Origin of the sequence: Streptomyces sp. MBT53, assembly GCF_016654115.1 — a bacterium.
Taxonomy (GTDB): Bacteria; Actinomycetota; Actinomycetes; order Streptomycetales; family Streptomycetaceae; genus Streptomyces.
This window is the reverse complement of record NZ_JAEQAZ010000009.1, coordinates 1-57671: the sequence shown is the minus strand read 5'-3', so window position 1 is coordinate 57671 and position 57671 is coordinate 1. Positions and strand designations below refer to the sequence as shown.

Annotated in this window: 48 protein-coding genes (1 of these 48 running past the window's edge); 24 read left to right on the top strand and 24 right to left on the bottom strand. The window is 71.3% G+C overall.

Annotation, left to right across the window (positions count from 1 at the left end; all coding sequences use genetic code 11):
• The 3 genes from JHN45_RS05530 to JHN45_RS05520 all read right to left on the bottom strand — a co-directional run.
• On the bottom strand, positions 1-453 hold the 5' end (the start) of the coding sequence (locus JHN45_RS05530; protein ID WP_201048232.1) for an FAD-binding protein. The gene continues 1014 nt to the left of window position 1, outside the view; only the first 453 of its 1467 coding nucleotides appear in the window; its start codon is at positions 451-453; its stop codon lies beyond the left edge, outside the window.
• Between the two features lie 132 nt (positions 454-585).
• Complete coding sequence (locus JHN45_RS05525; protein WP_201048231.1) at positions 586-780, bottom strand: hypothetical protein; 195 nt, start codon at positions 778-780, stop codon at positions 586-588.
• Between the two features lie 79 nt (positions 781-859).
• Positions 860-1747 (bottom strand): PfkB family carbohydrate kinase, encoded by an 888-nt coding sequence (locus tag JHN45_RS05520; protein ID WP_201048230.1) that lies wholly within the window; start codon positions 1745-1747, stop codon positions 860-862.
• 72 nt (positions 1748-1819) lie between these two features.
• Between JHN45_RS05520 and JHN45_RS05515 the strand changes: the two genes are divergently transcribed.
• Together JHN45_RS05515 and JHN45_RS05510 are read left to right on the top strand one after the other, a co-directional pair.
• Complete coding sequence (locus tag JHN45_RS05515) at positions 1820-2269, top strand: MarR family winged helix-turn-helix transcriptional regulator (RefSeq protein WP_201048229.1); 450 nt, start codon at positions 1820-1822, stop codon at positions 2267-2269.
• Positions 2270-2415: 146 nt separating this feature from the next.
• The gene (locus JHN45_RS05510) at positions 2416-4173 is read left to right on the top strand and encodes an MFS transporter (RefSeq protein WP_236583398.1); all 1758 of its coding nucleotides are present in this window, start codon (positions 2416-2418) and stop codon (positions 4171-4173) included.
• Here the strand turns inward: JHN45_RS05510 and JHN45_RS05505 are convergent.
• The 12 genes from JHN45_RS05505 to JHN45_RS05450 form a co-directional block, all read right to left on the bottom strand.
• Positions 4118-4618, bottom strand: coding sequence for an N-acetyltransferase (locus JHN45_RS05505; RefSeq protein WP_201048228.1), 501 nt, complete (start codon positions 4616-4618; stop codon positions 4118-4120). The genes JHN45_RS05510 and JHN45_RS05505 overlap by 56 nt on opposite strands.
• Before the next feature lie 43 nt (positions 4619-4661).
• Positions 4662-5582, bottom strand: a complete 921-nt coding sequence (locus tag JHN45_RS05500) for a DUF5829 family protein (protein WP_201048288.1) — start codon at positions 5580-5582, stop codon at positions 4662-4664.
• A 122-nt stretch (positions 5583-5704) separates the two neighbouring features.
• Complete coding sequence (locus tag JHN45_RS05495; protein WP_236583383.1) at positions 5705-7279, bottom strand: DUF4038 domain-containing protein; 1575 nt, start codon at positions 7277-7279, stop codon at positions 5705-5707.
• Positions 7276-9822, bottom strand: a complete 2547-nt coding sequence (locus JHN45_RS05490) for a glycoside hydrolase family 3 C-terminal domain-containing protein (protein WP_201048227.1) — start codon at positions 9820-9822, stop codon at positions 7276-7278. The genes JHN45_RS05495 and JHN45_RS05490 overlap by 4 nt, the downstream gene beginning before the upstream one ends.
• Positions 9819-11981 (bottom strand): beta-galactosidase, encoded by a 2163-nt coding sequence (locus JHN45_RS05485; protein ID WP_201048226.1) that lies wholly within the window; start codon positions 11979-11981, stop codon positions 9819-9821. Before JHN45_RS05485 ends, JHN45_RS05490 begins: the two co-directional genes overlap by 4 nt.
• A 59-nt stretch (positions 11982-12040) precedes the next feature.
• Positions 12041-13528 (bottom strand): glycoside hydrolase family 43 protein, encoded by a 1488-nt coding sequence (locus JHN45_RS05480; protein ID WP_201048225.1) that lies wholly within the window; start codon positions 13526-13528, stop codon positions 12041-12043.
• The gene (locus tag JHN45_RS05475; protein WP_201048224.1) at positions 13525-14454 is read right to left on the bottom strand and encodes an ATP-binding cassette domain-containing protein; all 930 of its coding nucleotides are present in this window, start codon (positions 14452-14454) and stop codon (positions 13525-13527) included. The genes JHN45_RS05480 and JHN45_RS05475 overlap by 4 nt, the downstream gene beginning before the upstream one ends.
• Positions 14451-16289 carry a dipeptide/oligopeptide/nickel ABC transporter permease/ATP-binding protein gene (locus JHN45_RS05470; protein WP_201048223.1) on the bottom strand — a complete coding sequence of 613 codons (1839 nt, stop codon included), beginning with the start codon at positions 16287-16289 and terminating at the stop codon, positions 14451-14453. The genes JHN45_RS05475 and JHN45_RS05470 overlap by 4 nt, the downstream gene beginning before the upstream one ends.
• Positions 16286-17227, bottom strand: a complete 942-nt coding sequence (locus JHN45_RS05465) for an ABC transporter permease (protein WP_201048222.1) — start codon at positions 17225-17227, stop codon at positions 16286-16288. The genes JHN45_RS05470 and JHN45_RS05465 overlap by 4 nt, the downstream gene beginning before the upstream one ends.
• An 85-nt stretch (positions 17228-17312) precedes the next feature.
• Positions 17313-18842 (bottom strand): ABC transporter substrate-binding protein, encoded by a 1530-nt coding sequence (locus JHN45_RS05460; RefSeq protein WP_201048221.1) that lies wholly within the window; start codon positions 18840-18842, stop codon positions 17313-17315.
• A 368-nt stretch (positions 18843-19210) separates the two neighbouring features.
• Positions 19211-20206, bottom strand: coding sequence for a LacI family DNA-binding transcriptional regulator (locus JHN45_RS05455; protein ID WP_201048220.1), 996 nt, complete (start codon positions 20204-20206; stop codon positions 19211-19213).
• Positions 20207-20363: 157 nt separating this feature from the next.
• The gene (locus JHN45_RS05450) at positions 20364-20969 is read right to left on the bottom strand and encodes a TetR/AcrR family transcriptional regulator (protein ID WP_201048219.1); all 606 of its coding nucleotides are present in this window, start codon (positions 20967-20969) and stop codon (positions 20364-20366) included.
• 143 nt (positions 20970-21112) lie between these two features.
• On the opposite strand from JHN45_RS05450, the gene JHN45_RS05445 reads away from it, so the two are divergent.
• Positions 21113-22036, top strand: a complete 924-nt coding sequence (locus JHN45_RS05445) for an NAD(P)-dependent oxidoreductase (RefSeq protein WP_201048218.1) — start codon at positions 21113-21115, stop codon at positions 22034-22036.
• A 63-nt stretch (positions 22037-22099) separates the two neighbouring features.
• Here JHN45_RS05445 and JHN45_RS05440 read toward each other — a convergent pair whose 3' ends face one another.
• Positions 22100-22942 carry an MHYT domain-containing protein gene (locus JHN45_RS05440; RefSeq protein ID WP_201048217.1) on the bottom strand — a complete coding sequence of 281 codons (843 nt, stop codon included), beginning with the start codon at positions 22940-22942 and terminating at the stop codon, positions 22100-22102.
• 422 nt (positions 22943-23364) lie between these two features.
• Positions 23365-24075 (bottom strand): SDR family NAD(P)-dependent oxidoreductase, encoded by a 711-nt coding sequence (locus JHN45_RS05435; RefSeq protein WP_201048216.1) that lies wholly within the window; start codon positions 24073-24075, stop codon positions 23365-23367.
• A gap of 148 nt (positions 24076-24223) precedes the next feature.
• Here JHN45_RS05435 and JHN45_RS05430 point away from each other — a divergent pair, with 148 nt between their 5' ends.
• Positions 24224-24871 carry an SDR family oxidoreductase gene (locus JHN45_RS05430; protein WP_201048215.1) on the top strand — a complete coding sequence of 216 codons (648 nt, stop codon included), beginning with the start codon at positions 24224-24226 and terminating at the stop codon, positions 24869-24871.
• Positions 24872-24892: 21 nt separating this feature from the next.
• Here JHN45_RS05430 and JHN45_RS05425 read toward each other — a convergent pair whose 3' ends face one another.
• The 4 genes from JHN45_RS05425 to JHN45_RS05410 all read right to left on the bottom strand — a co-directional run bounded on the left by JHN45_RS05425 (position 24893) and on the right by JHN45_RS05410 (position 28778).
• Entirely contained in the window at positions 24893-26263 is a 1371-nt protein-coding gene (locus JHN45_RS05425) for an NAD(P)/FAD-dependent oxidoreductase (RefSeq protein WP_201048214.1), read from the bottom strand.
• A 40-nt stretch (positions 26264-26303) separates the two neighbouring features.
• A complete protein-coding gene (locus JHN45_RS05420; protein ID WP_201048213.1) occupies positions 26304-26921 on the bottom strand; it encodes a VOC family protein in 618 nt (205 codons plus the stop codon).
• A gap of 93 nt (positions 26922-27014) precedes the next feature.
• Positions 27015-28055, bottom strand: a complete 1041-nt coding sequence (locus JHN45_RS05415) for an alpha/beta fold hydrolase (RefSeq protein ID WP_201048212.1) — start codon at positions 28053-28055, stop codon at positions 27015-27017.
• 147 nt (positions 28056-28202) lie between these two features.
• Positions 28203-28778, bottom strand: a complete 576-nt coding sequence (locus JHN45_RS05410) for an ester cyclase (protein ID WP_236583382.1) — start codon at positions 28776-28778, stop codon at positions 28203-28205.
• 108 nt (positions 28779-28886) lie between these two features.
• On the opposite strand from JHN45_RS05410, the gene JHN45_RS05405 reads away from it, so the two are divergent.
• The 4 genes from JHN45_RS05405 (at position 28887) to JHN45_RS05390 (ending at position 34846) form a co-directional block, all read left to right on the top strand.
• Positions 28887-29498, top strand: coding sequence for a TetR/AcrR family transcriptional regulator (locus JHN45_RS05405; protein ID WP_201048210.1), 612 nt, complete (start codon positions 28887-28889; stop codon positions 29496-29498).
• Positions 29499-29662: 164 nt separating this feature from the next.
• Positions 29663-30514, top strand: coding sequence for a hypothetical protein (locus JHN45_RS05400; protein WP_201048209.1), 852 nt, complete (start codon positions 29663-29665; stop codon positions 30512-30514).
• Positions 30511-32688: a bifunctional serine/threonine-protein kinase/ABC transporter substrate-binding protein gene (locus tag JHN45_RS05395; RefSeq protein WP_201048208.1), complete on the top strand. Its 2178-nt coding sequence runs from the start codon at positions 30511-30513 to the stop codon at positions 32686-32688. Before JHN45_RS05400 ends, JHN45_RS05395 begins: the two co-directional genes overlap by 4 nt.
• Positions 32689-32740: 52 nt before the next feature.
• Positions 32741-34846 carry a bifunctional serine/threonine-protein kinase/ABC transporter substrate-binding protein gene (locus JHN45_RS05390; RefSeq protein ID WP_201048207.1) on the top strand — a complete coding sequence of 702 codons (2106 nt, stop codon included), beginning with the start codon at positions 32741-32743 and terminating at the stop codon, positions 34844-34846.
• A gap of 26 nt (positions 34847-34872) precedes the next feature.
• On the opposite strand, the gene JHN45_RS05385 is transcribed toward JHN45_RS05390, so the two are convergent.
• The gene (locus JHN45_RS05385; protein WP_201048206.1) at positions 34873-37263 is read right to left on the bottom strand and encodes an excinuclease ABC subunit UvrA; all 2391 of its coding nucleotides are present in this window, start codon (positions 37261-37263) and stop codon (positions 34873-34875) included.
• Between the two features lie 125 nt (positions 37264-37388).
• The gene (locus tag JHN45_RS05380; protein WP_201048205.1) at positions 37389-38606 is read right to left on the bottom strand and encodes an MFS transporter; all 1218 of its coding nucleotides are present in this window, start codon (positions 38604-38606) and stop codon (positions 37389-37391) included.
• A gap of 98 nt (positions 38607-38704) precedes the next feature.
• On the opposite strand from JHN45_RS05380, the gene JHN45_RS05375 reads away from it, so the two are divergent.
• The 13 genes from JHN45_RS05375 (at position 38705) to solA (ending at position 52753) form a co-directional block, all read left to right on the top strand.
• Positions 38705-39253, top strand: coding sequence for an ABATE domain-containing protein (locus JHN45_RS05375; protein ID WP_200712007.1), 549 nt, complete (start codon positions 38705-38707; stop codon positions 39251-39253).
• Between the two features lie 160 nt (positions 39254-39413).
• On the top strand, positions 39414-40217 hold the full coding sequence (locus tag JHN45_RS05370; protein WP_201048204.1) for an N-acyl homoserine lactonase family protein: 804 nt from the start codon (positions 39414-39416) through the stop codon (positions 40215-40217).
• 152 nt (positions 40218-40369) lie between these two features.
• The gene (locus JHN45_RS05365; RefSeq protein ID WP_201048203.1) at positions 40370-42025 is read left to right on the top strand and encodes an ABC transporter substrate-binding protein; all 1656 of its coding nucleotides are present in this window, start codon (positions 40370-40372) and stop codon (positions 42023-42025) included.
• Positions 42018-42929, top strand: coding sequence for an ABC transporter permease (locus JHN45_RS05360; RefSeq protein WP_307783038.1), 912 nt, complete (start codon positions 42018-42020; stop codon positions 42927-42929). The genes JHN45_RS05365 and JHN45_RS05360 overlap by 8 nt, the downstream gene beginning before the upstream one ends.
• Entirely contained in the window at positions 42926-43996 is a 1071-nt protein-coding gene (locus JHN45_RS05355) for an ABC transporter permease (protein WP_307783037.1), read from the top strand. Before JHN45_RS05360 ends, JHN45_RS05355 begins: the two co-directional genes overlap by 4 nt.
• A gap of 5 nt (positions 43997-44001) precedes the next feature.
• Positions 44002-44691 (top strand): alpha/beta hydrolase, encoded by a 690-nt coding sequence (locus JHN45_RS05350; protein ID WP_201048202.1) that lies wholly within the window; start codon positions 44002-44004, stop codon positions 44689-44691.
• Positions 44688-45701, top strand: a complete 1014-nt coding sequence (locus JHN45_RS05345) for an ABC transporter ATP-binding protein (RefSeq protein ID WP_201048201.1) — start codon at positions 44688-44690, stop codon at positions 45699-45701. Before JHN45_RS05350 ends, JHN45_RS05345 begins: the two co-directional genes overlap by 4 nt.
• Complete coding sequence (locus JHN45_RS05340) at positions 45698-46660, top strand: ABC transporter ATP-binding protein (protein WP_200712002.1); 963 nt, start codon at positions 45698-45700, stop codon at positions 46658-46660. Before JHN45_RS05345 ends, JHN45_RS05340 begins: the two co-directional genes overlap by 4 nt.
• A 26-nt stretch (positions 46661-46686) precedes the next feature.
• Positions 46687-47451 carry an amidohydrolase family protein gene (locus JHN45_RS05335; RefSeq protein WP_200712001.1) on the top strand — a complete coding sequence of 255 codons (765 nt, stop codon included), beginning with the start codon at positions 46687-46689 and terminating at the stop codon, positions 47449-47451.
• A complete protein-coding gene (locus JHN45_RS05330) occupies positions 47448-47906 on the top strand; it encodes a cytidine deaminase (protein ID WP_201048200.1) in 459 nt (152 codons plus the stop codon). The genes JHN45_RS05335 and JHN45_RS05330 overlap by 4 nt, the downstream gene beginning before the upstream one ends.
• Positions 47907-47973: 67 nt before the next feature.
• Complete coding sequence (locus JHN45_RS05325; RefSeq protein ID WP_201048199.1) at positions 47974-48825, top strand: creatininase family protein; 852 nt, start codon at positions 47974-47976, stop codon at positions 48823-48825.
• Positions 48826-48836: 11 nt separating this feature from the next.
• Positions 48837-50294, top strand: a complete 1458-nt coding sequence (locus JHN45_RS05320) for an aldehyde dehydrogenase family protein (protein WP_307783036.1) — start codon at positions 48837-48839, stop codon at positions 50292-50294.
• Positions 50291-52753 carry an N-methyl-L-tryptophan oxidase gene (solA, locus tag JHN45_RS53935; RefSeq protein ID WP_201048197.1) on the top strand — a complete coding sequence of 821 codons (2463 nt, stop codon included), beginning with the start codon at positions 50291-50293 and terminating at the stop codon, positions 52751-52753. The genes JHN45_RS05320 and solA overlap by 4 nt, the downstream gene beginning before the upstream one ends.
• A gap of 20 nt (positions 52754-52773) precedes the next feature.
• On the opposite strand, the gene JHN45_RS05310 is transcribed toward solA, so the two are convergent.
• Complete coding sequence (locus JHN45_RS05310) at positions 52774-53478, bottom strand: GntR family transcriptional regulator (protein ID WP_201048196.1); 705 nt, start codon at positions 53476-53478, stop codon at positions 52774-52776.
• A gap of 137 nt (positions 53479-53615) precedes the next feature.
• On the opposite strand from JHN45_RS05310, the gene JHN45_RS05305 reads away from it, so the two are divergent.
• The 3 genes from JHN45_RS05305 to JHN45_RS05295 all read left to right on the top strand — a co-directional run.
• A complete protein-coding gene (locus JHN45_RS05305) occupies positions 53616-54269 on the top strand; it encodes a cyclase family protein (RefSeq protein ID WP_201048195.1) in 654 nt (217 codons plus the stop codon).
• A complete protein-coding gene (locus tag JHN45_RS05300) occupies positions 54266-55801 on the top strand; it encodes a gamma-glutamyltransferase (RefSeq protein WP_201048194.1) in 1536 nt (511 codons plus the stop codon). Before JHN45_RS05305 ends, JHN45_RS05300 begins: the two co-directional genes overlap by 4 nt.
• Positions 55798-57671 (top strand): primary-amine oxidase (locus JHN45_RS05295; protein ID WP_201048193.1); only part of this gene is annotated, 1874 nt, incomplete at its 3' end. The genes JHN45_RS05300 and JHN45_RS05295, both read left to right, overlap by 4 nt.

Sequence of the window (57671 nt, the reverse complement as noted above, 5' to 3'; positions counted from 1 at the left end):
GGCCTTGGCGACGTCGCTCCACTTCGCGCCCGCCCCGACGGTGACGCGTGAACTGCCCGTCCGTACAGGCCCGATGGTGGAGAGCGGCTCGGTCTCGATGATGAGACCGCCCTCGACCTGTGCCTGTCCGTTCGTGCCGTGGCCCTGCCCGCGCGGCGCCACGCGAAGGCCATGCAGATTGCAGAACCGCACCATCGCGACGATGTCCCGCACGGAGCCGGGGCGGAGCACCGCGGCCGGTCTGCGGTGCACGATGTGCCCGAAGTCGTCTGCGTCGGCGGTGAGCGAGGCGTCGTCGGTGTGGAGCGTCCCGTCCAGGTGCGGGATGCCGCTGAGCGGTCGGCCGGAGTCGGTCACCGCCCAGCTCCGGGTGAAGGGGTCGAAGCCGATGACCGCGGCCGAGGCGACGGCCAGGCCGCGCAGAGCGGTGCGTCGGGTCGGGGTGCGAGGCATGTGGTCCTCCTGAGACCGTCCGGGTGAAACGATCAACGACGGCTCAGTCTAGGCACGTTGGGGGTTCGGAACCGGGTTCCGTCGCGGCGCGTTCCCCGACCGGTTCGGCACGTGCCGCGACGGCCCGTCCTGCTAGTCGTCGTCCTGGCTGCTCGGGTTCAGGCCCCGTCGGCGCTTCTTGTCGGAGCTGCGCAGCAGTTCGCTCGCGGTGAGCGTCACGGTCGCCACGACACGCGCCCAACGGGGCCCGCCGCGCTCGGCCCACACCACACAGGCGCACCCGCCGACGACGAGCACGAGGATGCCGAGCAGCAGCACAATGATCATGTTTCCCACCCCTGGTTCGTACGGCCCGGTGACGCGTACGTTCCTGATGATCTTCTCAGGCCCTGGCGCGTCGGCCGGGTCACCCCTCGCGCATCCATGCGCGCGTCCCGAACGAGCCGGTCGCCCGTGAGGCCACGACGGCCGCCGTGCGCAGCGCGTCGGCTAAGCCCTCCGAGGTCAGGCGGTCCTGGAGTGCGAGGTGATGGGCGAGGGCCCCGTGCAGCACGTCGCCCGCGCCCAGGGTGTCCGCGACCCGGACCTTGGGCACCTCGACCGTGCCCTCGCCGTCGGGGCCCGCCCACAGGATGGGCTCGGCTCCCCTGCTGACCGCCGACCGGCCGACCCCGTGCTCCCGCAGGAAGCGCAGCGTGTCCGTCGGTGTGCGGGTGCCGGGCGGATGGAAGTCGGCCGAGCAGACGGCGATGTCGAGCAGCGGCAGCAGCTCCTCCGTGCCGGGCTTCCAACTGCCGCCGTCGAGAAGGGTTTTGCGGCCGACGGCACGCGCCGAACGGGCCGCGGCGACGGCGAGTTCCATGTGATGGCCGTCGAACTCTACGAGGTCGCAGGCCGCCACCAGCGCGTCGAGGTCGTCGGGCGGGGCGAGCCGGTGTGCCGTCGCGTTGGTCGAGGCGACGGCGCGTTCCCCTGTGGCCGCGGTCACGAGCACGGTGGAGACGGCGGGCGGTCGGGGCGAGTCGGCCGTCAGGTCGCGCACGGTCACGCCCAGCGTGTTCAGGTCGGCGGCCGCCCCGGCTCCCAGCGGGTGGCGGCCGATCGCCGTCAGCAGCGTGGCCGTACCGCCGAGGTGGGCGAACGTCACGGCCGCGTTCGCCGCCGGGCCGCCCGCGGCGACCACCTGGTCCCGGGCGGTGAGTTTCTCGTTGGGGCCCGGGGCGTGGTCCACGAGTTGGATGACGTCCAGGGTGCACAGCCCGACGAACAGTCCTGCGGGGCGTCCTCTCTCCACCGGTGACCTCCTCGCTCGATTTACTAACAATTGGTTGAGCAGTCCAGGCTGATAAATCTAGTGTTAGTACCCATGAAGGTGGACAGTCCGCACGACACGAACGACACCGCCCGGCTCGCGTCCGAGCTGCGGCTCGCGGTGGGGCGGGTGACGCGGCGACTGCGCCAGGCGCACGCCGTGGGTGATGTGTCGCTCTCCGGAGTCTCGGTCCTGGCCCGGCTCGCCCGTGACGGCGCCGAGTCGCCGACGTCCCTCGCCGAGGCGGAGCGGGTCCGCCCCCAGGCCATGGCGAGCACGCTCGCGCTGCTGGAACAGCGCGGGCTGGTCCGCCGTAGCCCCGATCCGGCGGACGGGCGGCGCAGCATTCTGGAGATCACGGACGAGGGACACGCCGTGCTGGCGGAGCGGCGCTCCGCGTCGGTGCACCGGCTCGGGGCCGTCCTCGACGAGTTCACCGCGGAGGAGCGCGCGACCCTCGCGTCGGCCCTGCCCCTCCTCGACCGACTGGCGGAGCGACTGTGAGCGGGACAGGGCACATACCCGGCGACGGTGCTCGGCCGTCCTTGTCGAGCGCCGTGCGCTCCGGGCGTCGTAAGGACACTCCCCCGGGGCCCAACTACAAATGGATCGCGCTGTCGAACACCACGCTCGGGGTGCTCATCGCCACGATGGACGCCTCCATCGTGATCATCTCGCTGCCCGCGATCTTCCGGGGCATCGGCCTCGATCCGCTCGCGCCGGGCAACATCGGCTATCTGCTGTGGATGATCCTGGGCTATCTGCTGGTCTCGGCGGTGCTGGTCGTCGTGCTCGGCCGGCTCGGTGACATGTTCGGCCGGGTGAAGATCTACAACATCGGCTTCCTGATCTTCGCGTGCGCGTCCGTCGCGCTGTCCCTGGACCCGTTCCGCGCGGGGGCGGGCGCGATGTGGCTGATCCTGTGGCGCATCGTGCAGGCCTTCGGCGGCTCGATGCTCACCGCCAACTCGGCCGCCATCCTCACCGACGCGTTCCCCGCCCGACAGCGCGGAATGGCGCTCGGCGTCAACCAGATCACCGCCCTCGCCGGACAGTTCCTCGGCCTGCTCGCCGGCGGTCTGCTGGCCGTCGTCGACTGGCGCGCGGTGTTCTGGGTGAGCGTCCCGATCAGCATCACCGGCACGATCTGGTCGTACCTGAGCCTGCGCGAGACCTCGGCGGGCCGCCCCGGCCGCATCGACTGGCTCGGCAACCTCACCTTCGCGACCGGCGCCGGAATCCTCCTCGCGGGCATCACCTACGGCATCCAGCCCTACGGCGGCAGCGCCACCGGCTGGGGGAACCCGTGGGTCCTCAGCGGTCTGATCGGCGGCGTCGTACTGCTCCTGGTCTTCTGCTACATCGAGACACACATCGCCGAACCGATGTTCAACCTGGCCCTGTTCAAGGTGCGTGCCTTCGCGGCGGGCAACCTGGCCGCGCTGCTGACGGCGATCGCGCGCGGCGGGCTGCAGTTCATGCTGATCATCTGGCTCCAGGGCATCTGGCTGCCTTTGCACGGCTACGACTACGAGGACACCCCGCTGTGGGCGGGCATCTTCATGCTGCCGCTCACGGTCGGGTTCCTCGTCGCCGGGCCCGTGTCCGGGTATCTGTCGGACCGGTTCGGCGCCCGGATGTTCTCGACGGTCGGTCTGGTCGTCGTGGCACTCTCCTTCGTCGGTCTGCTCGCGTTGCCCATCGACTTCGACTACGGGATGTTCGCGGCGCTGCTGCTGCTCAACGGGCTGGGGCAGGGCATGTTCTCCGCGCCCAACACGTCCTCCATCATGGGCAGCGTGCCGAGCGAGTACCGGGGTGTCGCCTCGGGCATGCGCTCCACCTTCCAGAACTCGGGCACCGCCCTGTCCATCGGCGTGTTCTTCTCCCTGATGGTCTCCGGGCTCGCGTCCTCGCTGCCCGGCACGCTGAGCACGGGACTCCAGGCACACGGCGTTCCGGCCGGTGCCGCCGAGCAGGCCGCGTCGCTGCCGCCGGTGAGCACGCTGTTCGCCACGTTCCTCGGCAACAACCCCATTCAGCATCTGCTCGCGTCCAACGGTGTCCTCGACCAGCTCTCGGCGGCCCAGCGTGCGGTCCTGACGGGCCACTCCTTCTTCCCCCGGCTGGTCTCCGGCCCGTTCCACCACGGCCTGACCATCGTCTTCGGCGTGGCGGCGGGCATGGCCCTGGTCTCCGCGATCGCCTCGGCCCTGCGCGGCGGCCACCAGTCCGAACCCTGCCCCGAACCGGCTCCGGCCGGTCTGCCGCCCGCCCCCGCCGAGACACCCGAGGCCACGCAGGCGGGGCCGAACGGGACGTCGTGGAAGCCGAGTTGTGGGCGGGGAGCACTCACACGGCGCGCTCCATGCACACCAGTTGATCGCGATCGTCCCAGGACTCGGTGACCGTGAAGCCGAACCGTTCGTACAGGGCGATGGCACTGGTCCGCCATTTCCACACCGACAGCCGCACGGTGCCCGCGTCGCTTTCGGCAGCATGTGCGAGTGCGGCACGGAGCAGGGCCGACGCGATGCCCCGGCCCCGGAATGCCGGGTCCGTCCAGAGCCTCTTGATCTCCGACCGTCCGTCGGCGGGGGCTGTCACCACCAGACAGCCCACCGGGGTGCTCCCGCTCAGCGCCAGCAGCACCACGTCGTCGGCGAAGGCGGTCCGCGGGTCCGAGATCTCCGCGCGGTAGCGGTCCGGCAGGCCGTCCGCATCGGCGACGGCACGGCCCTTCTCGGCCTCCGTGCGCAGGTGGTAGGCCGTCAGCAGCGCGGCCGTGCCGTCCTCGGCGGAGAGATCTCCGGCCGGCCGGCGGACGACGGAGATCTGGTCCTCAGCAGTCATGCCGTCAGCATCACACGGCACGGGCCGGGCCCCGTCCGGGCCCCTATTGAGTGCCGTTGTGGGCGAACGTCCACACGGCCCGGCTGCCGGGGCCGACGGTCAGGGTCGAATTGCCGATCCGCTCCACCTGCCGGTCCTTCACGGGCCTGTTGAGCGACATGTCGACCTGCTGCATGCCCGCGTTCGCGCGCGGTACGACGTCGAGGCGGATCGTGGTGCCGCCGCCCTTCGCGACGACGCCACCGCCCGCCACGGTCCGGACGGTGAACCCGCCGGCCCGCAGAAGCGGCACGGTGTCGGCGAGATCGCCCTCGGTGACCGCGATGCGGACGGAGGTCACGTCACGCATGAGGTGGGTGCGGTAGTCGTCGGAGAGGTAGCGCTCCCGGCCCACGTCACCGGGATAGCGCGGCGGTTCGGTGTTGCCGCGGGGGTCGGCGAAGTACTCCGGCCGGTACTCCATCCCCCACGCGTCGAAGGCGTCGTACTCGGTGGTGGTGAGGATGGCGTCGAACCACGGCACGGGGACACCGTCACCGAAGTCCCGGGTCTGGAGGAACTCGATCGGGTCGGCGACCCCTTCGTCCTTCAGCCGCGCGGTGACCGTCGCCAGGTCGCCCGCGCGCTCGGTCGACAGGCCCAGCCCGGCGGAGCCGAGAGTGCCGTCCTGGCCGGCGACGTCACCGACGCCGAACAGTTCCAGGTAGGTCTCGCGGCCCATCAGGTAGCGGCCGGTCCAGGTCTGTCCGCCGGTGCCTGTCGTGGTGCGGACCTGGAAGTTGGCGAAGTCCCGCAGGTAGTCGGAGTGTTCGATGGCGTCGGCGGTCTCCCGGTCGAAGACGCCGTAGGAGTGGTTGTAGAACAGCAGCTGCCGATCGTACGAGGACCGGCCGCCTTCGGCCTGTGCCGTTCCCACACCACCTCCGATCGCTCCGGCCAGGGCCATGGCGAGCACGATGATCAACCGAAATGTCCGACGCATCAGCATGCGCGCGATCGTAGGGCGGCGAGGGGACGGCTGCCGTACGTTGTGAACGAGGTCGAAATGCTTGACACACGGGCCGCACAGCAGCCTCTCCCCATGGATCAACTCCCCCTCGGGGCATGGCAGATGTACACCCTCGGTGCCCCTCCCTCGTCGGGCACGGGATCCCCGGCCGTGGCGCGTACGCCCTCCCGTACGGTGGCGCCGGTACGCGGATCTACGACGCGGTAGGGAAGCGGGACGTTCTCCGGGTCGGTGATCATCAGCGGGCCGCCCTCCTCCGCGTAGCAGACGTACAGCTCGCCGGGGACGGACAGGCCCCGGGGTGCCAGGGTGGAGTGCCAGTCCGGGCGCATGTCCGTGAGCGGGAGGCCGTCGAGGATGTGGGAGATGCGGCCGACGTGGTGCGAGCCCTCGAAGTCGAGTGCCTCGCGCCAGCCCGCGTCCTCGGCGAGGAAGTACGTCTCGTGGCCTGGTTCGTCGGCGTGCAATCGCCACTGCCACAGGCTCGCCGCGCCGTACACGACGCCCATCGTGCCGCCGGCGCAGAGGTTGCTCCAGGCCTCGTGCCCCTGCCACCAGCCCGCTGCACGCCCTGGGCGGCCGGTGTTCTCGTACGTCGGCTCGCCGTTCGCGACCGCTTTGGGCGGGGTGTTGCGCCACATGTCGGCGACCCGCTCCTGGACGTGTCCGCCCATGTGGCCGGTCTGGCACCACTGGAAGTGCAGCCAAGTCTCGTTCTGGTGGGCGCGGTTGGCGGAGTGCGGCCGGTAGTGGATGCCGCAGGGCTGGCCGTAGCCGTCCCAGCGGCCGATCTCCGCGCCGCCCGCCGCGATCTGCGGTTCGCCGCCCTCGCCGTCGGCGCCGACCAGGTAGACGGTGGGGGCGGCGCCGTAGCGGGCGACGAGATAGCGGCAGTAGCGGGCGTACTCCTGCGGTGGGACCACCGGGCCCGCCACCCGCTGGCCCTTCCAGCCGAAGCCGTGGAAGAGCGGCTGGAGGACGGGCACGATCCCGTGGTCGCGGAGGATGCCGGTGAGCCGGTCGAGGTACTGGAAGTACTCGGGGTTCAGGACGTTGACGTGCCCGGTGGGCAGATCCTCGAAGCCGACGTCGAACCCCTCGTCGGCCGTACGGTCGCGGGGGCCGCGCGCGTCCATGTCGGGCTGGACGCTCATCAGCAGGGCCGCGTTGAATCCCTTGGCCCGGCGGTCAGTTGCGTACTGCGTCACCTGTTCTTCCGTGGCCCGCCAGGGCAGGGCCCAGGCGGTGTCGGCCACCAGCAAGGCGGGCGTTCCGTCGGCGTGCACCAGGCTGCGTCCGCCGGGTGACATCCGCCAGAAGCCGTGCCGGTGGAAGGAGTTGGCGTCGTCCGGGGCAGGGCGGACGTCGAGGGTTCCGGTCCGCCCGGAGAGTCCTTCGTCCGTGAGGCAGTTGCTGTCGCTGCGCCAGGTCCAGCGGCCGGCCGGCTCCGGGGAGGCGAACCGGATCCTCCAGGTCCGGCCGCCGTCCCAGAAGGCCGGGCGGCGCAGGACCGTCCCGGACTCGTGGGTGAAGTCGGCCCATACGTCGACGTCCGTGTAGGGGTTGGCGTGGTCGCGGACCCCGGTGAGGGTGATCTCGGTCCCCCGCCACGGGGCGGTCACCGGGTCCGCTTCCGGTCGTGCACGGCTCATGACGGGTCGACGGTGATGTCGGTGGTGAGGGGCAGGCGCGTGGAGGATGGTCCCGCTTCCAGGCGGAAGGTGCCCGGCTCGACCGTCCAACTGCCTGTCCCGGTGTCCCAGTGCCGCAGGGCCCGCGCGTCCACCGTCACCGTCGCGACGGTCTCCTCGCCCGGCGCGGCCTCGACCACGGCGAACCCGGCCAGCCAGCGGACCGGACGTTCGACCTCGCTTCCGGGGCGGCCGACGTAGATCTGCACGACCTCCTTGCCGTGCCGCGCGCCGGTGTTGCGGATGCGCACCTCCGCCGTGAAGTCGGCGCCGGGCTCCACCTCACCGGGGGCGTCGAGCGAGACGTACTCCCAGGTGGTGTAGCCGAGTCCGTGGCCGAAGTCGTAGCGGGGCGGCTGCCATTCGGGACGGCCGGCGCCCCGGTGGCCGATGAACAGTCCCTCGTCGTAGATGAGGACGCCGTCGGACGGATCAGTGGTGGGCAGTCCATGCTCGGAGGCGGGCCAGACCGTCGGGAGCCGGCCGCCCGGTTCCGCCTCGCCGAGCAGGACGTCGGCGAGCGCGTTGCCGAACTCCTGGCCGGGGAACCAGGCGAGCAGCACGGCCGCCACGTCGTCGGCCCACGGAAGCAGCACCGGCGCCCCGGAGTTGACCACCACGACGGTGCGCGGGTTGGCCTCGGTGACGCGGCGGACGAGTTCGTCCTGCCGACCGGGGAGGGCGAGGGTCGTGCGGTCGAAGCCCTCGCTCTCAACCTCCTCGGTGGTGCCGACCACGACGACGGCGACCTCGGCATCGCGGGCGAGTGCGACGGCCCGCTCGATCTCCTCGTCGTCGCTGCCGTGCGGGGGCTGCAGATTGAGCTGGAACATGGTGACCGCGCCACCGATGGCCTCGCCCGTGGAGCCGGAGGCGGCCTCGGTGTCGGCGTCGATGTCGATGTCGTGGGTGAGGAGGATCTCGGTCTCCTCGCCCTCCGCCAGCTCCACGGTGTGCAGCTGCTGGGGCGGGGTCATCAGCCCCTCCACCAGGTCGGCGCCCGGCGGGAGTTGGAGCCGTACGTCGAAGGCCTCGGCCCCCGCGACGGCCATCCGGAAGCGGCCGATGCCCGAGCCGCCGATCGCGTAGCGGCCGGCCTCGGTCGCGCGGACGACGGTGCGCACCTCCACCCGGGCGACCTGGTCGACGGGTACTCCGGGGCCGTAGGAACCCATCCAGGTGTAGGCGGCTCCGGCACGGAGTTCGGAGCCGAGGAGGGTTCCGTCCGCGGCGAGGAAGCGGACCTCGGTGCCCTCTCCGGTGCCGTCGGGGAGGCGGAGGTGGGACAGCGGCGCCACGGGTGTGCGGGTCCCCGGGGTGACGCCGATTCCGTGGGTGACCTCGACGCCGTCGCCGAGGGCGGCGCGGATGCCGTCGAGCGGGGAGACGGTGTACGGCGGGAAGACGGTGGCGCTGCCGCCGCCGAGGGTCCGGGCGACGGCGGCGTTGTGGCCGAGGACGGCGACCTTCTTCAACACCGCGCGGTTCAGGGGCAGTACGGCGTTCTCGTTGCGGGCCAGCACGAATCCGGCGGCGGCGGTCTCGCGCAGCCGGGCCGCCACCGATGCCGTGTCCTGCTCCGGCGGCCGGGTGTCGGCGGGTATGCCGTCCAGCGCGCCGACCCGGGCTGCGAGGCGCAGCAGCCGCAGCACCTTGTCGTCCACGAGCGTCTCGTCGACCTTGCCCTTGCGTACGGCGGCCACCAGCGCGTCGCCCCACGGGCCGATCGGGCCGGGCATCACCAGGTCGAGCGCGGCGCGCGCGGTCTGCTCGGTGGTGCGGGCGGCGAACCAGTCCGACATCACAAGACCGTCGAAGTGCCAGTCGTCGTGCAGGACTTGACGCAGCAGCGGGCTCTCGGTCATCGGGTGTCCGTTGACCCCGTTGTAGGCGGCCATGACCGCCCATACGCGACCCTCAGCGACGATCGCCTCGAAGGGCGTCAAGTACAGCTCCCGCAGGGCGCGTTCGCCGATGCGGGCGTCCAGCGTCATCCGCTGGGTCTCGGAGTCGTTGCCGACGAAGTGCTTGACGGTGGCCGCCACGCCGCCGCCCTGCACGCCCTTCACATAGGCGACGCCGATGCGGGAGGTGAGCAGCGGGTCCTCGCTGAAGCACTCGAAGTGCCGTCCGCCGTAAGGGGTTCGGTGCAGGTTCACGGTGGGGGCGAGGAGGACGTCCACGCCCTTCGCGCGTGCCTCGTGGGCGAGCAACCCACCGAGTTCCTCGACCAGTTGCTCGTCCCAGGTGGCGGCGAGAGCGGTGGGTGAAGGCACGTTGACGGAGGGGCTGCGTTCGTCCCACAGTTCGCCGCGGACTCCGGCGGGGCCGTCCGAGACGACCAACCTCCGCAGTCCTACGGCGGGTTCGGGGTGGAGGGACCAGAAGTCCGCGCCGGTCAGCAGCCGCACCTTCTGCTCCAGGGTGAGCGCGCCGAGGCGCCTGGCGAGCTCGGCCTCGTCGGCCGTGGGCGGGGCGTCGGTGGGGGTGGGCTGCCGGGTCACGGCGTCCTCCTCGGTGAAGTGTGACGGGTGGGGGTGTCGCTCGCGCTCTCGACGAGAATCCGGACGTCCCAGGGGCCGAGCCCGAGGGCGGTTCCGGCGGCGAGGGGTTCGCCGGTGAGCAGGTCGCGGACGTCTTCCGGGAGGCGGTAATCGACCGGCTCCCAGGCCCAGTTGTGGATGAAGCGCAGGGTCGCGCCGTCGGCGGTGGTGGCCGAGGTGCAGGTGACGGAGGCCGGCCGGGCCGCACGCCAGGCGTCGGGTGGGAGCGAGGTCGCGGCGATCCAGTCGGCGAGGCTGTGCGAGAGTTCGCGGTCCGGGACGGTGCCGACGTACGTCACCCGGCCGGCGCCGTGTTCGTGGGTGGTGACGGCGGCGAACTCGCCCAGGTGCGGATGGTCGTACCCGGCGAGGACGGTCGCGCCGTCCGGGATCAGCCCGTCGGCCCACGCGGTGGCCTGCCCGTGCAGGGCGGGGCCGTTCGGCGTGCCCTCGCCCTTGGTGATCGTGACCGGGGTCAGCACATTGGTGAACTCCTGGTAGTGCGCGCCCGCGGCGGGGCGCAGCACTCCGGGCATGACCGTGTGCCGGGCGACGGCCTCCTCGTCGGCGTAGCCGGTGCGGGGAGTGAGGACGAGATGGCCGCCGGCTTCGGCGTACCGGCGCAGCAGATCGAGGGTCGTGTCATCGGCGATGTACAGCGCCGGGACGACGAGCACCGGCCAGCGGTCCACCAACTCCTGTGGGCTGGAGGGGAGTTGTTCCGGGGCAACGATGTCGACGGAGAGTCCGGCGTCGAACAGCCCCCGGTAGTAGGCGGCGACGATCCGGTCGTAGGACTGCGGGTCGCCGAACCAAGAGGGGGCGCCGCCCCGGAGCGGTGCCATGAACTCCATGGCCCAGCGGCTGTCGGCGGAGAGCAGCATCGCCACGTCGCTGGTGGGGCGCAGGCCCTCGATCGTCGGGCCCGCCTGCTCCAACTCCCCTGCGATGACGGAGAGTTCCTGGTACGTCCGGCCGGGTTCCAGGCTGTGGCCGAGGATGCCGCCCCAGTAGGTCTCGGCGCCGTAGTGCAGGGAGTGCCAGTGCCAGTACTCGATCATTCGGGCGCCGCGCGCGACCATGTTCCACACGGCCTGGCGGGCCTGGCCCCGGTAGAGGGGGAAGTTGTCGGCGGAACCGCCGATGGAGGTGGCGTTGGTCTCCATGACGAGGAAGGGTTCCTGGCGGATGCCTCGGGCGAGGTCGTTCTGGAGGGAGAGCCAGGCGGGCCCCGACCAGGGGACGAAGAACGGGTACAGCGCGCCGGTGGGCTCGTCGGGGCCCGGCAGGGCCAGGCCGTCCTGCGTGGCGTAGTAGATGTTGGCCCCGGCGATGTCGAGGGGCCGGCCGATGGCGGAGATGTCAAGGCCCTGTTGGCCGAGGGCGACGCAGGTGGTGATGAAGTGGTGCTCGGGGACGAGGCCGCGGACCAGTTCGGCGTGCCAGGTGATGTACTCCTGCGTCAGCCGGGCCTGGTAGCGGCGCCAGGCGAGGTCGTACGACGGGGTGGTGTTGCCGTCGGGGGTCCACAGGTCCGCCCAGTCCGTCAGGCGGTGGGACCAATAGGTGAGTCCCCAGCGGCGGTTGAGGGTCTCGACGTCGCCGTAGCGGTCGCGGAGGTGGTCGAGGAAACCCTGGAACACCGAGTCGTTGTGGAAGAGGCGGAGTCCGGGCTCGTTGTCGACCTGCCAGCCGATGACGGCGGGGTGGTCGGCGTAGCGGCCCACGACCTTGCGGACGAGCCGTTCGGCGAGGTGCCGGAAGGCGGGGTGCGAGTAGTCCGCGTCCTGCCGCATGCCGTACGGGATGGGTTCCCCGGTGCGTGAACGGGCCGCCGTTTCGGGGTACTTGCGGCGCAGCCAGGGCGGGACGGCGTACGTCGGGGTGCCCACGATCGCCTTGATACGCCGGTCGTGGGCGGCGTCGAGCACGGGCTGCAGCCAGTCCAACTCGAACTGTCCCTCGCGGGGTTCCCAGGTCGACCAGACCGACTCGCCGACCCGGATGACGTTGAACCCGGCCTCGGCCATCAGGTCGAGGTCCTGCGCGAGTCTCTCGTACGGCTGGTACTCGGTGTAGTACGCGGCTCCGAAGAGCATGGGTGTGGAGGAGGTGCCCATACGGTGCTGGTGGCTTTCTGTCAGGAACCGGTCGGCCGGTTCTGGACGGGACGAAGGTGTCAGTCCTCGCCCCGGTAGCTGAACTGCGCGAAGGCGACCGTGCCTTCGGTGGCGTACATGCCGACGACTCGGCCCGTGAAGGACGCGGCGGTCTCGGCGGAGACGTAGCGGCCGTCGAGGGCCGCGAGTTCGACCGGTCCGGTGCCGGAGTCGACGGACAGGTGGACCACGTCGGGGCCGAGGGCGTCGAGGCCCATGCCGGTGACGGGTTCGGTCTCGATGCGTACGGTCACCGGTCCCGGGGGAATCGGCTGCTCCCAGGTCTGGGAGAGTCCGCCCACCCGGGCGCGGGCACGGGTGAGGCCGGCGCCCACCTCGATGTCGTAGTGGTGGAGTTCGTCGATACGCAGGCTCAGTCCGCCGGTGCCCTCGCCGCTGTCCACGCGGACCGTGAAGGCGGCCGACTCGTGCTGCTGGCGGCGGCCGACGAACCGTGGCCGGGGGTCGTCCATGGTGGAGCCGTCGGCGTGGATGACGAGATGGCCCGGGCGCTCGGTGAGCGAGGACCAGTCGGCGGCCGGTGTGCGTATCGAGAGCCATTCCAGGCCGAGTTGGGCACCGCTGAAGGTGTCGGACTGCTCAACCGGTCCGGTGGACGGGGTCAGTTCGACCGGCTGGACCACGGGCCAGCCGTCGACCCATTCCAGCGTGGTGCCGAACGTCTCCCGGCCCATGGGCGAGAAGGCCCTGGTCAGACCGCCGGGTCGCATCCCCAGCAGGATCAGGGCCCAGCCGTCGTCGGGAGTGCGTACGAGGTCGGCGTGGCCGGTGTTCTGGACCTTGCGGGCGGTGCTGCGGGCGCTGAGCACGGGATTGGCCGGGCAGCCCTCGAAGGGGCCGTCGGGACGGGGGCCGCGGGCGATGCTCACGGAGTGCCCGCGCTCGGTGCCGCCCTCGGCGATCAGGAGGTACCAGGTGCCGTCGATCTCGTAGAGGTGCGGCGCCTCGGGGAACATCAGGCCCGTGCCGGACCACAACGCCCGTGGTTCTTCGAGGGCTTGGCCGGTTTCGAGGTCCATCCGGACCTGCTGGACGCCCAGGTGCTCACCGGCGCGGTCGCCGTCGAGCTGGAGCCCCGAGTACGTGACGTAGCAGGTGCCGTCGGCGTCCCAGGCGAGGTCCGGGTCGATGCCGGGCGCTCCCTGCATGACGACGCCGTCGGACCAGGGGCCCTCGGCACGGTCGGCGGTGAAGATGAGACTGCCGCGTCCCATCGCGTCGGTGACGACCAGCCAGAAACGGCCGTCGTGGAAACGGATGGTGGGCGCCCAGGCACCGCCGAGCGTGGGGACCTTCTCGACCGCCAACTGCCCCGGCCGGGTGACCACATGGCCGATCGGCTCCCAGTGCTCCAGGTCGCGGCTGTGGAACAGCGGTATGCCGGGGAGGTACTCGAAGCTGGAACAGGCGAGGTAGTAGTCGTCGCCGACGCGGGTGACGCTGGGGTCCGGATGGAAGCCGGGGACGATGGGGTTGGGCAGGGTCATGCTCGGTCTCCCGACGTCGAGGCGATAGCGGGGGTGCTCGTGGAGGCGCCGGCCGCCAAGGCCGCCGCCAGGCGCTGCCGTTCGGCCCGGCGCTCCGCCTGGCGTGCCGGGTCCGGCACCGGCGCGGCGAGCAACAGGCGCTGGGTGTAGGGGTGTTCGGGTGTGGTCGTGACGGTCGCCGCGTCGCCGGTCTCGACGATCTCGCCGCCGCGCATGACGGCGACCCGGTGGCTGATGTGCCGGACCACGGACAGGTCGTGGGTCACGAAGAGATAGGCGACGCCGGTGCGTTCCTGGATCTCGACAAACAGGTCGAGAACCCGGGCCTGGGTCGACAGGTCCAGTGCGCTGACCGGCTCGTCGCAGACGATGACCCGCGGGTCCCGTGACAACGCCCGTGCGATGGCGATGCGTTGGCGCTGGCCGCCGGAGAACTCCCGGGGCAGCCGCTCCCCCGCGTCGGCGGGCAGCCGGACCTGGTCGAGCAGGTCCCGCACCCGCTTCTCGGCCTCGGCGCGAGGGGTGCCCGCGACGCGGAGCGGCTCGCTGAGGATGTCGTCGACGGTCATGGCCGGGTTGAGGGAGGTGTAGGGGTCCTGGAACACCACCTGGATGTCGCTGCTCAGTGCCCGGCGTTCCTTCGGGCCCAGGCCCGAGATGACCTTGCCGGCGTAGTGGACGGTGCCGGAGGTGACGGGGGCAAGGCCGAGGACGGCCCGGCCCAGGGTGGTCTTGCCGGAGCCCGACTCGCCGACCAGTCCGAGGGTCTCGCCCGCGCCGATGGTGATCGACACTCCCTTGAGCACGCGGAACGGCGGCTTGCGCCATCCCTTCGACGGGTACTCCACGACCAAGTCGTCGACTGCCAACAGGGGTTCGTCGGCCGGGAGTTGCCTGCTCGGTGTCCCGTTCATGGTCGCGGTCATGCCGGACCCTCCTGATGTACGGAGTTCGTGATCACTGCGGGATCCGTGCCGCCCGCGACGCTCGACGGCACGATGCGGCTGAGCGGGGAGCGCGGCTCCGCGTCCTCCAGCGTGGAGGCCAGGAGCATCCGCGTGTACGGGTGGCGGGCTCCGGCGAACAACTCCCGTACGGGGGCGGACTCCACGACGGTGCCGGTCTGCATCACCGTCACGCGGTCGCAGATGTCGGCCACCACACCGAAGTCGTGGGTCACCAGGATCACGCCCATGTTCCGCTCGCGTTGAAGGGACCGGATCAGGTCGAGCACCTCGGCCTGCACGGTCACGTCCAGTGCCGTGGTCGGCTCGTCGGCGATCAGCAGGTCCGGTTCGCAGGAGACCGCGCCGGCGATGAGGACGCGCTGCGCCATACCGCCGGAGATCTGGTGGGGATAGCTGTTGAAGACCCGCTCGGGGTCGGCGATCCCGACACGTTCCAGCAGGGCGAGGGTCTTCGCCTTCGCCTCGGCGGCCGACAACTTCAGGTGTCTGCGCACCGGTTCGACCAGTTGGGCGCCGATACGGAAGGAGGGGTCGAGGTTGGACATCGGCTCCTGCGGGACGTAGGCGATGCGGCGGCCCCGGTAGCGGTTCATCTCGGCGCGGCCGAGGTTTCCCAACTCCTTGCCGTCGAAGACCAGTTGACGGGTGGAGACGCTCGCCTCCGGGGGCAGGAGCCCCAGCACGGCGAAGGCGGTCTGGCTCTTGCCCGAGCCCGACTCCCCCACCAGGCCGAGGACTTCGCCCCTTCGCACCGTGAGCGAGACGCCCTCGACGACAGTCTTCTCCCCCTCGGCCGTCGGATAGGAGACGGTCAGTCCTTCGAGGGCGAGCAGCGCGTCCGTCGCCTCGGGCGGTTCGGAGTGCTTCACCACCACCGGCTTGCGGGGCCTCGCACCGCGCGGCTTCCGCGCACGCGTCGCGGTCCCGTCCAGCGCGTCCCGCAGGGCGTTGCCCAGCAGGCCGAACGCGGCGACGGTCACCGCGAGCGCCGCTCCGGGCCAGACCATCAGCTCCGGCTTGTTGTAGATGTTGGCGAAGGCGTCGTTGAGCATGGAGCCCCAGCTCGCCTGGCTCGCCGAGCCCAGGCCGAGGAACTCGAGACCGGACTGGATGACGATGCCAAGGCCGAGCATCTGGGCGGCCTGGATGATGGTCGGCGCCTGGACGACGGGCAGGATGTGCCGGCGGATGATCCGACGGTCGGCCAGGCCGGAGACCCGGGCGGCGTCCACGTACAGCTCCTCGCGCACGGAGATCACCGAGGCGCGGATCAGCCGGAAGACGCCGGGTGACATCAGCACACCGAAGACGGCCATGGCGATGTACGTGTTCTGTCCCACCGAGGACATCACGACCAGCAGCACGATGATCGCCGGTACGGCCATCAGCAGGTTCGCCAGCCAACTGCTCACCGCGTCGAACCACTTGCGGTAGTAGCCGGCCACCAGACCGGCGGGAACGCCGATCACCAGGGCGACGACCACCGCGAGCAGAGCGCCCAGCAGGCTGGTGCGTCCGCCGTAGAGCAGCCGGGCCAGGACGTCACGGCCGACGCCGTCACCGCCGAGGGGGTGCTTGCCGCTCATGGGGGCCAGGCTCTCGGTGAGCGAGGTGTGCGCCGGGTCCTGGCTGGTCAGGAGCGGTGCGAACAGGCTGGCCAGGGAGATGACGGCGAGCAGGACCAGGCAGGTCACGGCCACCGGGCTGCGCAGGAGCCGGCGCAGGAGGCCCGCCCTTCCGTGTGCGGCGACGGCCGGGGCGATCGCTGTTTCTTCGGACTGAGGCAGCGTCATCCGACACGCACCTTCGGGTTGAGCCAGCCGTACGCGAGGTCCATCAGGATGTTGACCACCACGACGAGGGCGACCATGACCACGACGACGCCCATGACCACCGGGGTGTCGCCCTGGGATCCGGCGCTCGTCGCCTCGCTGCCGATGCCGTTGAGGCCGAAGACCTTCTCGACGACCACAGCGCCGCCGACCAGGCCGATGAACTGCAGGGCCAGCACGGTCAGCGCGGCCGGGGCCGCGTTGCGCAGCGCGTGCCGGAACAGCAGGCTGCGCTCGCTGATGCCACGGCTGCGGAGGGTCCGTACGTAGTCCGCGCGCAGGACGTCGACCATGGAGCCGCGCACCTGTTGGGCGGTGGCGGCGATCGCTCCGACGGAGAGCGACAGCGCGGGGAGGGTGATCGACTTCAGCCAGCCGCTCGCCGAGTCGGCGAACGGGACGTAGCCGGTCGCGGGCAGCCAGCCGAGGTCGACTCCGATCACCACGGCGAACACCAGGGCGACCAGGAAGCTGGGCACGGCGAAGCCGAGGACCGCGAGCAGCTGCACCACCTGGTCCAGCGCTCCGCGGCGGACCGCGGCGGCCACTCCCAGGACGGTGCTCAGGACCGCCGACAGCAGCAGGGCCGCCAGCACGATCGACAGCGTGACCGGCAGCTTGTTCTCCAGCGAGGTCGTCACGGACTCACCGCTGAACCACGAGCTGCCGAGGTTGCCGTGCACCGCGTCGGCGAGCCAGTGGCCGTAGCGGACCACGAAGGGCTGGTCGAGCCCGAGTTCGGCGGACTTCGCGGTCACCTGCTGCTGGGTGGCGGTCTGTCCCACGATCTGGCGCACCGGATCGGAGCCGGTGAGGCCCATCAGCGCGAAGGTCGTGGTCGCGATCACCAGGACCAGGACCAGCCCGGCGGCGATGCGCCGGACCAAGAAAACAACCATCAGTCTCTCCACCTTGCCTTTCCTCGGCCGTTGTCGAGCGTCGGCGGCCGGGCGGGATCGGTGCCCGCCCGGTCCGCCGTCCTGGTCAGCCGGCGGGCTTGAAGTTGTAGATCGGGGGCACCGCGGCGAACGTCTGCGGTGTGAAGGTGACGCCCTTGGTCGTCGCGTAGACGGCCTCCACGGAGTCCCAGGGCGCGTTCCACGCCTGGTCGACGAGGTAGGTGTTGAGCTGCTTGAACAGGGCCTCCTGGGCGGCGCCGGTCGCCGAGCGGGCCTTGGTGATGAGGTCGGTGACCTTGGGGTCGTCGGTGTGCAGCGGGTTCCACAGCGCGCTCTTGCCGACCTCGATCTGGATGGTGTCCCAGGGGCGGAAGGAGGCCAGCGTCATGTACGACAGCGGGTACTTGCCGGCGAGGAGGGCGCTGATGAACTGGGTGACGGGGATCTTGTCGACCTTGACCTTGATCCCGATGTCCTCCAACTGCTGGACCATGGCGGCCTGTTGGTCCGGGAAGACCGAAGACACGTCCGGGACGGTGACCGAGAAGCCGTGCGGGTAGCCCGCCTCGGCGAGCAGCTGCTTGGCCTTGGCCGGGTCGTAGGTGTACTTGGAGTTCAGGGAGCTGTCGAAGGCCGAACCGGCGGGGTTGAAGATCTGGGTGGTCGCCTTGCCGAGACCCTGCTTCGCCGTCTTGACGATCGTGTCGCGGTCGAAGGCGTAGTTGAGCGCCTGGCGGACCCGGACGTCACCGAGCGCCTTGACGATCTTTCCGGCGCGGTCCCAGATGTAGACACCCTCGACGTCACCGGAGGTGAACTTGGTGACGGTCAGTCCGCTGCTCTTCGCCGGGGCGATGCTCTTGGCGCTGGCCAGCAGCGCGCCGTTGACCTGACCGGAACGCAACGCGTTGAGCACGGCGGTCGGGTCGGTGAGCGGCTTGAGGACGATCTTGTCGAAGGGGAAGGCGGCCTTGTTCCAGTACCCCTGGTTGCGGACGAAGGTGTAGGTACTGCCCGCCGTGGTGGCCGAGTTGTCCAGGGTGTACGGGCCGGAACCCACCGGGGTGTTCTTGATCGTGCCCGCGGCGATGGCCTTGGGGCTGGCGATCATGCCGGCCACGTTGCCGAGGTTCGGGACCAGCGAGGGATCGGGTGCCGAGAGCCTGATCTTCACCTCGGTGGCGCTGACGACGTCGACACCGCTGATGCTGGCCAGCTGGCCGGCCGCCTCGCTGGTGCCGCCCTTGGTGTGCAGCAGGTTGGTCTTGACCGCCGTCGCGTCCAGGGGGGTGCCGTCGGTGAACTTGACGCCGCTGCGCAGGGTCAGCGTGAGTACCGTGCGGGCCGCGTCGTAGGACCACTTGGTCGCCAGGTTGGGTTCGACCTCGGCCGTCGGGGACAGCCGGAACAGCGAGTCGTATACGGGCTGGTAGTACTGCGCGTTGTTGCCGAGTCCGGCGTCGGCCAGGTCCCACGGCTGCGCCGCGACGAGCGGGGCCAGGGTCAGGGTGCCGCCGGTGGCCGCTTTGCCGGAACCGGAACCTGAACCCGAGCCGCACGCGGCCGCGGACAACATCAGGGCCGCGGATACGGCCGTCAGCGCGATTCTTCGCATGGGTACTCCGCTGGTGAGTGGATGACCGGGCGGCATCAGGCGTCGAGCCGCCCTCAAGAGCCTCGGAGGTAAGGGGAGAACCAGGTCCTGACGCGGCTTCGACCGTTCTTGGCGGTCAGCCGTCCCTGGCCGAAGGGGGTGTGTTCGCCACCGTTTTCGGTGGGTGAGAACCAGCCACTGATACGTACAAGTGAAACGTATGCGTAACGTAAGCCCAGCCCTCGGCGGGCCACAAGACCCGTGCGTCACTGTTTTCCGGAAAGCCGGAATTAACCGGGGCGTCGCGTCAGCGCACACCCGAAGCCGGGGCGTCGCGTCACCGCGCGCCCGGAGCCGGAACGGCTGTTGTCAGGTTGGACCTACGGCCGTCAGGCCGACTCGCGCACGACCAGGCTCAGCGGGGTCACCTGGGGCGACGACGGCAGCGCACGGCCGGTCACGCCGCTGACGATCATCCGGGCCAGACGGCCCACGACGACGTCGAGGTTGTTGTCGATCGTCGTCAGCGGCGGCATCGCGAAGGGCGCCAGTTTGTCGTTGTCGACGCCGATCACGGCCAGGTCGCCGGGGGCGGTCAGGCCCACCCTGCGCATGCCCGCGAGGAGGGCGAACGCCGTCTCGTCGTTGTAGGCGCACACTCCCGTGACGGCGGGGACGGCCGAGTGCCACTGCTCGGCCGCGGCGGCGGCGGCCGCGATGTCGAGGGGCACGTCCAGCAGCACGGGCGGCTCAAGTCCGCGCTCCGCGCAGGCGGTTCGGGCGCCTTCGAGCCGCAGGGCCAGGAAGTCGCGGAGCCGGGGATCCCCCGGAGCGGCGTAGCCGACGCGGACATGCCCCGTGTCGGCCAGCCGGTCCACCTGCATCGCGCCGATGAGGGTCTGGGGGATGGTCAGCACGCCCGGGGCGGCGTCGGGGCCCATCCCTGCGCTGACCACGTGGATGCCGGCCGCCCGCATACCGGCCACGTCCTCGGCGGAGACCTCGAACGCCGTCATCACGGCCACCGGCATGAGTTCCTGCCAGAGCGACTTGAGCGGGGAGTGGTGCTCGCGTCGGGTGACGAGGTTCAGGCCGTGCCGCTCCAGCTCGTCGCCGAGCAGTTCGACGAGGGCCGTGATCGTGCCGCCGACGGGGACGTCCGGGAGGAACATCAGGACCAGGTCGCTGCGGCCCAGGCGGAGGGCGCGGGCCGCGGCCGACGGTTTGTAGCCCAGCTTCGCAACCGCGTCGAGAACCTTGCGCCGGGTCTGCTCGGAGATCTTCTGGTGCGGGACGTCGTTCAGCACATAGCTGACCGTGGTCTGCGAGACTCCCGCTTCCTTGGCGACGTCGGTCGCCGTCACGCGGCCGGTCCTGCTCGCCATGGGAGCCTCCTGGGAACATCTCGGACATGCCGATGCCGTGCGCCCGCCCGGGGTGGCGTGCGTCACTGAATCGTAACAGTGAGGGTGCCATACGTCCGACGTGTCGGACAGGATGGCCTGTTACTGGCGGTACGAACGATGCCCCCGGGTCTCGGGATCAGCCGTCCTCGCGCACAGCGGCGTCGAGGAGAGGGCCGAGTTCCCGGGCCACGGCCGTCAGAGCACGGACGTCCCGCTCGGCGCGGGCCAGGAGAATCGCCCCCTCCAGGGCACTGATCATGAGGGTGGCCAGCGCACCGGCCCGCTCCTCCGGCACCCCCATCCCGGCGAGGGCGCGGGCGACCGAACCGCTCCAGGTGGCGAAGGCCGCGGAAGCGGCTTCACGCGTGGCAGCACTGGTCTCCGCGCGGTCCACCGTGGCGGCGGCCACCGGACAGCCGCCCGCGAAGCCGACGGCCGTGTATTCGTCGGTCCACTGGCGGACCATCTCGCCGAACAGCCCGCTCGGCGTCGGCTCGGACAGCGCGGCGAGAAAACGGTCGACGCGCTTGCCCGCGTACCGCCCTCCCCAGCCGACGGCCTCATTGACCAACTGCTCCTTGCCGCCCGGGAAGTAGTGCTGCAGCGAGCCACGCGGCGCGTGCGCGTGGACGGCGACCTCGCGCATCCCGGTGGCGGCGACTCCGTCGCGCCGGATGAGCTGCGCCGCACTGAAGACCATCCGCTCGCGCGCCCCGTACCGGGACGCCTCCGCCGCCGCCATCTCCGACCTCCGTCACCGTCGCACGGGCTCTCCGCACTCCACTCTATGACCGCCGTCATAGAGTGAACTACTATGACAGCCGTCATAAACAACGGCGATGGTGACGGTCCGGCCTCGCCGGGAGACGGAAACGGCGGTGCATCGTGACGTACGTGGGTTTCGTCGGCCTCGGGGTCATGGGGCAGCCCATGGCGCTCAACCTCGCCCGCGCCGGAACACCCCTCGTGGTGTGGAACCGCACGCCCGGCCGGTCGGAACCCCTGCGTGCCGCCGGGGCCGAGGTCGCGGCGGGCCCCGCCGAGGTCTTCGAGCGGGCCGACGACGTCGTGTTCCTGATGCTGGCCGACGAGACTGCCGTCGACGCCGTACTGGGCCGCGGCACCCCGGACTTCGCCGCGCGGGTCGCCGGACACACCGTCGTCCACATGGGCACGACCTCGGCCGAGTACTCGGGGAGTCTCCAGGACAACATCCGCAGCGCGGGCGGGAGATACGTCGAGGCCCCGGTCTCCGGCTCTCGAGTCCCGGCGGAACAGGGGCAGTTGGTCGGCATGCTGGCCGGGGACGCAGATGCCGTGGCGGCCGTACGACCGCTGCTCGCGCCGGTGTGCCAGGAGACGTTCGCCTGCGGTGCCGTTCCGGGCGCCCTGCTGATGAAGTTCTCGGTGAACCTGTTCCTGATCACGCTGGTCACCGGGCTCGCCGAGGCGTTCCACTTCGCCGACCGGCACGGGCTCGACCAGCGCCTGCTGCGGGAGGTGCTGGACGCGGGGCCGATGGCCAGTGCGGTCTCCCGGGTGAAGGCGCCCAAGCTGGTGACCCGCGACTTCGCCGTGCAGGCCGCGGCCACCGACGTACTGAAGAACAATCGCCTGATCGCGGAGGCCGCCCGCAAGACCGGGCTGGCCTCCCCGCTCCTCGACGTCTGCCACGCCCTCTACGAGGAGACGGTGGCACGGGGTCACGGCGGCGAGGACATGGTGGCCGTACTGCGCGCGCTGGAGGCGAGGACCGAGGGTGCGGCAGCGTCCGGCGCCCGTACTCCCCCTGCGCAGCACGGCATGTGAACGCGTGTGGCCGCCCGGGATCCGACCCGGACGGCCGTGTGAGTTCGGGGTGCCGAGGTCAGGTCACCAGGAGGTGCGCGTCTGCTGCGACTGCTGAGCCTGCTGCGGCGCGGGGAACACGGAGTCACCGCCGAACAGCGGCGCGGGCGCGGGTGCCTGCATCGCCGCCTCGTCGTCGCCGAGCATCATGTCGGGGTCGAACATGACGATCACGGCGGCGATCAGCAGGACGACGAGCGGGCCGGCGAGCATGACCAGGAGGAACGCGACCAGGTCGGCCGAGGACTGCGCGGATTCGGCCTGGTGGGTGAGGTGCACGGAGACAGCGGCCATCCCGGTGTAGTGCATGCCGGTCACGGCCACACCCATGACCAGGCTCGCGCCGAGGCTCGCCCACAGCGCGTGGATGGAGACCGCTGCCCACAGTGCCGCAGTGGCCGCCCCCACGGCGATCACTACGGACAGCACCACGGTCACGGGGCTGTAGTGAAGGGTGCCGTTCGTCTGGATGGCAGCCATCCCGAGGTAGTGCATCGCCGCCACACCGAGCCCGGTGACCACACCCGCGACAGCGAGGTTCAGCGGTGAGCCACCCCGGTAGCCGACGAGGAACACGCCTATGGCGACCACCACGATCGCCACGAGGAGGCTCAGGAGCGTCTTCGTCGTGTCGTAGTTGACCAGCGCGCTCTGGACGCTGAAGCCGATCATCGCGATGAAGTGCATGGTCCATATACCGCAGCCGATGGACACGGCGCCCAGGGCCAGCCACCGGGCTCTGTGCTGCGGGCGGCGCAGCGAGCGGGTGGTGCAGCGCAGCCCGAGGGCCGCGCCCAGGCACGCCATCAGGTAGGCGGCGACAGGTGTCACTGCGCCGTAGTAGAAGTCGGAGACGGTGGCGGTCATCGAGGGTTCCCTTCACGTACGTGACGGCAGGCCACGCCGCAGGAGCGGTGGGCCGGCACGGTGACGTGCGCACGCTCCCGTCCGACGGGCCACGGAGACCGCCGGGCCGCGCCGGGCGCGAGCCTCCGGTCGGGAGACGCGCGGGGACACAGGGTGCGCCACGGCAGGGGCGCGCGCGGATCGACCACTCCCGCCCCTGCCGCACGTTCGTACCGGCTCGGCCGGGCGGACGTGCACGAGCGCGCGGACATCCTGCGAACGGAGACAGGACACGGGGAACCGAACGGTCGAGTTCAAGCCACCAGGCCGAGTTGTGCATGATTCAATCACGGCGTTCACACATTTCCTGCACAACCTGGATAGGTGTTAGCCGAATCGATACATCGCCACTACTGCCCATAAAGCCCACCAACGTGGCGAGTTCACCGTCCGGCACTCTGGCCGCCGTCGACGTGGAGCACCTCTCCTGTGACGAAGGACGCGTTCTCCAGGAAGACGATCGCGTCGACGACATCGGCGACCTCTCCCATCCGTCCGAGCGGGTGCAGTGCGGCGAGACTCGCGGATGCCTCCGGCTGCATGGGAGTTCGGATGACGCCCAGCGCGACGGCGTTGCTGCGGATGCCGCGGGAGGCGTACTCGATGGCCAGCGCCTTGGTGGCGGACTGCAGCCCGCCCTTGGTCAGCGAGGCCAGCACCGAGGGGATCGCGGAGTTGGCGTGGTCGGCGAGGCTGGTGCTGATCTGGACGATGTGTCCGGTGCCCTGACGAAGCATCTGCCGGACGGCGAGCTGGGTGATGTGGAAGAAGCCGGTCAGGTTGACGCCGACGACCTTCTCGTACTCCTCCTCGGAGTAGTCGGTGAACGGCTTGGCGAGGTAGAGGCCCGCGTTGTTGACGAGGGTGTCGATCCGGCCGAACCGTTCGATCGCGGCGGTGGTGACACGCTCGGCCGTGGCTGGATCGGTGATGTCGCCCTGGACCGTGAGGACGTCCGGGTCCGCCGAGGGCGGGATGCCGCGCGAGGTCGCGACGACGCGATGGCCGAGCTTCCGGTACGCCTCGACGAGTCCCGCGCCGATGCCCTGCGAGGCGCCGGTGATGACGGCGACCTTCCTGGCGGGAGTGTTCATGGTGGCCCTCCGGCCTTCCTGGTGGTGACGTGCGGAAATTCCTGGTCCCTCTCGGCGCGGACGTGCCGTACGGAACCGGCAGCGGGACCCTTGGGGGACGACCGCCCTTGAAGGCGACCGCGCTCGGGGTCCGGCGACGGAGGCAGCAGTGAACGAACTCTCGGCAAGTACCGTCGTCGTCACCGGCCGGGACCGAGGGCGGCTCGACGCGGCCCGCGACGAACTCGGTGCGACGGCCGCGAGGCTCGACCTGGGGGATGCCGAGGGAGTGCACCGGTTCTTCGCGGAGCTGGCGGCTCCGGTCGACCACGTCCTCGTCGCCGGGGGCGGACCGATCTACTCGCCGCTCGTCGACATGGACTTCGACCTGGCGCGGGGCGTGCTCGACGAGCACCTGCTGGGATCGCTGCGCATCGCGAAGGAGTGCGCGTCGCGTGTCCGTCCCGGCGGCTCACTGACGTACATCACCGGCACGTACGCCCGCCGCCCGGGCGTGGGTCTGAGCATCGCGGCCGTCGCGGCGGCGGCCCTGCCCTCCATCACCGCCAACGCGGCCGTCGAGATCGCCCCCGTCCGGGTCAACGCGATCGCCGCCGGGTTCGTCGACACCCCGCTGTCGGCCCGCCTGCTCGGCGACGAACTGGAGCGTCGCCGCGAGGAGTTGCGCGCCACGCTGCCGATCCGCCGGGTCGTGGGGCCGTCGGACGTGGCCGCGCTCGCCCTGCACCTGATGACCAACACGGCACTCACCGGGGCGACTTACGACATCGACGGCGGCCAGCAGCTGATCCCCTGAGCCATGCGGAACGCTGGCGCGTCATGCCGTCGCCTTCGCGTCCGCGGCCCGGATCTGATCGTGCAGGTCCTTGAGGGCGGCGACGTAGATCTCCGAGAAGGTGGGGAACGGCTGGATCGTGTCCCTCAGCACGTCGAGCGGGACGCGGGCGCGGACGGCAAGGGTGGCCTGTTGCAGCCACTCCCCCGCCTCCGGGCCGAGGGCGTGGGCGCCGGTGATCACCCGGCCGTCGCTGAGCAGGGTGAGGAACCCGTTGGCGTCGGCGTAGGCGCGGGTGTAGGCCGCCGTCTTGGCCACCCCGGAGATCGGGACGGTGGCGCTGAACGGTGCCTCGTCCGCGCCGACCGAAGCCGCCTGCGGGTCGGTGTAGACCACGCGGGGCACGGCCGTGTAGTCGGCCTCGCGGGGTTCGCCGAGGATGTTGGCCGCGACGATCTCGCCCTGGTACTTGCCGACGTGGGTGAGCATCCAGAGCCCGGTGGCGTCGCCGACGACCCACAGCCCCTCGGCGGCACGCAGCCGCGCGTCGACGGGAATGCCGTGCTCGTCGGCCTTCACGCCGACCGTGTCCAGGCCGATGTCGTCGACGCGCGGGCGGCGTCCGGTGGCCACGAGGAGGTGATCGCCGCGCAGTTCCCGTCCGTCGTCGAGTGTCAGGACGTAGTCCTCGCCCTCGCGCCGGGCGGCGACCGTCCGCGGTCCGAGCACCAGCTCGACCCCGTCGCGGCGCAGCACCTCGCCGAGCGCCTCGCCCAGCGGCCGGGGCTCGCGGGGCAGGACGTACGGGCCGTGGGCCGTGAGGACCACCTCGCCGCCGAGCCTGCGTACGGCCTGGGCCATCTCGACGCCGACGGGGCCCGCGCCGAGCACGATCAGCCGGCGCGGGACCGCCTTCATGCCCGTCACCTCGCGGTTGGTCCACACGCCCGTCAGGTCGGCCAGGCCCGGAACCGGCGGCATGATCGGTGCCGCCCCAGTGGCGACGACGACGTGCTCGGCGGTGTGGCGGGCTCCGGCCACCTCCACGACACCCGGTCCGGCAAGGCGCCCTGTGCCGCGCAGCAGGTCGATGCCGGTGTCGGCCAGCCAGCGTTCCTGCCCGGCATCCGAATAGTCCGACACCATGAAGTCCCGCCAGGCCAGGGCCTGTTGGACATCGACCTGGGCACTCGCCGCGGCCTCCCGCGCGCCGTGCACCGCCTCGCCGGGGCGCAGCAGGGTCTTCGACGGGATGCAGGCCCAGTACGAGCACTCCCCGCCGACCAGTTCGCGCTCCACCAGGGCGACCCGGAGTCCGCCGTCGGCGAGGGCGCCGGCGCAGTGCTCACCGGGCGATCCCCCGCCGATCACGATGACGTCGTAGTCGTAGGCATGATCGTGGTCGTGGCTCATCCGTTCGTCCTCCTCGCCCGGGGCCGCCCTCGATCGGGTGTCAGGTCGGCAGGTCGGTACCGGCCTGCTCACCCACCATGTACCGCGCGTACCAGTCGGGCCAGTCCGGGTCCTCCGTGCCGGTGCGTGCCTCGTGCTCGCCGTGTGCCGCGGCGGCGCGGCGCAGTGCGCCCGCCAGGTCCTCGGCCGAGGCGAACGTCGTGGCCGCGGGGTCCAGCCGGCCCGGGAGCCGGGTGGTGATCTCCTGGAGGACCCAGCCGTTGCCGTCCGGGTCGCTGAACGACACGAACGAGCCGTAGCTGCTGCGCTTCGGGTCCGGTCCTGGCACCCGGGCGTCGGTCCCGGCGTGGTGGAAGACGCCTCCCTCGTCGTGGAAGACGTCGCTGGGGTCGGCGCCGACCCGCTTGAGTTCGTCGTGGGCGGCGTCGATGTCGTCCACGATCAGGTGCAGGCCCTGGGCGGAGCCCGGTGCCTGGGCCGTGACCGAGGTGCCGAAGATGACGGAGGCGGGCGAGCCCGGCGGTGTCACCTGTACGACGCGGAAGTCCTCGCCGGTGGCGACGTCGGCGTCGAGCCGCCAGCCGAGGGCCGTGTAGAAGTTCTTGGCCCGGTCCACGTCCCCGACCGGTACCACGACGACTTCGAGCTTCATGTCCATGAGCTGCGCCTCCGTTCTCGGACGAACTGCCGACCCCTCCAGAATCGCCGCTACGGCCCCGATCCGCGCCGGGGAGTCCGCCCGGCGCTCGTATCAGAGACGATCGGCGTCCAGAACCGCGCGGGCGAACGCCTCCGGCGCCTCCTGCGGCACGTTGTGCCCGATGCCGTCGAGGGCACGGTGGTCGTAGGGGCCGGTGAACTTCGCGCGGTAGGCACTTCCGTCGCCCGCCGGGGTGAAGGGGTCCAGCTCGCCGTCGAGAGTGATCGTGGGGACGGCGATGGGCGGGCCCGCGGCGAGCTTCGCCTCGATGCCGTCGTAGCGGGGGTCCCCCGCGACGAGGCCGAGCCGCCAGCGGTAGTTGTGGATCACGATGCTCACGTAGTCCGGGTTCTCGAAGGCCTTCGCGGTGCGGTCGAAGGTGGCGTCGTCGAAGTGCCAGGTCGGGGAGACGTTGCGCCAGATCAGCTTGGCGAAGTCGTGCCCGTACTGGGCCAGGCCCAGCTCACCGCGCTCGGTGGCGAAGTAGTACTGGTACCACCACGCCAACTCGGCGGCGGGAGGCAGCGGTTGCTTGTTCTTCTCCCGGTTGGTGATGAGGTAGCCGGTCACCGAGACCAGGGCCTTGCACCGCTGGGGCCACAGGGCGGCGATGATGTCGGCGGTCCGCGCTCCCCAGTCGAAGCCGCCGAGCAGCGCCTTCTCGATCCGCAGGGCGTCCAGCAGGGCGATGATGTCGAGGGCGACCACGGCCTGCTGGCCGTTGCGGAAGGTCTTCGACGACCGGAACGTGGTGGTGCCGTAGCCGCGCAGGTAGGGCACGATCACCCGGTAGCCCTCGGCGGCCAGCAGTGGCGCGACGTCGACGTAGCTGTGGATGTCGTACGGCCATCCGTGCAGCAGGACGACCACCGGGCCCTTGGCCGGGCCGACTTCGGCGTAGCCGATGGTCAACTCGCCCGCCCTGATCTGCTTCAGCGACTCGAAGGACGTAAGGGCCGTCGTCCGCGCGGGAGTTGACGCCTCCGGTCCGGCGGGAGCGGCGGACGCGGGTGACGAGCTGAGCCATCCCGCCAGGGACGCGGCCGCGGTCCCGGCTCCGATGGTCCTGCCGAGGGCTCGCCTGTCGATCATGTGAACCGTCCTGCCTGTGGGGATGCCGGAGAGTGCTGTCCGATCATGGTCCGCCGCCGGTCGCCCGGGGCGCCACGACCAGTTTCCTCATATGTGGGAGGTACGGCCTCTCGCCCGGGCGGCAGTTCATGCGTGAGGGCGAACGATTCAGCCACTCTGTCGTCCCTGGCCCTCCCGCACGGCCCCGGCCGCCTCCGCCGCCTTCTTCGTCACGTCGGCGGCGGCGCGCGCGGCTCGGCCCGTCATCCGCCAGGTGAGCATGCTCAGGGCCGTGCCGGGGTGCGGCGGGAAGACGCCGAGCTGGCCGAGCATGGTCACGTCGTCGCGCACCGCCTCGTGTCCGACCACCTTGCCGTCACGGAGGTCGAGCACATGGATCTGCTCGAAGTCGATGTCCCGCCCGGTCGGCGGTATCGCCTGGTCGAGGGCGCCGTCACGGAAGCGGACGAAGGGTCCTGTGTGGCGGCCCCGCATGCGCAGCCGTAGCCAGACCTGCTCGTCGTTGTGGGCGATCCCGAGGACGGGGAAGGCCAGGTCGGTGAAGGCGGAGCGCATCCAGGCGCTGGAGGCGAGCACGCCCGCGGGCCCGGGGAGCGCGCAGGCCGCGGGCGACACGGCTGCCTCGCGGTTGCGGAAGTCCTCGTGGACGACCTCGGCGGCCAGTGCCGGGTCGCCGGTTTCGAGGATGCGGAAGAGCCCGTGGGCCAGTTCCGTGGCGTCCATGCCCATTGCGTGATCCCTTTCGCGGGGGTGCGTTTCGAGGGGTGCTGCCGTCCGACAGCAATTGAGGTTACAGGACGCCTATTGAATTCTTCACCGTAGGATCGCGCCATGCCTCCCAAGCGCCGTTACGTCTCCCCGCTGCGCGAACAGGCCGCCGCGCGGACGCGCGAGCTGATCCTCGGACACGCCACGGAGCTGTTCGCCGAGCGCGGCTACGGCCGGGTCACCGTCGCCGACATCGCCTCGGCGGCCGGTGTCGCCTCGAAGACGGTCTTCGCGAGCGTCGGCAGCAAGGGCGACATCCTCGATCACATCGTCGACCGGGGCGTGCTGGCCTCCGGCTACGACCAGGCCATGCAGGAACTGCTCGAACTGCGGAGCCCGGAGGCGGTCCTCAAGGCCCTGGCCCACGGCACGCGTCTGGGCAACGAGGGACAGTTCGCCGTGCACGAGGCGATCCGCAAGGCGCTGCCCGTCCACGAGAACGGCGAGGAGCTGTGGGAGCGCGCGACGGCCGCGTACCGGGACGCCCTCCGTACCGCCGCCCGCCATCTGCACAGCCTCACTCCCCCGCCGTCGCACTCGGCGAAGGAGACCGGCGACCTTCTCTGGTACTGGTTCGGCCCCACCGGCTGGCGCACGCTCGTGGTCGAGAACGGCTGGTCGTGGGACCGCGCCGAAGAGGTCCTGTACGGCACGGCGGTGGCCGCACTTCGCTGACACCGGTGGCCGGAGACCGCGCACGCACCGGCTGCAACCGGAACGCCCCACGCCGTCGTCAGAACCCCTAACTACTCATGTTTGCAAGGGTAGTTGGAGACCGAGAGCGTTGACATGCGCCACACTCGTGCCAAGGGTGCGGGCATAGGGGTGGGGAGTGATGCATGGCCGGGTGGAGACCACTCTTAGGTACGGCGGCGGGTGTACTGCTGCTGGCGGGGTGCAGCGGCGGGTCGGGCGACGAGCCCAAGGCGGAGGGGACGCCGAAGAAGAGTGCCGACGCGTCGCCTTCGGTCTCGGACTCGGCATCGCCCGTGAACGAGCCCTACACGCTCGCCGAGGGCCGGGCGCCGAGGACGCGGGCCGAGGCGGTGAAGTTCGTTCGTGAACTCACCGTGCGCCCCGACTACTTCGGCACCGGGTACCGCGAACGCGATCCCTTCGAGAGCGATCCGGCCGAGTGGGCCGTACTCGGCGCGGACTGCCTGTGGCGGCGCGAGACGCTGCCCGGCACCGTACTGGCCAGCCTCACCCGGGCGTACGAGCTGCCCGCGAAGGGCGGCAAGGGGCCGGTGTACGTGTCGTTGACCGTCACCGTGCACCAGGACGTCGTGTCGGCGCGGCGCGACATGGCCGGGTCGCTGGAGGAGGCACTGCGCTGCCCCGGGCAGCAACTGAACGCCACGGACCGGGTGCTCGGCCTGTTCTCGCGGGCCGACGCCTTCGCCGACGGGCGGACCGTGATCTCCGACGACGACCTGACGGAGACCGGCACCTGGGTCGCCGGCGGCGGCAAGGCGCATCCCTTCGACTGGTACAAGTTCCGGATGGGGCCGGTCACCGTGGCCGCGACCGCGCGGCACGGCGCGGGCCGGACCGAGACCGAGGACTCCACCGTCACCACCGACATGGGCAAGGGAATGACCTTCGTCGCGGCGAGCATCGACAGCCGGGGCAGGGCGGGCGACGCGAGCGCCTCCCCCGGACCCACCGGGACGAAGGGGGCGGGACAGTGAGCGAACCGCTGCGGTCCTCCGACCCGTCCCGCATCGCGGGCTTCCGGCTGCTGCGGCGGCTCGGCGCGGGCGGCATGGGCGTCGTCTACCTCGGGCGCACCGACGCCGGAGCGCTCGCCGCGGTCAAGGTGATCCGGGGCGAGGGCGCCGGTGACGAGGACTTCCGGGCCCGGTTCGCGCGGGAGGTGGATCTGGCGCGGCGGGTCGACAGCCCCTGGGTGGTCCCCGTCCTGGACGCGGACGCCGAGACACGCGAGCCGTGGCTGGCCACCGCTTTCGTCCCCGGCCCTTCCATCGCCGAGGCGGTCGCCGCGCACGGCCCGCTGCCGTCGCGGGCGGTCCGTGTCCTGGGCGGGCTGCTGGCCGGGGCGCTGGACGCCGTGCACACGGCCGGGCTCGTGCACCGGGACGTCAAACCGGGCAACGTCCTGCTCGCCCTGGACGGACCGCGCCTGATCGACTTCGGGATCGCGCGCGCCGCCGACGACACGGCGCTGACCGCGTCCGGGCTCGTGGTCGGTACCCCCGGTTTCCTCGCCCCGGAGCAGGCCGAGGGGCAGCCCGCCACCGCTGCCAGCGACGTGTTCGCGCTGGGCTGCGTGCTGGCGTACGCCTCGACCGGTGTTCCGCCCTTCGGCACCGGGACGCCGGACGCCCTGATGTACCGCACGGTCCACGATGAGCCCGAACTCGCCGGTGTGGAGGGCGAGTTGCGGCCCTTGGTGGAGCGCTGTCTGGCCAAGGACCCGGCCGCGCGGCCCACGGCCGACGACATTCGGGGCCTGCTCTCCGACGACGCTGCGGACGACTCCGGCGGCTGGCTCCCCGACCCCGTCGCCCGGATGGTCGCGGCACGGTCCGCCGAGAGCCTCGCCTTCCCGGACGTCGAGCCCACGGTCCTCGACGATCCGGCCGGCCCCGCCCGGCATCCGGGCAGGCGCCGCCTGCTGCTGGCCGGTGGTGCGCTGCTGCTCGCGGGCGGCGGGACCGGAGCGGCGGTGTGGGCGTCGGGGGACGACGAGAAACCGGCCGCGAGTCCCGCGCGTCCCGTGTACGTCCTCGGCGTGCACACGACCGCCGGTCCGGCCGAGGCCGCCGTCAGCCGGGCCTCCGAACGCGCCGCCCGCCTCGCCGTCGCCCAGCACAACGCCGCACCGAAGCGCTCCTACGACCTGAAGGTGAAGGTCCTCGCCGACAAGGGCGACGCGGACACCGCGCGGGCGGTGGCCCGGACGTTCACCGCCGACCGCGACGTCGTCGCCGTACTGGGACCGGTCGCCGAACTCCCCATGCAGCGGGCCGCGACCGTCTACGGCGCGGCGGGACTGACCCATGTCTCCAGCACCACGGGCACGCAGGACTACTTCCTGACGTCGCCCAAGACCTCGTTCCAGAGCGGCCCCGCCCACGCCGCGCTCGGCACCTGGATCGGACTGCACGCCTACATAGCCCGACAGGTGGTGCGGGCCGGCGTCGTGATCGACCGGGCCGGGGGCCCGGCCATGCAGGACGAGGGCACTCAGGTGGTCGACAACTGGCGCACGATCCTCAAGAGCGAGGTCGTGCCCCGCGTCGTCGCGGAGGACACGGACGACGGCCCGAAGACGGTGCGTGACGTGCTCGCGGCCGGTGTCAGAGCCTTCGTGTACCTGGGCGCCCTGGACGCCACCGTCCGCACGGCCCAGGATCTGGCCACGGCCCGCTTCACCGGCCCGCGCTGGATGCAGCACCAGCTTTACGGCTCGGACTTCCCGCGTCTCGCGGGCGCGGCGGGCGACGGCTGGTTCGTGGTGACGGACGCCGTGGACCCCGCCGTGCTGACGACGAAGCGGGCCAAGGACTTCACCGCGGCCTGGCGCAAGCGCTACGGCAGTACTCCGGAGCCGTACGCGACCGAGGCGTACGACAGTGTGGGGATGCTGCTCGCCGAGTTCGCCCGCACGGTTCCGGCCGGGGCGCGGCGGCGGCCGGTGCGGGCCGATCTCGCCGTGCGGCTGGCGAAGGTGAAGTACCAGGGCATCGCGCGGACGTACGCCTTCGGCGACTTCCACCAGTACGACAACAGCTCGACGGGCTGGGCGGACGAGACCTTCGTCCACGAGGTGCGAGGCGGGCGGTTCCGGCAGCTGGGATCGCTCGGCGACCTGCATCGCGCGGCGGAGAGCCAGAGCTGACGGAAGTCCGGGGTCGGCGGACGGGAACGACGGGGAAACGGAGGCGGCGGACGTGGAACGGCTCCTGCCCACCGATCCGTCCCTGATCGGCGGGCACCGGCTCGCCGGGCGGCTCGGCGCGGGCGGCATGGGCGTCGTCTATCTGGCGCGCTCGCCGCACGGCGCGTGGTGCGCGCTGAAGGTGATCCGCGAGGAGTACGCCGACGACCCCGGCTTCCGCGCCCGTTTCCGCCGCGAGGCCGAGTTGGCGTCGCGCCTCACGAGCCGGTGGACCGTGCCGGTCGTCGCGGCCGACGCCGACGCCCGCTCCCCGTGGCTGGCCACCGCCTATGTGCCCGGCCCGTCCCTCGCCGAGGCCGTCGCGCTGCGCGGCCCGTGGCCCGAGGCGCAGTTGCGCGGGCTCGGCGCCGTGCTGGCCGAGGCACTGGACGGGGTGCACGCGGCCGGGCTGGTCCACCGGGACGTGAAGCCCGCGAACGTGCTGCTGGCCGCGGACGGGCCACGCATGATCGACTTCGGGATCGCGCGGGCCGTCGGCGCGACCGCGCTCACCACGGACGGCTCCGTCGTCGGCTCCCCGGGCTACCTCTCGCCCGAGCAGGCCCGCGGACACACCGTCGGTCCGCCCAGCGACGTCTTCTCGCTCGGCTGCGTCCTCGCCCGTACGGCCACCGGCCGCCCGCCCTTCGGCACCGGCGGCGCGGCGGTCGTGCTGTACCGGACCGTCGGGGAGGAGCCGGACCTGGACGGCGTCCCGGAAAGCCTCGCCCGGACCGTACGACGATGTCTGGCGAAGGAACCGGAGCGCCGCCCCGGCACCCGTGAACTCCGTGACGTCTTCGGCGAGTTCACCGTGGACGAGTGGCTGCCCGAGGGGCTGCCGGCCCTGGTCGCCGCCCGTGCCGCCCGCGTCCTGGACCTGCCCGTTCCCGACCCGACCGTGCTCGCCGGGCCCACCCCCGTGGACGCGCCGCCCTCGCCCGCCCGGCGGCGCCTGCTCGTCGCGGGGGCCGCGCTCGGTGTCACCGCGGCGGCCGGGGCGGGCGCGTGGTGGCGGTGGGGCCGGGGCACCGCGTCGGCGAACAGCGGTTCCGTACGGCGCTCCCGCCATGTGGTCGCCCTGCTCGGCAGCCCGGACGACCCCTTCTTCACCGACCACGAGCGCGGCGCCCTCCTCGCCGTCGAGCAGCACAACCAGGACGCCCGGCGCACCCTGGACCTCGTCCTGCGCACCGCGGACGACGCCGGCACCGCGAAGGGCTCCGCCGCCGCGGCCACCCGGCTGGCCGCCGACCCGGACGTGTCCGTGGTGATCGCCGCGGGCCCGAACACGACCCTGCCCGCGGCCCTGGCCCCCTGCACGACGGCCCGGCTGACCCTGCTGGTCACCCGCGCCGACACCGACGACCTCGACACCGTCAACGTCACCAGCGCGCTCGTCCTGCGCGCCACCCGGACCGTCGGCCCGTTCGCGGCCCTCGTCTATCTGAACCGGGCCGTCAAACCCGCCCGCACGGTGATCGTGCACGACCTGGCCACCGAGGTGGAGAGTCTGGCCACGGTCCGTATCACCACCGTCGGCACGCTCGACGGCGAGACACCGGTGGAACAGGTCGCCGCGGACGAGGACTTCACCGGGGCCGCCCGCCGCATCGCCGCCCGCCCCCACGACGCCGTCTTCTTCGGCGGGGTGCGCCCCGACCGCGCCGCCGCCTGCGCCCGCGCACTGCGGGACGCGGGCCACCGGGGCGTCCGGGTCGCGGGCGAACGCGTCCTCGACGCCCCCTTCCTGGCCGTCGGCGAGGACTGGCGGATCGGCACGAGCTACACCGACGCGAACGCCGACCCCCGTACCAAGGCGTTCGCCGCCGCGTTCCGCGCCCGGCACGGACACGCGCCCGGCCCCTGGGCGGCCGAGGCGTACGACGCCGTCCGGTTCGCCGCCCACGGCCTCGCCTCCGTCGGCGACGACGGCCGCACCGCCCTGCGCTCGGAACTGCTGCGCCGCCCCTGGCAGGGCATCACCCGCCTCATGAGCTTCGACGCGTCCACGCAGGACTTCAAGGCGGGCGACGACGGCGGAGGGTTCCTGTTCCGGGTGACCGGGGGAACCGCCCGCTTCGTGGCGCGCGCCCACGACATCGGCAGGAAGACGTGAGCCGCGCCGCCTGTTCTTCGTCCCGCTCAGGCGCCCACGTACGCCGCCAGGTGCTCCCCCGTGAGCGTCGAGCGGGCGTCGACCAGGTCGGCCGGTGTCCCCTCGAAGACGATCTTGCCGCCGTCGTGTCCGGCCCCCGGGCCGAGGTCGATGATCCAGTCGGCGTGGGCCATGACCGCCTGGTGGTGTTCCACGACGATGACGGACTTGCCGGAGCCGACCAACCGGTCCAGCAGGCCGAGGAGTTGCTCGACATCGGCGAGGTGGAGGCCGGCGGTGGGCTCGTCCAGGACGTAGACACCGCCCTTGTCGGACATGTGGGTGGCCAGCTTGAGACGCTGGCGTTCGCCGCCGGAGAGGGTGGTGAGGGGCTGGCCGAGGCTGAGGTAGCCGAGGCCCACGTCGGCGAGGCGGGTAAGGATCTTGTGCGCGGCCGGAGTTGCAGCCTCGCCCGCGCCGAAGAACTCCTCGGCCTCGGTCACCGACATCGCGAGCACCTCGCTGATGTCGCGCCCGCCGAAGTGGTACTCAAGGACCGACGCGTCGAACCGCTTCCCGTCGCACTCCTCGCAGGTGGTGGCCACGCCCGCCATCATCGCCAGGTCGGTGTAGATGACGCCGGCGCCGTTGCAAGTGGGGCACGCGCCTTCGGAGTTGGCGCTGAACAGGGCCGGCTTCACGCCGTTGGCCTTGGCGAAGGCCTTGCGGATCGGCTCCAGAAGTCCGGTGTACGTCGCCGGGTTGCTGCGGCGTGAGCCGCGGATGGCGCCCTGGTCGACCGACACGACGTTCTCGCCGGCCGGGATCGACCCGTGCACCAGCGAGCTCTTGCCGGAGCCCGCGACACCGGTGATGACGGCGAGGACGCCCAGCGGGATGTCGACGTCGACGTCCTGGAGGTTGTTGGTCGCGGCGCCCCGGATCTCCAGGGTGCCGGTGGGCTTGCGCGTCGACTCCTTCAGCTTGGCCCGGTCGTCGAAGTGCCGGCCGGTGATGGTGCCGCCGGTGCGCAGCCCCTCGACGGTGCCCTCGAAGCAGACGGTGCCGCCCGCCGAACCGGCGCCCGGGCCGAGGTCGACGACGTGGTCCGCGATCGCGATGGTCTCCGGCTTGTGCTCGACGACGAGCACGGTGTTGCCCTTGTCGCGCAGGCGCAGCAGCAGGTCGTTCATGCGCTGGATGTCGTGCGGGTGCAGTCCGATGGTCGGCTCGTCGAAGACGTACGTCACGTCGGTGAGGGAGGAGCCGAGGTGGCGGATCATCTTCACGCGCTGCGCCTCGCCGCCCGACAGCGTGCCGGCCGGCCGGTTCAGGGAGAGATAGCCGAGGCCGATCTCCACGAACGAGTCGAGGGCCTGCCGCAACGCGGTGAGCAGCGGCGCGACCGACGGCTCGTCGAGGCCGCGCACCCACTCGGCCAGGTCGCTGATCTGCATCGCGCAGGCGTCCGCGATGCTGATGCCCTTGATCTTCGACGAGCGGGCGCCCTCGTTGAGTCGGGTGCCCTCGCAGTCGGGGCAGGTGGTGAAGGTGACGGCCCGGTCCACGAACTCGCGGATGTGCGGCTGCATACCCTCCCGGTCCTTGGCGAGCATCGACTTCTGGATGCGCGGGATCAGACCTTCGTAGGTCATGTTGATGCCCGCGATCTTCATCCGGGTCGGCTCGCGGTGCAGGAAGTCCTGGAGTTCCTTCTTCGTGAACTTGCTGACGGGCTTGTCGGGGTCGAAAAAGCCGGACTCGATGTAGAGGCGCGAGTTCCAGCCACCGCCCGTGTAGCCGGGCACCGTGATCGCGCCCTCCGCGAGGGACTTGGAGTCGTCGTAGAGCTGGGTGAGGTCGAGGTCGGTGACCGAGCCGCGGCCCTCGCAGCGCGGGCACATGCCGCCGGTGATGCTGAAGCTGCGGCGCTCCTTCACCTTCTGTCCGCCGCGTTCCATGGTGACCGCGCCCGCGCCGCTGATCGAGGCGACGTTGAAGGAGAACGCCTTGGGCGAGCCGAGGTACGGCTTGCCGAGCCGGCTGAAGAGGATGCGCAGCATCGCGTTGGCGTCGGTGGCGGTGCCGACGGTGGAGCGGGGGTCGGCGCCCAGCCGCTGCTGGTCGACGATGATCGCGGTGGTGAGCCCGTCGAGGACATCGACCTCGGGGCGGGCCAGCGTCGGCATGAAGCCCTGCACGAAGGCGCTGTACGTCTCGTTGATCAGCCGCTGCGACTCCGCGGCGATCGTGTCGAACACGAGTGAGCTCTTGCCCGAGCCGGAGACCCCGGTGAACACCGTCAGCCGACGCTTGGGGATCTCGATGCTGACGTCCTTGAGATTGTTCTCGCGCGCCCCGTGCACGCGGATCAGGTCGTGGCTGTCGGCAGCGTGCAGCCCCGGCGACTGCGCATCCGTCTTCGTGGCCTTGCTCATCGTGCGTTCCCTCCGTTTGCGCCAGGCCGCCGAGAGTCGATCGGCGGTCATCGCCTGGCTCGATCCAACCAGGCTTCGAGCGGTACGTCCGCTTCCGGTACACGGCGACGCGCCTGGCAGTCACGCTAGGGGGAAGGCGTGGCCTCGCGCTTCTCGAATCCTGACCGGTCCGGTCGCGCACGACGTACGTGGTGCAGGTGCCGGCCCAGCGCGACCACGGCCAGCGCGGCGACCAGCCCCGTCACACCCCGCCAGCCGAACCGGTCGTAGGTCCGCACCCCCAGCCAGGAACCCGCGCTGCCGCCGAGGAACGCGCAGGTCATGTACGCGGTGTTGATACGGGCCCGGGCCTCGGGCCGTAGCGCGAAGATGCGGGCCTGGTTGGCGACCTGGCCGGACTGGACGGCGACGTCGAGCAGCAGCATGCCCGCGGCCAGGGCCAGCAGTCCGGCCCTGCCGCCCCCGGCGGCCGGCACGAGGAGCGCCGCCGCGGCGATCGTGCCGAGCATGGCGAGGAGGCTGACCCTGTCGGGGCCTCGGCGGTCGGCCAGCCGCCCGGCGAGCGGGGTGCTGAACATGCTGGCCGCGCCGACCAGCCCGAGGATGCCCACCGCCTGGGCACCCATGCCGTACGTCGGTCCGGTGACGAGCAGGGTGAGCGTGGTCCAGGCGGCGCTGAAGCCGCCGAAGACCATGGCCTGGTAGAGGCAGGAGCGGCGGAGGTCCGGTTCGGTGCGCAGCAGTCGCAGCGGGGCGGATATCAGGGCCGGGTAGCCGTGCTGCGTGGACGGTGTCGTCGGCGGGACGACCCGGGAGAGGACCGCGGCCAGCACCAGGACGACGACCGCGGCCACGAGGTACGGCGCCCGCCAGCCGAACCGTTCGCCGAGGGTGCCGCTGAAGGTGCGGGCCAGGAGGATGCCGCCGATCAGGCCGCTGAGGAGGGTGCCGGTGACGGCTCCGCGGCGTTCCGCGGGGACGAGTCCGGCGGCCATCGGGATGATGATCTGGGGCACGACGGTCGTCACCCCGGTGACCGCGCTCGCGGCGATGAGCAGCGGGAGCGAGGGCGCGGCGCTCGCGGCGAGCAGTCCGGCGGCGGTGAGCACCAGCAGGGTGACGATCAGGGGACGGTGCGGGAGCCGGTCGCCGAGGGGGACGAGGAGGAAGATCCCGGCGGCGTAACCGAATTGGGCCGCCGTGACGACGAGGGCGGCGGACGCGGCCGAGACGCCCAGGTCGGCGGCGATGAGCGAGCTGATCGCCTGCGGGAAGTAGATGGTCGAGACGCCCACACCGCAGGCGAGGGACAGGACGAGGATCACCCAGCGGGGCACGGACACACCTCACGCGAGAACCGGTTTGACTGGTTCGGGTGACGGTAGCAGGCGTGCCGCTCAACTGGCACCACTTAAACCGGTTCCTGGAGTAGGGTGAGCGGGTGTCATCGACTCCGCGCTTCCGCCAGGGCGCCGGGCGTCTCTGCCTGGACTTCATCCGCACCCTGCGCCACCGTGGCTCGCCCGACGTGGTGGAGGAACTCCCCGACGCCGAGGCGCTGTCGGCGTGGGTACGGCAGTGCGGCCCCTGCGGGACGGGAGGAGCCGCCGATGCGGCCGGGGCCCGCGATCTGCGCGAGGCCGTCCACACGCTGATCACCGCCGCCCGGGCCGGCCGGATGCCCGACGCCCACTCGGTCACCCTGGTCAACGAGGCCGCCGCGCACCCCGTCCCGGTGCCGCGCCTGAACCGGACAGGGCGGCTCGACTGGCAGGCCGAGGATCCCGTCCGGGCCACTCTCGCCCTCGTCGCCCGCGACGCCCTGGACCTCGCGACCTCCCCGTCGCTCACCCGCGTCCGCGACTGCGCGGGCCCGACCTGCGGCGCAATGTTCCTCGACATCTCGCGCCCCGGGAACCGCCGTTGGTGCTCCATGGGCACCTGTGGAAACCGCGCCAAGAAGGAGACCCTGCGCGGCAGGACGGCCTGACCGGCGCGGTGGAGAGAACTTGTTCACCTCTCCGCAACCGCCTTTGGGATCCACATACTTAAAGTGTGGATCCCCACCCCAGCACCCGATCCCCCGAACATAGCTCCTGGCCCTCCCGGAACGGATCGCCCATGCACCTCCCGCTCCACCCCCGCACCTCATGACACGCCACGGCGTACGAAGGATCGTGCCCCTGCTGCTGGGCTGGGAGGAACTCCCCAAGTCCGTCTCCGTGCACGGCGCCCCCTACGAGGAACGCCTGCGTGAACCCGTCCCGGCGGTCCTCCTGGAGTGCGACGGCGGCTGGCTGCTGCTCGACACGGGCTTCAACACGGCTCTGATCCGGGACCCGGCCCTGCGCCGCCGCTTCTACGGCTCCCCCAACTACCGGCCGATCCTGCCGGGTCCGGGCGAACCCCTGGAGGAGGCCCTCGACGCGGCCGGTATCGCGATGGACGCGATCCACGCGGTGGCCGTCAGTCATCTGCACGCCGACCACGCGGGCGGACTCAAGCACTTCGCGGGCCGGGTGCCGGTGCACGTCCAGCGCGAGGAGCTGGCCTACGGCCTGTCCGGGCAGCCGGAGGTCGAGCGCCACTCGATCTTCCGCGTCGACTTCGACGACCCGCGCATCGACTGGCGACAGGCCGAGGGGGACGTGGAGATCGCCCCCGGCGTGACCGCCGTACTGACCGCCGGGCACACCCCCGGGCACCAGAGTTTCGTGGTCGACCTCGCGGACGGCGGCGGTTTCGTGTTCGCCTTCGACGCGGCCGATCTCACCGAGAACATCGAGCACGAGCGTCCGATCGGCGCCTCGATCGGTGTCGACCCGGAGAGCACGGTGGTGCCCATCCGCCGGCTCAAGCGCATCGCCGCCGAACGCGGCTACGAACTCGTCCCTGGTCATGACCCCGTGGTCTGGCCGGAGTTGATCCGCCGCCGGGGCGCGCCGGGCGCGTAGCCGGTACTGGCCGGATCACGCCCACAGCCCGGTTCACACGCCTTTTACACCCGGGACACGAGAGGGACTTTGTGGCCCGTGAACATGTTATTGGATCCAATCTTGACACTTTGAGATCCATTATCCGAGGATCGGTGCCCAAGGAGGCCCACATGCCGGACCAGTCAGCTGGATCGTCCTCACCCGGCTCCACCCCGTCGACGGCGTCGCGCCGCACCATGCTCCGGGGCGCGGGACTCCTCGGAGTGGGCGTCGGCTTCGGGCTCCCCGCCCTGCTCAGTGCCTGCGGCGCGGCGGCCGACGACGCGAAGCGGAGCAGCAAGGGCGGCACGCTGACCCTCGCCATCGACGCGACGAGCGCGGTCAACGACCCGTCGTTCTACACCTCGTTGGGCGACTGGATGGCCGTCGACTGCATCTGCCGGGGCCTGACCTTCATCTCCTTCGAGACCAACGAGCCCACGCCCGACCTGGCCAAGAGCTGGACGATCTCCGACGACCAGCTCACGTACACCTTCGCGCTGCGCGAGGGCGTCAAGTTCCACGACGGCACCACGCTGACCTCGGCGGACGTACTGGCAAGCCTGGGGCGGCAGTTCGACGAGAAGGACCCGACACTGCCCAAGGGCGCCACCCGTCCGCTGTCCGACCTCGGCGCGAACGTCGCCTCGCTGACCGCTCCGGACGACCTGACCGTGAAGATGGTCCTGAAGAAGCCGGACCGCACGACCCTCGGCCAGTTGTCCGACATCGGCGGCCGGATCATCTCCAAGGCCGCACTGAAGAAATACGGCGCGGACATCGGCAAACACCTCGTCGGCACCGGCCCGTTCGCCTTCTCCGCGGCCACCTCCGGCCAGTCCATCACCCTCACCGCCTTCGACGACTTCCGCCTCGGCAGACCGCCCGTCGACCGCCTGGTCCTCCGCCAGGTCCAGGACCCCTCGACGATCGTCAGTTCGCTGCTCAGCGGCGACATCTCGGCCACCCAGTTCACCCCGTACTCGGCCGCCGCGCAGCTGCGCAAGGACGACTCGGTGACGGTCTACAAGACGCCGTACAACGCCAACGCGATCCTGATGATCGACGCCCGCCGGGTCCCCGAGCTCAAGGTCCGCCAGGCCATCAACCTCGCGATAGACCGCAAGTCCATTCTCGACCAGGCCTTCTACGGCGTCGGCGCGCTGCCCGGCGGCTATGCCATCCCGCCCGCGCAGAGCGGCTACGACACCAGCCTCGCCGACCTCAGCACGCAGGACACGGCGAAGGCGAAGCAGCTCGTCGCCGAGGCCGGTGCCGGTGGCCGGCGGATCCGGCTCATGGCGGCCAGCGACTCCTGGCACCCGAAGGCCGCGCAGATCGTCGCCCAGAACCTCACCGACGTCGGCTTCAAGGTGGTCACGACCTCCGTCGACCCGGCCACGTACTTCACCCGGCTCCTCGACGGCAAGGACGACTACCACGACCTGATGATCTGGGAGCGCAACACCTACGTCCCGGACGCCAACGACATGGTCGGCGCCATGGCCAGCCCTACCGGCCTCTACGGCGCGACCATCACCGGCATGGACACGCTCAAGGACGCCGCCTCGCTCCAGGCGGAGCTGGACACGGCCAAGAACCTGCCCCTCGGCGCCCAGCGCACGGCCGCCTACACGAAGATCCAACGCCGTTGGGCCGAGGACTACATGGTCCTCTCGATGCTGGCCTGCTTCGCCAACCTGGTGGTCAGCGGCTCGCACGTGAAGCACATGAACACCGCGGCACTCGCCAACCACCGGTGTTACATGGAGAAGGCCAGTGTCTGACACCACGACGGCTCCACCACCCGTGGCGACCGTACGGCCCCCTTCGTCGCCCGTCACCGGGCGGAGCGTCCTCGCCGTATGGCGTCGGCGCCGGCTGGCACGGTCCTGGCCGGCCGTGCTGTCCTGGCTGGTGCTGATCGTCCTGGTTCTGGTGGCCGTCGTAGGACCGCTGCTGATCCAGGCGGACCCGCTGCGTCAGACGTCCTCGGCGCTGCTGCCCATGGGCTCGTCCGGCCATCTGTTCGGCACGGACGACCTGGGCCGCGACGAACTGGCCCGACTGGTGCACGGCGCAAGGCCGTTGCTGCTGGTGGCGTTCGCGGCGACCGCGCTGGCAGCTGTAGTTGGAACCGGGATCGGACTCGTCGCCGGATACGCCGGCGGTGTCGTCGAGCAGGTCCTGATGCGGATCGTCGACCTCGCCCTCGCGTTTCCGTCCATCCTGCTCGTCATCCTCCTCGTGGCGGCCGCGGGACCGGGCACGGTCAGCCTGGTCTTCGGCATCGGGGTGTCCCTGGCGCCCGGTCTGGCCCGCCTCGCCCGCGCCCTCACCGCGCGCGAGGCGGCCCATGACTACGTCGTCGCCGCCAAGTTGGGCGGCACCCGCACCTCGCGCATCCTGGCCCGCGAGCTCCTCCCGAACATCGCCGGACCGATGCTGGCCCAGGTCGTGATGACGCTGTCGATCGCGGCGGGCTTCGCCGCCGGCCTGTCCTACCTCGGCCTCGGCATCCAACCCCCTCAGCCCGACTGGGGCTACATGGTCCAGGCGGGCCAGGAGTTCCTCTACACGGCACCCCGACTGGTCGTCCTGCCCGCGACGTTCACGCTGCTGTTCGTCGTCGCGTGCAACTTCGTGGGCGACGACCTGCGCGACGCGCTCGACGTGAAGGGGCCCGCGTGACCACCGCACTGCTCCCCCTCCGCAGGCCCAAGTGGGCAGCCGGACCCACCCTGTTGGTCCTACGACGCCTCGCGGTCATCCCCGTCGTCCTGTTCGCGTTGGCCAGCCTGGTGTTCCTCGCGATGCGCCTGCTGCCCGGCTCACCGGCGACCTCGCTCGCGGCCGGCGGCAACAACCTCTCCGCCGACCAACTGGCCGCCAACGAGGCGCGCGTCAACAAGGCCCTCGGCCTCGACCGACCCCTCGTCGCCCAATACGGCACCTTCCTCAACGACTTGGTGCACCTACGGCTCGGCACCTCGTTCTACGGCTCCAACAGCGTCCTGGGTCTGCTCGGCGACGCGCTCCCCGCCACGATCGAGCTGACGCTGGCGGCGATGACGATCGCGGTGCTGCTCGGTGTCGTCACCGGGGTCATCGCCGCGCTGCGCAAGGGGAGTTGGATCGACCACTCGACCCGGGCCGTCGCCACGGTCAGCTTCTCGCTCCCGTGGTTCGCGCTCGGTGTGCTCGGCATCGTCGTGTTCGGCGTGTGGCTGCGCTGGCTCCCGGTCCTCGGCCGGCTGCCCAGCTCGCTCGACTACAACCCGACCACCAACTTCGTTCTCCTGGACGCGATCCTCCAGAACCGCCCTGAGCTGGTGTGGCCCTGGATCCAGCATCTGATCCTGCCCGCCGTCACGTTGGCGCTGTCGATGGCCGGATTCATCACCCGCATCGTGCGCGCCTCGGTACTGGAAGTCCTCGACGACGACTTCGTGCGGACCGCCCGGATGAAGGGCCTCAGCGAGAGCGTGGTGATCCGCCACCACGTGCTGCGCAACTCCTGGCTCCCCATCGTGACCGTCCTCGGGCTCCAATTCGGTTCGCTGCTGGGCGGTTCGGTGATCACCGAGACGGTCTTCTCGTACGCCGGTGTCGGCCGCCTGCTCGTGCAGGGCGTCCTGCAACGCGACTACCCCGTCGTGCAGGGCGCCGCCCTCGCCATCGCCCTCCTCTTCACCCTGGTCAACCACGCGGTGGACGTGCTCTACACGGTCCTCGATCCGCGGCTACGGAAAGGATGACCCGCATGGACATCGTGCTCGTCCACGGCGCCGGCGGACGGCCGACGACCTGGTCGGCCGTCCAGCCCCTGCTGGCCGCGCACGGCCACCGGCTGTTCACCGTCACCAACCCGATGACCTCGCTGGAGGACGACGTCGCCAACACGGCGGCCGTGCTGGCGGAGACGACGGGCCCGGTGCTGCTGGCCGGGCACTCCTACGGCGGCGCGGTCATCAGCAACGTGGGCCGCGATCCGCGGGTCAAGGGGCTTGTCTACATTGCCGCGTTCGGGCCTGACGAGGGCGAGACGGTCAACGGGATCGTCGAGCGGTACGAGGAGGCCGAGATCTCCAAGTACATGCGGCGCGGGCCGAACGGCGAGTGGAAGTCCGAGACGAGCGAGGAGTTCTGGGCGGAGATCGGCCCCGACCTCTCCCCGGAGCAGCGGGTCGTGGTCGAGGCGGAGGGCCGCAAGGCGGAGAACCTCATCTTCACCCAGCCGACGGGCACCCCGGCCTGGCGCACCCTGCCCAGTTGGTACCTGGTCGCCGACGACGACCGCACCCTGCGCCCGGAGATCCAGAACGACATGGCGGCCCGCATGAAGGCCACCGTCGAGCACGTACCGGGCAGCCACTACACGACCCTCGTCTGGCCCGAGCGCGTCGCCGACCTGATCCACACGGCGGCCCTGGCCGTGGGCGACGGCTCATGACGTCCGCGCCCGTGCTCGAAGTCCGGGACCTGCGCGTCCAGTTCGACGTACCGGCGGGCCGACTGCCCGCTGTGGACGGCGTGGACCTCACCCTCCGCCAGGGCGAAGTCCTCGCGCTGGTCGGCGAGTCGGGGTCCGGGAAGTCCGCCCTGTCGATGAGCCTGGTCGGCCTCAACCGCGGTCCGCGCACCCACATCAGCGGCGAGGCGGTCTTCAAGGGCCGTGACCTCGTCGCCGCGTCGGAGCGGGAGTTGCGCGGGGTGCGCGGCAAGGACATCGCGGTCGTCTTCCAGGACGCGCTGGCCGCGCTCAACCCGCTGCACCGCGCGGGCTCCCAGGTCTCCGAGATGATCCGCGCCCACCGGAATGTGACGCGAGGTCAGGCGGCGTCCCGGGCAGTGGAGTTGCTCGGTGAAGTCGGAATCGCCGGTCCCGATCGCACGGCACGCGCCTACCCGCACCAACTCTCCGGGGGCATGCGCCAACGCGTGATGATCGCCATGGGCCTGGCCAACGACCCCGCCGTACTGATCGCCGACGAGCCCACCACGGCCCTCGACGTCACGATCCAGGCCCAGGTGCTGGCCGTCCTCAAACGTGTCCAGCGCGACCACGGCACCTCCGTCCTGCTGATCACCCATGACCTGGGCGTCGTGGCCGAGGTCGCGGACCGGGTGGCGGTGATGTACGCGGGCCGGATCGTGGAACAGGGCCTGCGCGAGGAAGTGCTGTTCCACCCCCAACACCCTTACACGATGGGGCTGTTGGGCTCCGTCCCGCCGATCGACGGTCCTGTCGTACGACGGCTGCCGACCATCGCGGGCAGTCCGCTGACCGGGGTGGACCGACCGTCCGGCTGTGCGTTCGCGCCCCGCTGCCCCTTCGTCCACGACGCGTGTGCCGAGCGGCCCGTGCTGCGGCAGCGGCACGGCGACGACGGGCATCTCGACGCCTGTGTGCTGCCCTCCCCCGCCCGTGCCACGGCCCGTACCCAGGGAGGCCTCGCATGACCGCCGCGCTGATCCAGGCCCGTGAGCTGCGGGTCGAGTATCCCGGCCGGGCGGGCGGCCGGGTCAGGGCGCTGCGGGATGTCGACCTCGACATCCTCCAGGGCGAGACCCTCGGTCTGGTCGGCGAGTCGGGCTGCGGCAAGTCCACGCTCGGCCGGGCCCTGTTGCGGGTGATCGAGCCCGCCTCGGGCCGCATCGAGTTCGACGGCACCGACCTCACCCGGCTGCGCGGGCACCAACTGCGCCGTACCCGGGCCGAGTTGCAGATGGTCTTCCAGGACCCGTTCGGTTCGCTGAATCCGCGCCGGAGGATCGCCGACATCGTCGCCGAACCCTTGTTGCGGGCACGCGGCGCCACCCGCGCGGAGGCCACGAAGACGGTGGCCGAGCTGCTCGACCTGGTCGGTCTGGGCGCGGAGGCCGGCGGGCGCAGGCCGCACGAGTTCTCCGGCGGACAGCGCCAACGCATCGGCATCGCACGGGCGTTGGCCTCCTCCCCGCAGTTCGTGGTGGCCGACGAGGCGGTCTCGGCGCTGGACGTGTCGATCCAGGCGCAGGTGCTGAACCTGCTGTCGGACCTGGTCCGCGACCGGGGCCTGACGATGCTGTTCATCTCGCACGACCTCGGCGTGGTCCGACACATCGCCGACCGGATCGCGGTCATGTATCTCGGCCAGATCATCGAGGTCGCCTCACGGGACGCCTTCTTCGCCGCCCCCGCACATCCCTACAGCCGCGCGCTGTTGTCCTCCGTTCCGGTGCTCCGTCCCGGGGAGAAACGTGAACAGGAGGTACTGGAGGGCGAGTTGCCCGATCCGGCGAATCCGCCCGAGGGCTGTCTGTTCCGCACCCGGTGCCCGATCGCCACGGAGGAGTGCCGCACCAGTGCGCCCGAGCTGCGCGAGATCACGCCGGGGCGCAGTGTGCGCTGCCATCTCCCCCTGGTCACAAGCGAGTAGCTAGTAGCGAGTAAGGACGAACCGCCTTGATCATCGACGCGTACAACACCACCCAGGACGTCCGCGGCCGCTCCGACTACCTCACCGGCGCCCGCAAGGGCCAGGCCCCGCCGCCGTACAAGCCCTTCGAGCCGCGCCGCATTCTCGACCGGATGGACGCGGCGGGGGTGGACATGGCGATGGTGTGCTCGCTCGCGCAGCGCATCGAGAACGACTTCATCGCCTCGCTGGTGGCCTCGTACCCGGACCGGTTCTTCGGCTTCGGACAGGTGATGCCGCAGGCCGACGACGCGCTCGACGAGATCGACCGGATGGCCGACGCGGGTCTGGTCGGGCTGAAGCTGCACCCGAGCCTGCACGGCTACCACGTCGCCGACCACGGCCTCCTGGACCCGGTCTTCGAGGCGTGCGCGCGGCGCGGACTGCTCGTCCTCATCAACGCTCTCGACGACGCGTTCTGCGCGCCGCTGGCCATCGAGGAGATCGCCCGGGACCACCCCCGAGTGCCCACGATCATCGCCCACATGGGGGCCGTGTGGAACGTGCCGGAGGCCATCATCGTGGCCGAGCGGCAGCCGCACGTGTACCTGGAGACCTCGGCGACGCTGATGAGCGACGTCAAGCGCGCCTACGCGCGGCTCGGGCCGGAGAAGATCCTCATGGGCAGCGAGTGGCCCGGTTCCGACTTCGACCTGGAACGCATGAAGATCGCCAAGGCGGTCGAGGACGAGAAGGACCGGGCGCTGGTCGAAGGCGGCAACATGGCCCGGCTGCTGGGGCTGACGGTATGAGCGCCGTGAACGTGCGGCCGGTGGCCGTACCGCCGTCGATGCACGAGGACGACGTCGAACTCCTCGCCACCGCACAGCACTTGCTCGCCCGGGTGTGGCAGTCGGGCCGGTACGAGGTCGCGACCGCGCTGCGCACGGCGGACGGCCGGGTGCACACCGGGGTCCATGTGGAGGGTTCCTGTCGGCGGAGTTCGATCTGTGCCGAGGGGGTGGCCATGGGTACCGCCCGGGGCGCCCTGCCCGCCGGGGCGGAGTTGAGCATCACCTCGGTGGTGTCGGTGCAGATCAAACCGGCGGGCTGGTTCAGGATCATCGCCCCGTGCGGGGTGTGCCGCGAGCTGATCAGCGACTACTGCCCGGACGCCACCGTGTGGGTCACCACGGTCGACGGGGACAAGCCCGTCCCGCTGCGCGCCCTGGATCTGCTGCCCGAGAAGAGCCGACGCCGATGGTGAGCGCCGTCGGTCCCGACAAGAGTCCACGCCGATGACGAACGCCATCGGTCCCGAGGAGAGGAGAGCCATGTCGTCCGTCTTCGTCACCGGTCCGTCCGGCCGGACCGTCCCCACCGGGCTCGATGTCCCCGAACTCGCCGCGCAGTTGGGCGGATCCGGGACGCCGGTGCTGTGGGAGGAGCTGACCTGGCCGGAGGCCGAGTCCACGGCTGCCGCCCAGGACGCCGTCATCATCCCCGTGGGCGCCACCGAACAGCACGGCCCGCATCTTCCACTCGCCGTGGACACCCGGATCTGCGAGGCGGTCGCCCTCGGCGTCTCGGCACTGACCGGCGTGCCCGTCGTACCGCCGCTGAGCTTCGGCGTGTCGGCGTCCCACGGCGACTTCGCGGGGACGGTGGCACTGCGGCCGGAGACGATGATCGCCGTCGTCGAAGACGTCATCGACTCCCTCTACGCCTCTGGAGTACGACAGTTCGTGCTCCTCAACGGGCACATCTGGAACAACGGCGCGCTCGACGTGTCGGCCGAGAAGCTGAGGGTCCGTCACCGGGACGCGCGGGTGCGGGCGTTGGGGTACGTGACCATGTACCCGGGGCCCGAAGTCGACGGACACGTCACCTACGGGCGGGCGTTGATGCACGCCAACTTCTTCGAGACGTCCGTGATGCTGCACCTCGCACCGGAGTTGGTGCGGATGGAGCGGGCCACTTCCCACGTCGACGTCGACTCGTTCTGGGACTACCGCATGGACCAGGTCAGCGAGACCGGGGTCTGGGGCCGGGACGTGGCCGACGCGAACCCGAAGCACGGCGAGGCGGAGTTCGACCGCTGCGTCCTGACCACAGCCCGGGCGGTGTCCACGGCGGTCCGTGAGCCGTGGCCCGACCCCACTCACCGTCCCGGACGCCAGGCGTGAAGGAGAACACCGTGGACTCCAGCATCGTGATCCCCCGGCTGCCGGACTGCGAGCCCATGCTCATCGGCGGCGAGTGGACCACCGGCACCGCGACGGAACGGATACCGGTGCTCGACCCGGCCACACGGGAGCAGCTCACCACGGTCGCCCAGGCAGGTCCGGCCGAGGTGACGGCGGCGGTCAAGGCCGCCAACGCGGCGCACCGGGACCGCCGTTGGCGCGGACTGCCGCCCCGGCAGCGCCGTGACGTCCTGCTGCGTCTCGCCGATCTGGTGGAGCGCGATGCCGAGCAACTGGCGGTGCTGGACACCCTCGACAACGGCAAGGCCATCGAACGCGCCCGCGGCGACGTGGAGTTGGGACTCCAGGCTATCCGCCATTTCGCGGGCACGCCGACCCGGCTGGAGGGCACCGTGCACGCGGCCGCCCCCGACCGGCACGTGTACAGCGTCCGTGAACCGGTGGGCGTGGTGGCCGCAGTACTGCCGTGGAACTTCCCTTTCATGATCGCCGCGTGGAAGCTCGCGCCCGCCCTGGCCGCCGGTTGCACGGTCGTCGTCAAGCCGGCCGAGCAGACCCCGCTCACCGCGCTGCGGCTGGCGGCGCTCTGCCTGGAGGCGGGCGTGCCCGAGGGCGTCGTCAACGTCCTTACCGGTGACGGCCGTACGGGCGCGGAACTGGTCGCCCATCCCGGTGTGGCCAAGGTGTCCTTCACCGGGTCGACGGAGGTCGGGCGGCGCATCATGGCCGCGGCGGCGCCGTCGTTGAAGCGGCTGACCCTCGAACTGGGCGGCAAGTCACCCAACATCGTCTTCGCCGACGCGGATCTCGACGCGGCCGTACCGAACGCCGTGCGCGCGGTGTTCGGGCACTCCGGGCAGATGTGCACGGCGGGCAGCAGGCTGCTGGTGGAGCGCGGCATCGTCAAGGAGTTCCTGGACCGGCTGGTGCCGGCCGTGGAGGCACTGCGGATCGGCCCGGGGCTTTCGGGCGGCATCAACATCGGTCCGCTGGTCTCGCAGGAGCAGTACGACCGCGTCACCGGTTACGTCGAACTGGGCCGCGCGGAGGGCGCTTTGGTGGCCGCGGGCGGCGAACCGCTGCCCGGCCCGGGCTGGTTCGTGCCGCCGACGGTGTTCACCGAGGTCGCCCCCGACATGCGCATCGCCCGGGAGGAGATCTTCGGGCCGGTCGCCACGATCATGCCCTTCGACAGCGAGGAGGAGGCGATCGCGCTGGCCAACGACAGCGAGTACGGGCTCGCCGCCGGGGTGTGGACCGGCAGTCTGGCCCGCGCCCATCGCACCGCCGCCGCGCTGGAGGCGGGGACCGTGTGGGTCAACACGTACAACGAGTTCGACCCCGCCGTGGCCTTCGGCGGGACGAAGCAGTCCGGCCTCGGCAGGGACCTCGGCGACGCCGCCGTCGACGGGTTCACCGAGCTCAAGAGCGTGACGATCGCCCTGTGAGCGCGCCCGTCACGGCCGGTACGGCCGCTTCGCCCCCGAGTCCCCCGCCCCCTCGCACCCTGAACGTCGCGGCCGAACGCGCCCGCACCCCGGGCTCGTTCACCGGTCACCACTTCAACGCGGCCGGTGCGGCCCTGCTCGCCAACGGCACCGTCGAGGCGGTCATCGACCACCTCCGCGCGGAGAGCCTGTCCGGCGGCTACGAGGCCGCGAAGCACGCGGCTCCCGCCCTGGAGGCCGTCTACGCGCGTACCGCCGAACTCCTCGGCGCCCGGCTGGAGGAGGTCGCCCTCGTCGAGAGCGCGACGGCCGGCTGGCAGCGAGCCGTGTCGGCGCTACGACTGCGCCCCGGCGACCGGGTGTTGGCGGCCCGCTCCAGCTACGTCAGCAGCGCGCTGCACCTGCTGTCGGTCGAACGCGACCACGGTGTCCAGGTCGAGCTGCTGCCCAACAGCCCTGATGGAGCCGTGGACTTGGAGGCCCTGGAGGCGGCGCTGCGGGCCGGGCCCGCGGCTCTGGTGACGGCCGCGCATGTCCCGACGTCCTCGGGGCTGGTCGAACCCGCGTCCTCCATCGGCGCGTTGGCGGGCGCTCACGGGGTGCCCTTCCTCCTGGACGCCACGCAGTCCCTCGGCCAACTGCCGGTGGACATGGGTGCCATCGGCTGCGACCTGCTCATCGGCACCGGCCGGAAGTTCCTGCGCGGCCCGCGCGGCACCGGCCTGCTCGCGGTCCGCCGTCCCCTTCTGGACCGGCTCGCCCCCGAGGCACCCGATGTCCGAGGTGCCGTATGGACCGCCGAGCGCAGCTGGGAACTGGTCCCGGACGCCAAACGCTTCGAACTCTGGGAGGCCGCGCACGCCCTGCGCCTCGGCCTCGGTGCCGCCCTGACCGACCTCGCCGCGCTCGGCGTGGACATCGTCGCCCGACACCTGGCCGCTCTCGCCGCCTCGCTGCGGGAACGCCTCTCCGCGCTGCCGGGCGTCCAGGTCACCGACCCGCCGGCCGCGGGCGGGGCCATCGTCACCTTCGTGGTCGACGGGATGGACGCCTCGGACATCCAACGTCAACTGGCCTACCGCCGGGTCCATTTGATCGCCGTACCGGCGGGACACGGCCGTTGGGACATGGACCACCGGGGACTGACCAAGGTGGTCCGGGCATCCGTCCACGTCTACAACGACGAGGACGATCTGGACGCGCTGGTGGAGGCGGTTCGGGAGATCGTGTGCCTGAACGGGCGGGGTGCCGCGTCGCCCACCGGGCGGCGGGACGCCGGGGTGGAAGCCGAGGCCGGCGTCGAGCCCGCTACGCCGACGGCCGCCAAGCCCACCCCACGCACCACACGCCCCGACTCCCGCCGCCACGACGCGATCGTGGTCGGCCTCGGCGTCCATGGCAGTGCCACGCTGCGCCATCTGGCCGCTCGCGGACTCGATGTCCTGGGGCTCGAACAGTACGGCCTGGGCCATGACTTGGGCTCCTCGCACGGGGCGACCCGGATGATCCGTCGCGCTTACCCCCACCCCGACTGGGACGCCCTGGTCGACACCGCCTACCGGGCATGGTCGGAGCTGGAGGGCTCCTCGAAGGCCCAACTGCTCGACATCACAGGCGGGTTGTACGCGGCGCCGAGCGACCGCCCGGATCCCCTGCGCGGCCCCGGCTGCCGAGAGGTCGACGCCAAGGAGGCGGCTCGGATCTTCCCGGGGTTGCGACTGCCCACCGGATTCACCGCGGTGCACGACCCCCGGGCCGGGATCATCGACGCTCAGGAGACCCTCCGCGCCCAACTGGCCCTGGCCGAACGGTCCGGAGCACGCGTCGAGGACAACTCCGCCGTCCTAGGCTGGGAGGCGGACGGCGACGAGGTCGTGGTCCGCACCGCTGAGGCAGTCCTGCGCACCCGCCGCCTGGTGCTGTGCACCGGCCCCTGGACCGCAGCCCAAGTCCCGTCCCTCGCACCGCACCTGACGGTCACTCGGATCGTCAACGCCTACTTCGCCGCCGACCCTGCGGGCCCGCTCGGCCCCTCCGGACTGGGCAGTTTCTCCGTCGATCTGCCGCAGGGCCTGCTGTACGGGTTCCCCGCGACCGACGGTCGCGGTCTCAAGGCGGGTCTGGACAGCGGCCCGACCTGGGACCCGCAGGCAGCCCGTCCCGGAGCGACCGACGCCGAACTCGCCCTGCTCGCCGAGGCGGTGGCCCAGGTGCTGCCCGCCGCCGGGCCGGTGACCGAGAGCCTGACGTGCCTCTACACGATGACCGCCGACCGGCGTTTCCTGGTCGGCGAGGTGCCGGGCGTACCGCAGGTGCTGGTGGCGTCCGCGTGCTCGGGCCACGGGTTCAAGTTCGGACCGGCGATCGGCCAGGCACTGGCCGACCTGGTGTGCGGGATCGCCCGTCCGGACCTGGACTTCCTCTCCCCGGCCCGCCTGTTCCCCGGCGGTACCTCATGAGGCGGCGCCGCACAGTCCGCTCAGCCGTGGAACACCGTCTGGGACCGGCGCTCGTACCAGGCCGTCAGATGCTCCCCGGAACTGATGACGTGCTCGCGCATCAGCACGTCCGCGCGGTCGGCGTCATGCGCGGCCAACGCCTCGATCACTGCCTCGTGTTCACGGATGTTCAGCTGCCGATGACGCTCGTCGCCCGCGAGGGCGAGCGAGGAGACGTTGCGCGGGAAGCTCTCGTTGATCCGGTCGATCATCCGGGTCAGCCAAGGGTTGTCGGCCGCTTCGCAGATGACCGTGTGGAAGCAGTCGTTCGCCGCCGTGGTCGCGGCACTACCGCCCCCCGTCCCCTCACCGGCGGCCCGCGCCACCGCCTCGCACAGGACCGCGTTGTGCTCGCGCAGTGCGGCGAGCCCGCGTTCCGTGATGCGGGAGGCGGCGCGCCGGGCGGCCATGCCCTCCAGTTCGGCGCGCACCTCGTAGGCCTGGCGCACCTCCCAGGGCGCGGGCACCCGGACCACCGCACCGCGGTTCGGCTGCATCTCGATCAGCCCGCCGTTCTGGAGCTGACGCAGCGCCTCGCGCACCGGTGTGCGGCTGACCCCGAACTCGGTGGCCAGCGCCGCCTGGCGCAGCGGTTTGCCGATCGCCAGCTCGCCGTTCATGATCCGCGCGCGGATTCGGGCCGCGATGTCGTCGACGAGGGGTTCGTCGTCAGTCTGGGGGGTCATGGGAGTCGGTCAAACCCTTCTCGGGGGCGGTCGGGGGGTGCGCGGTGGTGGAGCAGTTTCCCACGCGGCCCGGGGCGTCCACAGCCACACACTTTTGGATCCACTTCCATGATATCCGCATCCAATAGGAGGGCCGCATGAATCTGGACTTCGACAAGGCGATCGACGTGTCCGTCCCCATCCATCCCGGCATGCTGCACTGGGGCCGCCGCCCCGAGGTGGAGATCGTCGAGTCCCGCACCGCGGGCGATCCCTCCAATGTCAGCCGCTGGCGCATCGGCGCCCACACCGGCACCCATATCGACGCTCCGGCCCACTTCATCGACGGCGGCAGGACGGTCGACCGGCTCGACCTGTCCGCCCTCAACGGCACCGCCCGCGTCCTCGATCTGACCCACGTCAAGGAGCAGATCACCGCCGCCGATCTCGACGCGGCCGGCCTCGGCACCGAGGAACGCGTGCTGCTGCGCACCAGCAACTCCGAAGGCGTACTGCGCAGCCCGTGGAAGGCCCGGCAGTGGGTCGGACTGGCCCCGGACGGCGCGGAACGGCTCATCGAGGCCGGCGTACGTACCGCGGGCATCGACTACCTGAGCATCGAGGCGGTCGCCTACACCACCCACTGGGAGACCCACCAACTCCTGTGCGCTGCCGAGGTGTTGATCCTGGAAGTGGTGGACCTCCTGCACACACCGGCCGGGGTCTACGACATGATCTCGCTCCCCCTGCCTCTGCAGGGCGCCGAGGCCGCTCCCTCCCGAACCGTGCTGTGCCCGAGGGACGAAACGTGACAACCGAGCTGATCCTCGCCGCCCCGCACCCGGCGGCGCTGACAGCCGCCCGGCGTGCGGCCGAGCGGGGCGGCAACGCCGTGGACGCGGCGCTGGCGGCAGCCGCCGCTCTCACCGTCGTCTATCCCCACCAGTGTTCCCTGGGCGGCGACTTGATCGCCCTCGTCCACGCGCCCGGCGGCTCGGTGCGCGCGATCCTCTCAGCGGGGGCCGCCGCACAGGCCGTAGACGTCGATGCTCTGCGCGCGGCCGACGGGCGGATGCCCGCGCAAGGCCCGCAGACGGTGACCGTGCCCGGCGTGGTGGCCGGCTGGGCATCGCTCGCCGAGGCCTACGGCACACCCGGTGCCCTGTCCGCCGCGCTGCGGGATGCCGCCGAACTGGCCGAGGACGGGGCCACCGTTTCGGCGGGTCTGGCCCGTGCCATCCGTGAGCGGGTCCCGCAGATCGCCGCGGACCCCGGGCTCACCACGCTGCTGACCGGCCCCGAGGACGCACCCCTGGTCGAAGGCGACCCGCTCCCCCAGCCCCGACTGGCCGCCGTACTCCGCACGCTCGCCGACGACCCGTCGTCCTTCTACCGGGGCGCGGTCGCCGAGGCATTGGTGAACGGCCTGCGCCGGGCCGGGAGTTCACTCACCGCGAACGACTTCGCGGCTCATCAGGCGGCGAGCGTCGAGCCGTTGACGCTGGACGTGGCCGGTACGCAGTGGTGGACCGCGCCGCCGCCGAGTCAGGGGGCGAGCCTCATGGCCGTGCTGGAGACCGCGGCTTCCGTGGCGAAGCTGCCCGAGCCGGAGCGCACCAACGCACTGGCCGCCCGCTGCCAAGACGCCTCCGCAGCACGGGACTTGCTGCTCGGCGATCCGCTCGGCCCCGCGCCCGTCGACCTGGACGGACTTCTGCGTCCGGCTCCGCTCTCCGGTGCGCGACCGCCCGAGCCGTCCTTCCGGCCCGCCGGGGACACCGTCGCGATCACCGCCGTGGACGCGTCCGGGCTGGCCGTCTCGCTGATCCAGAGCGTGTACCAGACCTTCGGTTCCGGCATCTGTGACCCGGAGACGGGGATCGTGCTGCACAACCGGGGCTCGGCGTTCAGCCTGCTCCCCGGCCATCCGGCCCTCATCGGCCCTGGCCTGCGTCCCCCGCACACCCTCTGTCCCGTGCTGGGCCGATCCGCCGAGCTGCTGCTCGCGGCAGGCTGCCAGGGCGGCCGGGCTCAGCCGCAGATCCTCGCCCAGACCGTGCCCGATCTGATGGACCCGGCCGCCGATCCGGTCGCCGTACTGGACCGTCCGCGCTGGGTGATCGGTGCCCGCGACATCGGTCACGAGACACCGACCCTGCTGGCCGAACCCGGATCCGTGCCGGCGGGCGCGTTCCCGTCAGTGGTTCCGGTCGTCGTGGCGCCGGGCCGTACCGATCTGGCCGGTCACACCCAGGCCGTACGACTGTCCGCGGGCGGTCGGCTGGACGGCGCCTCCGATCCCCGCGCCGACGGTGGCACCACCTTGGAAGGAAGTTCCCTGTGAGCACTCTCGCCCCCGAACCCGTACCGGCCGACGCACCGCATCCGCTGGACCCCCTCACCGTCACCGAACTCGCCACGGCCGTAGGAGTGTTGAGGGCCGACACCCGGGTCCCCGACGACTCGCGGTTCTGGGGTGTGGCGCTCGACGAGGACCACGCCCGCCGTGCCGCACCCGGGGACACCCGGCGGGCCCGCGCGGTCGTGTTCTCGCCCTCCGCCCGCCACGCTTTCGAGGTCGATCTCGAACTCGGCGACAAGCCGCAGACCACCGCCTGGCGGGAGTTGGACGTCCGCAGCCCGGGCTGTTCCTCGGAGGAGGCCCGACAGGCCGCTGCCGCCTGCCGCGCCGACCCGCGTTTCCGTCAGGCGCTCGCGCTGCGCGGCATCCACGACGTGTCGCTGGTGATGGTGGACCCGGAGTCGATCGGCGGCTTCGAACCGCCCGAGTACGCGGGCCGCCGGCTGACCTGGGGCAGCGTCTGGCATCGCACCGACGAGGACGACAACGGCTATGCCCGCCCGGTGCAGGGGGTCGTGCCGATCATCGACATGGAGACCATGGAGATCCTGCACATCGAGGACCACGGCGTGGTGCCTCTGTCGGAGGAGTCCGGCGTGTTCTCGGCCGGGACTGTGGCCGAACGCCCGGGGTTGAAGCCGCTGGAGGTCGTCCAGCCGGACGGCCCGAGTTTCACCGTCACCGGGCAGCGGATCGACTGGCAGGGGTGGTCGGTCCGGGTCGGCTTCAGTCATCGCGAAGGGCTCGTGCTGCACGACCTCGCCTTCGCCGCGGCCGGGAAGAGTCCTCGCCAGGTGATCCGGCGTGCGGCCGTCAACGAGATGTACGTGCCCTACTTCGACACCGCCTCCACCCAGTACCGCAAGAACTTCTTCGACTGGGGCGAGTACGGCGCGGGCCCGCTCACCAACTCCCTTGCCCTAGGCTGCGATTGCCTCGGTGTCATCCAGTACTTCGACGCGGCCGTGCTCGGCGGCGACGGCGTGCCCCGGCTCGTCCCCAACGCCGTGTGTGTGCACGAGGAGGACGACGGCATCCTCTGGAAGCACCACGACGGCCGCACGGGCCGTACTGAGGTGCGGCGTTCGCGCCGGCTGATCATCTCGGCGTTCGCGACCGTCGCCAACTACGACTACGGCTTCTACTGGTCGCTGTACCAGGACGGTTCGGTGATGCTGGAGATCAAGATGACCGGCATCCTCTCCGCGACCGGTGTCGAGGAGGACGAGGCGACGCCGTACGCGCGCCGGGTCGCGCCGAACGTCGCGGTCACCAACCACCAGCACTTCTTCAGCGTCCGTCTCGACATGGCGGTGGACGGCGATCCCAACCGGCTGGTCGAGGTCACCGCCGAGCACGAGCCGGACCCGGTGCTCGACCCGTACGGCAACGCGGCCCGGACCGTGCTGCGGCCGATCCTCAGCGAGTCGGAGGGGGCCCGGCGCACCGACCCCTCGCGCGCGCTGCACTGGCGGGTGGAGAGCACCGAGTCCCGCAACCGGATGGGTGAACCGACCGCGTACCGCGTGCACTTGGAGAACACGGCGGTGCTGCCGGTGCGCGAGGACAGCGTGTGCGCCCGTCGAGCGCCGTTCGTGGGGCGGCAGTTGTGGGCGACGGCCTACGACGCTGAGCGGCGGTTCGTCGGCGGCGAGTACCCGAACCAGGCCGAGCCGGGCGTCGACGGTGTCCACAAGTGGCAGGAGGAGAACCGGTCGTTGGACGGCACCGACCTGGTGCTGTGGGCCACCGTCGGCTCCCACCACTTCCCGCGCCCCGAGGAGTGGCCGGTGATGCCGGTGGCCAAGGCACGCCTACGCCTGGAACCCGACGGCTTCTTCGACCGCAACCC

What these genes read in the sequence shown, in the direction of transcription:
- JHN45_RS05525 (WP_201048231.1), bottom strand. Translation starts at nt 780, where the DNA reads ATGATCATTGTGCTGCTGCTCGGCATCCTCGTGCTCGTCGTCGGCGGG.
- JHN45_RS05510 (WP_236583398.1), top strand. Translation starts at nt 2,416, where the DNA reads ATGGACGCCTCCATCGTGATCATCTCGCTGCCCGCGATCTTCCGGGGC.
- JHN45_RS05465 (WP_201048222.1), bottom strand. Translation starts at nt 17,227, where the DNA reads ATGGTTGTTTTCTTGGTCCGGCGCATCGCCGCCGGGCTGGTCCTGGTC.
- JHN45_RS05310 (WP_201048196.1), bottom strand. Translation starts at nt 53,478, where the DNA reads ATGACCCCCCAGACTGACGACGAACCCCTCGTCGACGACATCGCGGCC.
- JHN45_RS05305 (WP_201048195.1), top strand. Translation starts at nt 53,616, where the DNA reads ATGAATCTGGACTTCGACAAGGCGATCGACGTGTCCGTCCCCATCCAT.
- JHN45_RS05405 (WP_201048210.1), top strand. Translation starts at nt 28,887, where the DNA reads ATGCCTCCCAAGCGCCGTTACGTCTCCCCGCTGCGCGAACAGGCCGCC.
- JHN45_RS05370 (WP_201048204.1), top strand. Translation starts at nt 39,414, where the DNA reads ATGACACGCCACGGCGTACGAAGGATCGTGCCCCTGCTGCTGGGCTGG.
- JHN45_RS05515 (WP_201048229.1), top strand. Translation starts at nt 1,820, where the DNA reads ATGAAGGTGGACAGTCCGCACGACACGAACGACACCGCCCGGCTCGCG.
- JHN45_RS05485 (WP_201048226.1), bottom strand. Translation starts at nt 11,981, where the DNA reads ATGGGCACCTCCTCCACACCCATGCTCTTCGGAGCCGCGTACTACACC.
- JHN45_RS05340 (WP_200712002.1), top strand. Translation starts at nt 45,698, where the DNA reads ATGACCGCCGCGCTGATCCAGGCCCGTGAGCTGCGGGTCGAGTATCCC.
- JHN45_RS05460 (WP_201048221.1), bottom strand. Translation starts at nt 18,842, where the DNA reads ATGCGAAGAATCGCGCTGACGGCCGTATCCGCGGCCCTGATGTTGTCC.
- JHN45_RS05410 (WP_236583382.1), bottom strand. Translation starts at nt 28,778, where the DNA reads ATGGACGCCACGGAACTGGCCCACGGGCTCTTCCGCATCCTCGAAACC.
- JHN45_RS05475 (WP_201048224.1), bottom strand. Translation starts at nt 14,454, where the DNA reads ATGACCGCGACCATGAACGGGACACCGAGCAGGCAACTCCCGGCCGAC.
- JHN45_RS05420 (WP_201048213.1), bottom strand. Translation starts at nt 26,921, where the DNA reads ATGGACATGAAGCTCGAAGTCGTCGTGGTACCGGTCGGGGACGTGGAC.
- JHN45_RS05345 (WP_201048201.1), top strand. Translation starts at nt 44,688, where the DNA reads ATGACGTCCGCGCCCGTGCTCGAAGTCCGGGACCTGCGCGTCCAGTTC.
- JHN45_RS05415 (WP_201048212.1), bottom strand. Translation starts at nt 28,055, where the DNA reads ATGATCGACAGGCGAGCCCTCGGCAGGACCATCGGAGCCGGGACCGCG.
- JHN45_RS05350 (WP_201048202.1), top strand. Translation starts at nt 44,002, where the DNA reads ATGGACATCGTGCTCGTCCACGGCGCCGGCGGACGGCCGACGACCTGG.
- JHN45_RS05455 (WP_201048220.1), bottom strand. Translation starts at nt 20,206, where the DNA reads ATGGCGAGCAGGACCGGCCGCGTGACGGCGACCGACGTCGCCAAGGAA.
- JHN45_RS05470 (WP_201048223.1), bottom strand. Translation starts at nt 16,289, where the DNA reads ATGACGCTGCCTCAGTCCGAAGAAACAGCGATCGCCCCGGCCGTCGCC.
- JHN45_RS05325 (WP_201048199.1), top strand. Translation starts at nt 47,974, where the DNA reads ATGTCGTCCGTCTTCGTCACCGGTCCGTCCGGCCGGACCGTCCCCACC.
- JHN45_RS05450 (WP_201048219.1), bottom strand. Translation starts at nt 20,969, where the DNA reads ATGGCGGCGGCGGAGGCGTCCCGGTACGGGGCGCGCGAGCGGATGGTC.
- JHN45_RS05480 (WP_201048225.1), bottom strand. Translation starts at nt 13,528, where the DNA reads ATGACCCTGCCCAACCCCATCGTCCCCGGCTTCCATCCGGACCCCAGC.
- JHN45_RS05365 (WP_201048203.1), top strand. Translation starts at nt 40,370, where the DNA reads ATGCCGGACCAGTCAGCTGGATCGTCCTCACCCGGCTCCACCCCGTCG.
- JHN45_RS05505 (WP_201048228.1), bottom strand. Translation starts at nt 4,618, where the DNA reads ATGACTGCTGAGGACCAGATCTCCGTCGTCCGCCGGCCGGCCGGAGAT.
- JHN45_RS05435 (WP_201048216.1), bottom strand. Translation starts at nt 24,075, where the DNA reads ATGAACACTCCCGCCAGGAAGGTCGCCGTCATCACCGGCGCCTCGCAG.
- JHN45_RS05400 (WP_201048209.1), top strand. Translation starts at nt 29,663, where the DNA reads ATGGCCGGGTGGAGACCACTCTTAGGTACGGCGGCGGGTGTACTGCTG.
- JHN45_RS05425 (WP_201048214.1), bottom strand. Translation starts at nt 26,263, where the DNA reads ATGAGCCACGACCACGATCATGCCTACGACTACGACGTCATCGTGATC.
- JHN45_RS05440 (WP_201048217.1), bottom strand. Translation starts at nt 22,942, where the DNA reads ATGACCGCCACCGTCTCCGACTTCTACTACGGCGCAGTGACACCTGTC.
- JHN45_RS05495 (WP_236583383.1), bottom strand. Translation starts at nt 7,279, where the DNA reads ATGAGCCGTGCACGACCGGAAGCGGACCCGGTGACCGCCCCGTGGCGG.
- JHN45_RS05330 (WP_201048200.1), top strand. Translation starts at nt 47,448, where the DNA reads ATGAGCGCCGTGAACGTGCGGCCGGTGGCCGTACCGCCGTCGATGCAC.
- JHN45_RS05385 (WP_201048206.1), bottom strand. Translation starts at nt 37,263, where the DNA reads ATGAGCAAGGCCACGAAGACGGATGCGCAGTCGCCGGGGCTGCACGCT.